The sequence below is a fragment of the Corynebacterium stercoris genome, assembly GCF_024160105.1.
In the GTDB taxonomy this organism is placed as follows: domain Bacteria; phylum Actinomycetota; class Actinomycetes; order Mycobacteriales; family Mycobacteriaceae; genus Corynebacterium; species Corynebacterium stercoris.
The window spans coordinates 1-57,671 of the sequence record NZ_JAMFTQ010000010.1 but is presented as its reverse complement, the minus strand read 5'-3'; the positions used below and the strand labels follow the sequence as shown (position 1 = coordinate 57,671).

The window sequence follows — 57,671 nt, the reverse complement described above, 5'->3', positions numbered from 1 at the left end:
GCTCGGCGGTTCGGCCGCGATCGGCGCCGGCCTCGGCGGCTCCGGCTCGACCACGACGCGCACCACCTCCACCTCCACGACAGTGGCCGCTTCCAACCTGGCCAGCATGTCCACCGGCCGCACCACCAGCGTGCCGCAGTCGACCTCCAGCCGCGCTGTGGTTGTGGAGAGCACCCGCACCACCTCCTCCGTATCGGTTGAGGTCAGCGAGGAGCTCGCCAACACCGGTACGCCGATGCAGGCAGTGATCACGCTCGGCGTGCTCTCGATGCTGATTGGCGGCGCCTACGTGGCAATGGGCCGTCGTCGGGAAGCGTAAAAGCTCCTAGAACACCTCGACGCGGCCGCCGACGGCCTCGATCTGCTGCAGCTGCTTGACCCACCCCGGCCCGCCGGGGTGGACGCGCATCACGGGGCGGGAGGAAATCCGCACGGGCGAGACGGACTCGCGGCGCGCGCCGGAACGCGCGGCCATGCGGGTGTGCGCGCGGTGCCCGGCCTCGGCGAGGTGCTGCATGTCGGGCCGTTCGGCGCCCAGGCCATCGCGCGCCTCTTCCAGGAGCGCGATGAACTCGTCGAGCACGCCAACCAGCTGCTCCGCGTTCGTCTCGCACATGTTGCGCACCAGCGACGGCTGCGTCGCGGCGACGCGCGTCGCGCCCTTGAACGACCCCGCGGCCAGTGACTGCGCGAGGGTGCTGCCGCGGTCGCCCACGATGCTCAAGCCCTCCGCGATCACGTGCGGCAGGTGGGATACGCGCGCGACGGCTTCGTCGTGCTTCGCGGCGGATACGGGCACGGCCTCCGCGCCGACGAGCGACGCCATACGGCAGACCTGCGTAAACAGCGTCGCCCACCCCTCGGGCACGCGGTCGGCGGCCACGGCGTAGTCGTACGTGACCACCCACGCCGCGCGTTCGAAGAGCCCCTCGTGCGACGCTCCCCAGCCGGAGGACTCGGTGCCGGCCATCGGGTGCCCGCCGACGTAGCGCTCGAGCATGCCGTGCTTCTCGACGATCGCACTTACCGGCCCCTTCACCGACACCACGTCCGTAATGCCGCAGCTCGGGGCATGTTCGGCGATGGCGTCGAGGATCTCCGCGACCACGTCGAAGGGAACAGCGATGACGATCAGCGCGTGGTCCTGCTCCGCCCGCGCGAGCAACGCGGCCAGGTCGGTGACCACGTCGAAACCGTCCGCCACCGCCTGGCGCGCGCCCGCGTTCGAATGGGTGTAGCCGTACACCCGCTCGCCCTTCTTGGCCAGGTCGCGCATGAGCGAGCCGCCGATGAGGCCGTTGCCGATGATGCAGACAGGGGGCAAAACGTGTGCGGAGGCGTTCATTCGCCACAGTCTAACGCCACCCGCCGACGTTGGGCGCGGAGCCGGACTACCCTGTTGCAGCATGAGCCAGGATTTTGAGGACGGGTTTGCGGTGACCGTCGCGCGCCGCGAGGGCGGCTGGGTTGTCCGCGAGTTCAAGGACGATTTCACCAGCCTGGACACCTCGGTGGCGGCGGTGCGCGGCCTGCGCAGCGAGGGCGCCGCGTTCGCAATCCTCAACGTCGAGGAGGATTACTTGGTGGTCGTGCGCCCGGGTCCGGCGAGCATCCGCGTGCTCATCTCGGACGCGACGATGGCTGTCGACGACGATTTCGCCGCCGACATCCTCGCCGAAGCCGGCATCGACGTCCCCGACATCGACCCGGACGAGCTCGACGACGTCGACGCGTGGGCCGAGGGCGACTTCGCCATCTTCGCCGACCTCGGGCTCTCGGAGGAGCGCTTGAGCATTCTGCTTGACGACGACGCAGATCCCTACGACCTCGCCGAGACCATCGCCGCGGAGCTGGGCTTTGCCGATGAGCTGGCGGACGCCGTCGATTAGCAACTGCCCGTGACAGTGCCCAGCGAACTCGAGCGCCGCGCCGCCGAGCGCATGCGCGAGGCCATCGCGCTCGCCCGCACCACCCCCGCCGGCGACGTGCCTGTCGGTGCGATCGTCTACGCGCCGGATGGGAGTGTGGTGGGGCGTGGGGTGAATCGTCGTGAAGCGGATGCGGATCCCACCGCCCACGCCGAGGTGGAAGCGATCCGCGAGGCCGCGCGCACCCTGGGCACGTGGCGTCTCGACGGATGCGAGCTGGTGGTGACGCTGGAGCCGTGCACCATGTGCGCCGGCGCGATCCTGGGCGCGCGGGTGCGCTCGGTGGTGTTCGGCGCGTACGAGCCGAAGACAGGCGCGCTCGGCTCACTGTTCGATGCGGTGCGCGACCCGCACCACCTGCACCAAGTCGAGGTGCGCGGCGGCGTGCTGGAGGCGGAAACGGCCCAGCTCATGGGCGAGTTTTTCGCCGACGTGCGGGCGCAACCCCGTAATTGAATTGTTATGGCGGCACGGCCGTGACCGGCGCTACAGTGGGTGCTGTTAGCTATTAACTACAACAAAAGGAGATCATCATGGCACTTGAAGGCAAGGGCGACCAGCTCAAGGGCGACATCAAGGAGGGTCTCGGCGACCTGACTGGTAACAACGAGCTCAAGAACGAGGGCAAGGCTGACCAGCTCGGCGGCGAGATCAAGGAGAAGCTCTCCGAGGCTGGTGACGCTATCAAGGACAAGTTCAACGAGGTTGCCGCGAAGGTGGAGGACAAGCGCGAGGAGCACGAGGCTAAGCAGGACATCGAGGACGCTGCTGACCGCGCAGCTGACCAGATCTAGTCGCACCCTTTCACCGATCTCCCCGCACGGCGCACAGCCGGCGGGGAGATTTTGTTTGCGCACCGCACGGCGGTTACTGTAGCTAGCGGTAGCGTGTCCGAGCGGCCGAAGGTACTCGCCTCGAAAGCGAGTGTGGGTAAAACCACCGCGGGTTCAAATCCCGCCGCTACCGCCACTGGCACCGCGCGAGATGATGATTGTCTCGCGCGGTGTTCATTTTTAGGATTGATCGGGTAAGCGTCAACCGAAAGGAAGCTCCGCTCGTGCCGAAACTGCTGTTCAAGCTGGGGCGTTGGTCCTACCTGCACCCGTGGCGGGTGATTGTGGCGTGGCTTGTCATCCTTGCGGGCTGCGCTGGCGCGGCGTTTTCGCTGATGAAGCCGTTCACCTCCGAGTTTGCCATCACGGGCACCCCGGCGATCGAGGCGCTGACCACGCTGGAGGAGAATTTCCCCGGCGAGGGCGATGTGGCCAGCTCGCCGTCGGTGAATCTGGTCTTCGCGGCGCCGGAGGGCGCGCAGCTCGCGGACCCGGCGTACATGGCCGCGATGGATCAGACGGTGCGCCACATCGAGGACAACCTCGGCGCGATTGAGGGCACGCAGCGGTTCGGCAACCCGGTGCGCATCAACGCGGAGCTGCAGCGCGGCCTGGTGGAGCAGATGACGCAGATGGGCCTGCCGGAGGAGAGCGCGCGGGCCGACGCCTACAACCTCCGCATGGTCTCGGACGACGGGCGCATCGGCTTTACGACGTTCGAATTCGCCGCCGAATCCCAATTCCAAGTCACCGATGCGGACCGTCGCGTGGTCGCGGACGCGATGCAGATCGGCCGCGACGCCGGCCTGCAGGTCGAGGCCGGCGGCCCCGGCTACGGCGACCCGATCGAGATCAACACGACGTCCGAGATGATCGGCATCGGCGTTGCGTTTCTGGTGCTGCTGGTGACGTTCGGGTCCCTCGCCGCGTCGACCATGCCGATTGTTACCGCCGTGGTTGGCGTGGGTATCGGCGCGCTGGCCGTCTTGACCACCACGCACTGGGTCGAGCTGAACGACGTCACCCCGGTGCTGGCCGTGATGATCGGCTTGGCCGTGGGCATCGACTACGCCCTGTTCATCCTGTCGCGCTACCGCCAGGAGCGGCGCACGCTGCCCGGCCCGGAGGCGGCCGGCATGGCGGTGGGCACCGCCGGCTCTTCCGTCGTGTTCGCGGGTGCGACCGTGTTCGTGGCGCTGGTCGCGCTGGTGCTCGCCGGCATCGAGTTTTTGAGCTGGATGGGCATTTCCGCCGCGTTCACCGTGTTGGTGTCGGTGCTGGTGGCGCTGACGATGTTGCCGGCGCTGCTCGGCGCGTGGGGAGACCGCGCGTTCGCCGGCCGCATCCCGGGCGTGGCGGGCCACGCCGGCCCCGGCAACCGCCCGGCGAAAGACCTGGACACCCGCTCGATGGGCCGCACGTGGGTGAACGTCGTGCGCCGCTTCCCGGCCGCCGTCATGGCCGCGGTGGTGCTGGGCCTCGGCGCGATGAGCGCGCCAGTGCTGGGCCTGGAGATGGCCCTGCCGTCTGACACCACCTCCAATAAGGACACCACCCAGCGCAAAGCGGCGGACCTCATGACGGAGGGTTTCGGCCCCGGCATCAACGCGCCGCTGCTCTTGATCGTCGACGCGCACGGCGTGAACCCGGACGCCGAGATTCTCCAGCCGTACATGGCTGCCGTGCCGGATTCCGCTGGCGGGCGCGCCGAAAAGGCGGCGCTGGCGTCGTTCCTCTACGCCGTCAGCGAGGCGAACTCCGTCTCCGGCGTGCGCCACGCCCAGCTCGTGAGCGTGAACGAGGACCTCACCGCGGCCCAGATCCTGGCCACCCCGGAGGGCGGCCCGGAGGAGGAGTACACCCTCGCCGTCGCCCACGGTTTGCGCGAGAACAACCGCCAGGTGGAGGATGCCACCGGGGTGCACATCGGCCTCACGGGCCTCACCGCGGTGCAGATGGACATCACCGAGGAGCTCGCGGGCGCGATGCCGCTCTACCTCGGCATCGTCGTGGGCCTGGCGATCATCCTGCTTATGCTGGTGTTCCGCTCCATCATGGTGCCGCTGGTCGCGGGCCTGGGCTTCCTCCTCTCCGTCGGCGCGGCGTTCGGTTTCACCGTCCTGGTGTGGCAGGAGGGCCTCTTCGGCCTCGTGAACACGCCGGGGCCGATCCTGTCCTTCCTGCCGATCTTCATGATCGGCGTGACCTTCGGCCTCGCCATGGATTACCAGGTCTTCCTGGTCACCCGCATCCGCGAGCACTACCTCAAGCTGCGCCGCGCCGGCGACCCCGACGCGGAGCTGCACGCGGTGGAGGAAGCGACCATCGAGGGCTTCACGCAAGGCGCGCGCGTGGTCACGGCGGCGGCGGTGATCATGATCGCGGTGTTCATCGCCTTCATCAACCAGCCGCTGCCGTTCATTCAGATCTTCGGCTTCGCGCTCGGCGTGGCCGTGTTCTTCGACGCGTTCTTCATCCGCATGGCGCTCGTCCCCGCCACGATGTTCCTGCTCGGCCGCGCCACGTGGTGGATGCCGCGCTGGCTCGACCGCATTCTGCCCGAAATGGACGTCGAGGGCACCGGCATCGAGCACATGCTCGACGACGCCCGCCAACCCCAGGAGATTTCCGCATGACCTTCACCTTGGGCACTTCGCTTTACGACGGCGCGAACCAACCCGGCAAGCACGGCCGAACCGGCACGATTCACACGCCGCACGGGGACATCCACACGCCGGCGTTCATTCCGGTGGCCACGAAAGCGACCGTCAAAACGCTCACGCCCGAGCAGGTGCGCCAGATCGGCGCCCAGGCGATTCTGTCCAACGCCTACCACCTCTACCTGCAGCCCGGCCCGGACATTGTGGACGAGGCCGGCGGCGTCGCCGCGTTCGAGCACTGGGACGGGCCGACGTACACCGATTCCGGCGGCTTCCAGGTCATGAGCCTGGGCGTGGGCTTCCGCAAAGTGCTGGCCATGGACACCGCGGGGCTAACCGAGAGCGACATCCGCGCCGCGAACAAGGACCGCAAGGCGCGCGTGGACGATGACGGCGTGGATTTCAAGAGCGTCATCGACGGCTCCACCCACCGCTTCACGCCCGAGGTGTCGATGCAGATTCAGCACCAGCTCGGCGCCGACATCATCTTCGCCTTCGACGAACTGACCACGCTGGTGGACACCCGCGATTACCAGGAGCACTCCGTCGAGCGCACCCGCCGCTGGGCGAAGCGCTGCCTCGACGAGCACGACCGGCTGACCCGCGAACGCGCCGTCACCCACCCGGGGCGGCCCGAGCAGTCGCTGTGGGGTGTGGTGCAGGGGGCGCAGTATGAGGACTTGCGTCGGCACGCGACGCGCGGCTTGCTCGAGCTGGACCGTGCCGCGCGCGGCGAGGGGAAGCGCGGTTTCGGCGGGTTCGGCATCGGCGGCGCGCTGGAGAAGGAGAACCTGGGCGCGATTGTGGGCTGGGTGACGGATGAACTGCCCGTCGATGCGCCGCGGCACCTGCTGGGGATCTCCGAGCCCGACGACATTTTCACCGCCGTCGAAGCTGGCGCCGACACGTTCGATTGCGTCTCGCCGACCCGCCTCGGGCGCCGCGGCGGCGTGTACACCCTCGACGGCCGCATGAACCTCACCGCAGCGCGTTTCAAGCGCGACTTCACGGGCGTCGACGAAGAATTCGGCGGCTACGTGTCCGAGAATTACTCGCGCGCCTACATCCACCACCTGCTGAAAGCCAAGGAATACCTGGCCGGCACGCTGTGCACCATGCACAACCTGGAGTTCATGGTGCGGCTGGTGGACAACATCCGCGCGTCCATCGACGGCGGGTATTACGAGGCGTTCCGCGACGAATTCCTCGGCCGCTACTACGCCGGAGACGGACGTGCCTAGCGCCGGCCGTTACGCGCCGTCGCCGTCGGGCGATTTGCACTTCGGTAATCTCCGGACGGCGCTGCTTGCGTGGCTGTTTGCGCGCCAGACCGGCCGCGCATTTTTCATGCGCGTGGAGGACATCGATTCGGAGCGTTCTTCGCCCGAGTCCGCCGCGCGCCAGCTCGCGGACCTCGCGGCGCTGGGCATCGAGTGGGATCCGCCGGTGCTCTACCAGTCCGATCGCCACGCCGCCTACGAGGCCGCGCTCGCCCAGCTGCCCACCTACGAGTGCTACTGCACGCGCCGCGACATCCGCGAGGCCGCCTCCGCCCCCCACGCGCGTCCCGGGCTGTACCCGGGCACCTGCCGCGACCTCTCCCCGGAGCACCGCGCTTTCCGACGCTCAGAGCTCGCCTCCCAAGGCCGCCTCCCCGCCATCCGCCTGCGTGCCGACGCCTCCGAGTGGACCATCCGCGATTTCTACCACGGCGCATACACCGGCCCCGTCGACGACGTGATTCTCCGTCGCGGCGGTCGCGTCGACCAGGCGCAGGCCGGCGATTGGGCCTACAACCTGGCGGTGGTCGTCGACGACGGTTTCCAAGGCATCGACCAAATCGTCCGCGGCGACGACCTCCTCGATTCCGCCCCCGCGCAGGCGTACCTGGCGCACCTGCTCGGCTACCCCCAGCCCGAGTACGTGCACGTGCCGCTGGTGGTCAACGCGGAGGGCAAGCGGCTGGCGAAGCGCGACGGCGCCGTGACCCTGCGGGAGATGACCGCTGCCGCAACCCGGGCCGCCAGCACCGACCCCGCAGCGACCCAAGCCGCCGCAACCCGAGCCACCAGCACCGCCCCCGCCGCGGCGGTCTTCGCGCAGCTCGCCGCCTCCGTCGGCTGCCCCCCCGCGAACACCCCCGCCGACCTGCTCGAGCAGTTCGACCCGTCCCGCCTGCCCCGAGACCCCTTCGTCTGGAGAGGTGAGTCGACTCCTGGCTAAATGTGTTGCATTTTGCAACAGAACTTTGCTAAAGTTTCGTTACTAGGCCCAGCCGTTGACCCTCCACCTATAAGGAGTGTGCCGATGACTGGGCTTTCAGTGTTTTAATGGGGCCTATGGGCAGACATTCTTCGAACAAATTCTCCGCAGAATATCCCCGCCAGCCGATTGTCACTGCAATTTTGGTTGACGGAGGTTTTTACCGCCACCGGGCTAAGGCTCTATTCGGTGACAAGACACCAAGAGGTCGGGCGGACGAACTGTTTAACTACTGCAAAAGGCACATTCGGGAATCTCAGAGCAGCCTGTATCGAATTTTCTACTACGACTGTCCTCCGTCTTCGAAGGTCCTGTACCACCCGTTAACCCAACAACAGGTCAACCTTGGTCAATCAGCGGAGTTTCAGTGGATGACTGAGTTCTTGAAGGAGCTCGTCAAAAAGCGAAAGGTTGCCCTACGACGAGGTGAGGAACTTGAGACTCAGAATGGGTACAGTCTCAAACCGCGACCGTTGAAGAAACTGTGTCGTGGCGAAATATCTGTCCAGGACCTGAAAGCGGAAGACTTTTCTCTAGACATTACGCAAAAAGGCGTGGATATGCGTATCGGACTGGACATCGCGTCGCTCGCTGAGCGGGGTCTGGTGAACCAGATCGTGATGATTTCGGGTGATAGCGATTTTGTACCAGCTGCTAAGCATGCCAGGCGGTCAGGGATAGACTTCGTCCTGGACCCAATGTGGGCTACGGTCTCAGACAGCTTGAATGAACACGTCGATGGTGTACGTGAATGCGTCAAACGCCCGCCGAAGAACGAGGAAGATCCGCTTTTCCGCGACAACCCCGAGCCTGATGGAGAGGATGATCTCTGAGGCTCCAAAAGCTATCCGCTGATATTTCTTCTAGGGGGGCAATAGGTTGGATTTCCGCGTGCTCGGGGCCCTGAAAAACGAACGCTGTGAAGCGGGGAGCCTAGCGCACGAAGCCGGCGTCCTTGCGCCATGTCAGCGCCACTGCCGGGCGGACGGGGGAGAGCGGCTCGAGAATGTTGTCCACGCGCAGCCACTCGGCGACAACCTCGTCTGGCGTGATCGTCACCAGCGAGTACCCGTGGGTGTCCAGGGCGCAGTGGCGCAGGGTGGGGTTGGCGGCATGCATGTAGTTCACAGCGGTGGCCAACACGGGCCCGCCGGCGCGCAGGCCAAGTGAATCGGTCACGTTGGGGGCGGTGACGGAGGCGCAGACGACTTCGCAGCCGATCTCGGTGCCGTCGTGAAGCACGGAATGCGCCCACTCGGTGTGGATGTCGCCGGTGAGGAAGATCGGGGACTTGCCCAGGCGGCCCAGGGTGTTGATGAGGCGGCGGCGCTCGAAGTCGTAGCCGTCCCACTGGTCGCCGTTGAGGGGCATCTCGTCGATCGTCGGCACGTTTGCGTGCGAGCTCAGGATGTTCGAGGACAGCGCTTTCGCGAACGGACGCGTCGCCGGGTTGTGCAGCACCGCGCCGAGGCGCATCGGCGAGAACATCACGGAGTTGCCCAGCGCGTTCCAGCGTGTGCGCGAGCGCTCAAGCGTGTCGATGAGCCAGTTGTACTGCTCGGAGCCGAGCATCGTGCGCGCGTCGCCGGGCTGGCGCGACCCGCCGCGCCAAAACTCCACGTCGCGGAAGGTGCGCAGGTCCATGATGGTGAGTTCGACGAGGTCGCCGAACGTGAACGAGCGGTAGATGCGCCCCTCGCCGGACGGGTCGGCGACGCGCACCGGCATCCACTCGTAGTACGCGCGCACGGCGGCGTCGCGACGCGTGAGGTAGTCGCCTTCGTGCGGCTGGTGGTTGTCGGCGCCGTCGCGCCAGGTGTTGTTGGCAATCTCGTGGTCGTCCCACACGACGATCCACGGCATCGCGGCGTGGGCGTTCTTTAGCGCTGGGTCGGTGCGGTAGCGGCCGTAGCGCGTGCGGTAATCCTGAAGCGTCACGATCTCGTGCGCCGGCTCGTGCAGCCGCACCGGGCCGAAGCCGGCGTACTCGTAGCGCGCGTATTCGTAGATGTAGTCGCCGAGGAACACGGTGAGGTCCACGTCGCCCGCCCAGCCGCGTTCGGCCAGGTCAGCGTACGCGGAGAAGAAGCCGGATTCCCAGTTCGCGCAGCTCGCCACCGCCCACTTCTGCTTCCCGACGTTCACCCCCACCCCAGGCGCAGTCTTCGTCCTCCCCAGCGGCGACACCGTGCCCGCGTGGGGCCCTTGCGTGACGACGAAACGATAAAAATACGTCGTCGCCGCCGCGAGCCCCCGCACGTCGACGTGGATTGTGTGGTCCCGCTCCGGCGTGGACGTAGCGTGGCCCGACTGCACGACGTGCGCGAATTCCGGGTCGAGCGCGATCTCCCAGCGCACCGGGGTTGGTGCTCCGGCGTTGCTGCCGGGGAAGGAAGCGTCGTCAGGCGTGATGCGCGTCCAAATGATGACGGCGTCCGGCAGGGGGTCGCCCGACGCCACGCCGTGCACGAACGGCAGCGGCGGGAGCTCCATCTCCGCCAGGGGGGCCGTGGACGCGACCGGCTGGGAGCTCTGCGCCCACGCCTGCGTCGCGACGCCCGTTCCAACCGCCCCCGCCGCCACAGCGGAACTGCGGAGGAAGCCGCGGCGAGTGAAGGAACGAGTCACGCCCATATAGTCGGCCACCGGCGAGCGGTTCGCATCGCCAGCGGCCGAAGTTTGGGCAGGTTTCGCCCGGTGTTCAGGCGCAGTTCACCCTAGGGCAGTTCGAGATCTGCCGGCGGCTCTAGACAGAACTTGCTCACCGCTCTGCAAGCAGCTCCAAAGCACCTGACCAGCGGTCGATGTTCTTCTCGAATGTCTCAGTTTGAAGAGCAATTGGGAAGGTACCGTCGAGATCCGAGCGCGCCGGGCTTGATGCGCCTCGAGCCTCCTGCAAGGCATAGAAGCGTCGCATGTCAGCACGGGAAATGGTCTGGTTCGACTTCATACTGTCCCCCATTCCCTTCCTAGCCTTCAGCCACGGCTCCTCAGAATGCGTTTGTTCAATGAGTTGCCCTTCGCCAGTTTCCACGCGTCAACCCACCCTAGCTCGTCATAGATGAACTGGGCTACATCGAGCGATGTTGCCATGGGTGCAGCCTTTCTCAGATGGGTTGAGCGAAAAAACTGACGGAAAGCAGACCTAGAGGGTCTCGCGGGAGGCGAGGGTGGCGTCGATGCGCAGGAGGCCCGAGCCGTCCGAGCCGACGAGCTCGAGCTGGTCCACGATCTCGCCGACCGTCGCCTCCTCCTCGATCTGCTCGTTGAGGAACCAGTTGAGCAGCGCGCGGGATTCGAGGTCGCCGACCTCGTCCGCGACGCGCGTGATGTTGCGGATCTGCTCGGACACCTTCTGCTCGTGCGCGAGCGCGGCCTTGAAGGCGTCGAGCGGGTTGTGCACCTCGGGCACGTCGATCTCGATGTTCAGCGGGTGGATGTGCTGGCCGCGGTCGAGCAGGTGCTGGGCGAACTTCTGCGCGTGCTCCAGCTCCTCCTGCGCCTGGGCGACGAACCAGTTGCACAGGCCCGGGAAGGAGTGCGCGTCCATCTCGTTCGCCAGGTGGCGGTAGATGTAGGCGGCACCGTACTCGTTGGTGACCTGCTGGTTCATGAGGTCCTTGAGCTGCTCGTTCATGAGGGGGAGTTCTCCTTGTGAATTCGTGGGCGCATCTGACGGGACGCCCGGATGTTCACGGAATCGCGTGGTGTCAATTCTACGCGCTGTAGGAACGAAAAAACCGGCGCGCCCCAAGAAGAGCGCACCGGTTTCGGATTTTGCGGAGGATGTGGGATTTGAACCCACGAGGGTATTGCTACCCGCACGCGTTCCAGGCGTGTGACATAGGCCGCTAGTCGAATCCTCCAGTCAAACACTCCCGGCCCCACCGAAGCGGCACCGTTTGTATCGGAGGAATACATTAGCCGATACCGTCGTAAAGCAACAAAACGCGTGCCCACACGTGCTGCTTTTGGCCCTGCGCCGAGGCTCGGGTTACAGTGTGGGGCAGGATCCCACGCGGTGTTTATCTTGTGAACTCCCCCAGGGCGGGAACGCAGCAAGGGTCAGCGAGCTCTGGCAGGTGCGTGGGGTCCCCTTATTTTTGCCTTGCGTCGCGCTGGGGGAGTGCGCGCCCGCGGGTACGATCGTCAGGTATGGCGAACCTCAACGAACTTTCTCAGCAGGACTTTGACGCCCTGGCGCAGGACGTGCGCCAGCGCTACGAGGACCTCAAGGCGAAGAACCTCAACCTGGACCTCACGCGCGGCAAGCCGTCGAGCGAGCAGCTCGATTTTTCCAACGATCTGCTCGCGCTGCCGGGCAAGGACAACTACCGCACGAAGTCGGGCGTTGACGTGCGCAATTACGGCGGGCTCGACGGCATCGCGGACATCCGCGAGATCTGGGCGGAGGTGCTCGGGGTGCCGGTGGAGAACCTCATCGCGGGTGACTCGTCCTCGCTGAACATCATGTTCGACCTCATCTCGTTTGCGTTCGCGTTCGGCACGAACGATTCGCCGCGTCCGTGGCGCGAGGAGGAGACCGTGAAGTGGCTGTGCCCGGTGCCGGGTTATGACCGCCACTTCGCCATCACGGAGCAGTTCGGTTTCGAGATGATCACGGTGCCGATGACGGAGGACGGGCCGGATGTGGCAGCCGTCGAGAAGCTTGTGCAAGACCCGCAGGTGAAGGGCATGTGGTGCGTGCCGCTCTTCGGCAACCCCACGGGCGTGGTGTACTCGCGCGAGACCATCGAGCGCCTGGCCGGGCTCGAGGCGGCGGCGCCGGACTTCCGCATTATCTGGGACAACGCGTACGCGGTACACACGCTTACCGACGTTTTCCCCGACAACCCCAACGTCATCGACATCGCCGCGGCGCAGGGCAACCCGAACCGCTTCTGGTACATGAGCTCTACGTCGAAGATCACGCACGCGGGTTCCGGCGTGAGCTTCTTCGCGTCGAGTGTGGAGAACCTGGACTGGTACCGCTCGATTGCGAACATTCGCGGCATCGGCCCGAACAAGGAGAACCAGCTGGCCCACGCGATGCTGCTGGGCGACGCGGAGGGGGTGCGCGCGCTGATGCGCAAGCACGCAGGCTCGCTGGCGCCGAAGTTCGCGGCGGTGATCGGCATTCTGCGCGAGCGCCTCGGCGGGTACGGCGTCGCGGAGTGGACGGAGCCGCAGGGCGGCTACTTCATTTCGCTGAACGTGGTGCCGGGCACGGCGACGCGCGTGTGGGAGCTGGCGAAGGACGCCGGCATCAACCTCACCAAGGCCGGCTCGGCGTTCCCGCACGGCGTGGATCCGGAGAACACGAACATCCGCCTCGCGCCGTCGCTGCCGCCGCTCGATGAGGTGAGCGAGGCGATGGATGGTGTGGCTACGTGCGTGCTGCTGGCAGCCGTCGAGAAGCGTGAGCTCCAGTGACCGGCGACGACATTGTCTCCTGGCTCGACACCCTCTTCCCGGGGCTCACGCTGACGATGTTCGCCGGCAACCCCGTCGCCACATCCACGCACCACGGGGTACCCGTGGGCGTCACCGTCGGCTTTTCCGAGGTGGATACGGGATTGCGGCTCGCGGGCGCCGAGGAGGTGAGCGTCGGCTGCGAAATCGTGCTGCGCGCGAACGTGGACAACGTCACCTTGGCCACCACGCTGGTGAAAGCGGTGCGGCAGCTCGGCGCGCTCGGGGTGCCGCCGCAGCCGGGCGTGCTGCTGGAAGGCATCGGCGCCGGCAAGGTCCGCCACGGCTGGCTGCGCGAGCCGCGCCTGTTCGTCGAGGGCACCCCGCACGTGCGCCAGGGCGATCACCTCACGCTGCTCGTGGAGCTTGTCATGCTTACCGACGACGAATTTTCCATCGCCTCCGAACAAGGCACCGACGTGCTGGAGCGCCGCCTGCGCCGCCGCGGCGTCGATGTGGCCAACTGGCTGCGCGACTAAGCTCTAACGGCGTGGCTCTGTACAGGAAGTATCGCCCCGCAACCTTCGGAGAGGTCATCGGCCAAGAGCAGGTGACCAGGCCCTTGTCCACCGCGCTGGATAACGGCCGCATCGCCCACGCGTACCTGTTTTCGGGTCCGCGCGGGTGCGGCAAGACGTCGTCGGCACGCATTCTGGCGCGGAGTTTGAACTGCGTGGAGGGGCCGACGTCGACCCCGTGCGGCGTGTGCCCGTCGTGCGTGTCGCTCGCGCCGGGCGGGCCGGGGAACCTGGACGTGATGGAGCTGGACGCGGCGTCCCACGGCGGCGTCGACGACATGCGCGAGCTGCGCGAACGCGCCCTGTTCGCGCCCGCCGAGTCGCGCTACCGCGTCTTCATCATCGACGAGGCGCACATGATCTCCGCCGCCGGCAACAACGCCCTGCTGAAGATCGTGGAGGAGCCGCCGGAGCACCTCATCTTCATCTTCGCCACCACCGAGCCGGAGCGGATCCTGGGCACGATCCGCTCGCGCACCCACAATTACCCCTTCCGCCTGCTCGCGCCCGCCGCCATGCGCGAGCTGCTCGAGCACGTCGTGGCCGAGGAGGGCGTCTACGTCGACGAGAACGTGTACCCGCTGGTCATCCGCGCCGGCGGCGGGTCGCCCCGCGACACGCTCTCCATCCTCGACCAGCTCCTCGCCGGCGCCGGCCCCGACGGGCTGACGTACCAGCTCGCGTTGCCGCTGCTCGGGGTCACGGACCTTTCGCTTCTCGACGCCGCCGTTGACGCCCTCGCCGCCAACGACGCCTCCGCCATGTTCCGCACCATCGACTCGGTCATGGAATCCGGCCACGAGCCGCGCCGCTTCGCCACCGACCTGTTAGATCGGCTTCGGGACCTGCTGCTCATCAGCACCGTGCCCGACGCCTTCGGGCAAGGGCTTGTCGACGCTCCCGTCGACCGCGCCGACATCCTGCGCGCCGAAGCCGAGCAGTTCACCGGCGCCCGCCTCGCCGCCCTAGCCACCGAGGTCAACGACCGCATCTCGGACCTGCGCGGCGCCACCTCGCCGCGCCTGCTCCTCGAAGTGATGATGGCGCACCTCCTCACCCTCCCCGCCGTTGCCGCAGCTCCCGCGCCCGCGCCTGCCGCAGCCGCTCCCGCCGCTCCAAACCCGGCTCCTGCCGCGCCTCCGAGCCCGGCACCGTCGGGCGGGGCGGCCGCGGCGGCGGCTGCCGCTGCAGCTGCGGCGGCGGGCCGCAACCCGCGTAGCGCCTCGACACCTGCGCCGCAGCAAGCGCCAAAGCCCGAGCCCGCGCCGCCACCCGCTCCCGAGCCTGCGCCCGCGCCGGAGCCGCCGCGCAGCGAACCCGCGCCGCCACCTGCGCCGCAGGTGACCGATTACGACGAGCTCTACCAGCGCATTGAGCGGGACTGGACGGCGTTGCGGCAGAGCGTCGGTACGCGGAACAAGGTCGCGGAAATCATGCTGACCGAGGCGAAGCCGCTGGGCTTCGACGGCGACACCCTGGTCGTGGGCCACAACACGGGCGCGCTCGCGGAGCGCATCAACGCGGAGAACAACAACGCGGACATCGTCGCGGTTTTCGCGGAGAAGCTGGGCGCGCGCGTGAACGTGCGCTGCGTGATCGGAACGGATCCGGCGGCGGCGAACATCGAGCCCCCGCGCCGCGCCGAGGTCTGGGCGCCCGCGAAGGAGGAAGCGCCGGAGCCCGAGCCGGAGCCGGAACCCGAACCTGAACCCGAGCCGGAGGAGGTCCCGCCCCCGCCGGAGCCCTTCGACGACGCCCCGCCCGAGTACACGCGCGAGGACGAGGAGCGAGACATGGCGGATCAGGCGGCGGACGAGGAGGGTGCTCCGGATCGTCGTGACGCGTCGCAGGTCGCCATCGAGCTGCTCGCGGCGGAGCTCGGCGCGCGCCCGCTGTAGACTCGTTGGAGCAATTGCTTTACGACGAAAGGTTTTAGACCATGACCCAGCCGCAGATGCCGGCCGACATGCAGGAACTCATCCGCCAGGCCGCCGAGGTCCAGGCAGCGCTGCAGCGCGCCCAGGAAGAGCTGCTCAACGCCACCGTGGTGGGCACCGCGGGCGGCGAGCTCGTCTCCATCACCATGACCGGCGGCGCCGAGATCACCGACCTGCAGATCAAGCCCGAGGCCGTGGACCCGGAGGATGTTGAGACGCTGCAGGACCTGATCCTCGCCGCGTACCGCGACGCGCACTACAAGGCCGGCCAGCTGGCGCAGGAGAAGATCGGCCCGCTGACCGGCGGCGCCGCACCGCAGGGCCAGTCCCCGTTCGGCGGCCAGCCGGCAGGCCCGGGCGAGGTGCCGTTCGGCGGCATCATCTAGGTTTTGTTCGAAGGACCGCTGCAGGACCTTATCGACGAGTTCTCGCGCCTCCCCGGCGTGGGGCCGAAGTCCGCGCAGCGTATCGCGTTTTACCTGCTGCAGACGGAGCCGGAGGACATCGACCGCCTGCGCGCCGCGCTCGCCGCGGTGCGTGACGGCGTGACGTTCTGCCGGATCTGCAACAATGTGTCGCGCGAAGAAGTGTGCCGCATCTGCGCGGATTCGGGGCGCGACAAGGCCACGGTGTGCGTGGTCGAGGACGCGAAAGACATCCAGGTCATCGAGCGCACCGGCGAGTACGCGGGCCGCTACCACGTGCTCGGCGGGGCGCTCGACCCGCTGGCTAATATCGGCCCGAAAGACCTCGCGATTGCCTCGCTGCTGCAGCGCATCGGAGGGGTGCAGCCGGACCTGGAGGGGGAGGCGATCCCCGAGATCGCCGAGGTGATTCTGGCGACCGACCCGGACACCGAGGGCGAGGCGACGGCGAGCTACATCGCCCGCCTGCTCAAGGATTTCCCGGATTTGACGGTGTCGCGACTGGCGTCGGGCATGCCGCTGGGCGGGGATTTGGAGTTCGTCGACGAACTCACGCTGTCCCGCGCGCTGACGGGGCGCCTCAAGCTCTAGCCGACGCTAGCGGGAGAGGCGCTCCATGCGCAGGCGGTCGATGACGGGGATCTCCAACGGGGGCAGCTCCTCGAGGCGCACGCCGAGGCTGCGCGCGATGAGCAGGTCAGCGAGCTGCGGGTTGCGCGCCAGCGCCGGCCCGTGCATGTACGTGGCGATGATGTTGCCCTGCACAACGCCCTCCACGGCCTCGCCGGCACCATTGCCGACGCCGCGCGTCACCTTGCCCAGCGGCTGCGCGTCCGGCCCGAGCGCGGTTTTGCCCATGTGGTTCTCGAAACCGGTGAGCGGTTCGTCGAGTTCCGCGGTAACGCCGGCGCGCGTCGGGGTGGCGGCGACTTCGCCGATGGCGCGGGTTTGGAGAGGCTCGGTGGTGGCGTCGATAAGCCCGATGCCCTGCGCCTCGGTGCCGTGCGCGTAGAAGGTGCGGCCGAGGATCTGCATGCCCGCGCAGACGGCGAAAATCGGACGTTCCGCGGCGGCCGCCGCTTGGAGCCCAGGCGACGCGGCGAGGCGCGTGGCGGCAATGACTTGGGCGGCGTCCTCGCCGCCGCCGAGGGTGTAGATGTCGCAGTCGGCGGGGATGTCGTCGGTAAGCAGGACGCGCCGGATGGAAGCGTCGATCCCGCGCATGCGGGCGCGTTGGCGCAGGACGAGGGCGTTGCCGTCGTCGCCGTACGTGCCCAGCACGTCCGGGAGGATCAGGCCGATGGTGAGTTTACGCACGGTAATCCTCCTGCTTCGTCAGCGCCCGGCGCAGGTTGAGCAGGGCGGTGTAGTTGGCCAGCACTTCGACGCGGCCGGGCGGGCAGGCGCGGATCGCGCTCACGGGGTCGTGGACCAGCTCGTGCTCGACGCCCGCGTAGAGTAGGCGCACGGCGAGGTCGGTCGCGCGCTCGCCCGCGGCGACGACGGTCGCGCCGTCGAGCGCCGCGGCGCCGTCGAAGTCGATGTCCCACAGCCAGGACACGTCCTCGCCGTCGCCCTGCTGCGCGTTCACGGCGATGACCACGCCGTCCGCGCCCGCGTCCAGCATCGACAGCGCCTCCTGCCACCCGGCGGGGTTCTTCGCCAGCATGAGGTGCACGCTGCGCTCGCCGAGCTCGACGGTGGTGTAGCGTCCGGCGACGTTGTCCACGGCCTCGGCGGCGGCGACGGCGTCGGCGAGCGGCACGTCGAACGCTTCGACGGCACAGGCGATGGCTTGCGCGGCGTTGCCCCGGTTCGCGCGCCCCGGCAACTGGAGCTCAAGCTTGACGACGTCTCCCCCACGCACCTCAAGGCCCTCATCCGTGACGCGGTAGTGGGGGGCGGGGCGGCGGAATTCGGTGCCGTCGGGAAGGGGTTCGACGGCGTACCAGTCTTCGTCGGTGCGCACGACGTGCCCGCCGGAGCGGGGGTTGGTCACGGAATCGCCGAGCCAGCCGGCGCCGGCGGCCACCCACACGACGTTCGGGTGGTCCCAGGCGACGGAGGTGATGAGGACGTCGTCGCAGTTCGCGATGACCGTCGCCTCCGGGTGCGCCATGACGGCAGCGCGCAGAGCGCGTTCGATGGCGTTGATCTCGCCGACGCGGTCGAGCTGGTCGCGCGAGAGGTTGAGCAGCACGAACGCCTCGGGCTTGAGGCGCTCGGCGACGTGCGGGACGTGCAGCTCGTCGACCTCGAGCGCGATGTGCGACGCCGCCTCGCCCGCCAGCAGCGCGGAGATGATGCCGGCGTCCATGTTGTCGCCGTTGTCGTTGGTGGCCACGGTGTACTTCGCGCGCAGCGCCCCGGCGAGCATGCGGGTGGTGGTGGACTTGCCGTTCGTGCCGGTCACCAGCACCGCGGGGCGCCCGGCGGCGACGTGCTCCATGATGCTCGGGTCGATCGCGCCGGCGACGAGGCCGCCGATCATGCCGCCGGCGCCGCGGCCGGTGGCGCGGGAGGCCGTGGTGGCCAGCCGCGCGGCGGCGACAGCCACTTTGGATCGCAAATTCATGCGCCTTACGGTACTCCGCCCATGGCCTCCAAAGCGTGCGCGAATTGCTCGGCGGAGAGGATGGGGATGTCTTTGCGGTGGCCGTGCATGGCTTTGCCGCGCAGTTCGGCGCCCTTTAAGGCGGCGTCGGAGACCACGAGCGACGTCTCGCGCGACAGCTTCTCGCTGTAGGTGAGTCCGGCGCGGACGCTGCGGTCGATGAGGTCGTCGGGGTTGCGGGCGATGTCGTCGGTGATCACGATTTCCATGCCGCGCTGCAGTGCGCCGCGGTACACGCCGGGGTTCTCGCTGGTGGCGGCGGCCTTCTCGGCGTCGACGCGCAGCGCGGAGCGTTGCAGCCCGAAGCGGTCGGCGGCGAGCTCCTGCGGGTCGACGGCGGCGAGCTCGCCCGCCTCGCGCAGCGCGAGGAACATCGCGACCAGGGTGAGGCTTTGCTCGCGGGAGCGCTCGGCTTCGCTTATCGACGTCCGTTCCACACTCGCCTCAGCCGGCGCCGCCTCCACGCCGATGAGGCCCGCAAGCGCGCCGAGGCGCTCGTCGACGGGGATGTGGCCCTGCAGGCGCGTGCTAGCGAGCACGTCCACGATCTCCGCAGGCCGCGGCACGTGCCCCACGCGTTGGCGCCGCCGCCCGCCGCGCCGGTTGCGCGACCTGTTCGCGCGCGCGGCCGCGTTCATGGCGCGCCGCGCCTCGGAGACGATGAAACCCCAGTCGGTGGGGGAAGAGTGGAGGATGAGGGTCCGATCGTCGATAAGCTTGTCCAGCGCCCGAAGCGAGCGCGAGAAACGCGGGGCCTGCGCGAAATCGCCCGGTTCGAGGCCGTGCATGTGTCGCGGGCCCGGGTCGCAGCCGGGGTTGAACACCTGGTGGAATTCCTCGCCGACGCGGCCGGCGTCGTCGAACGTCACGGCGTCGAGCGTGAGAAGCCGGCCCGTGGACGGGTGAATGCCGGTCGACTGCGCGTGGACCGCCACAAACGGAAACGAGGGCTCGGTCATTGTGCCGAGTCTACCGGCGGGCCAGCTGCCACCAGCGACGCGGATGCGTGACGACGCTCATTTCCTCCTCCACAAGCTCCACCACCGGCGCGTGCGCCGCGCGGGGCATCGGCGGCAGCGCCGGGAAGGGGTACGCGAGCGGGCGCACAGTCGGCTCCATCGGGGCCGCGCTGAGCACGAGCGCCGGCGGGGTGTGGTAGCCGCGGGCCACCGCGATGTAGCCGCGGCGTTGCAGCTCGCGCAGGGTGGGGGCAAGCGCGGCGCGGGCGTGCGCGTCGAGGCGGCCGACGGGTTCGTTGTCGACGCTGACGTCCACCTCGCCGTCGTCGGCAAGAGTGAGGGTGGCGAGGACGTGGCGGTTGGAAACAGACGTCGGCACGCGGGGTGTCACCGCGACCGTGTACCCGCCGCCGAGCAGCACCCACGGGTCCGCGGGCGGGTTGTTCGCGGGCAGCACCATGCCGGGGCGCGGCATGCGCAGGATCAGGGAGGCCTCACCATTCTCGACGATCGCCCACGCCGTGACCTGCGGCGTAAACCCGGCCTCGCGGATCCACCCGAGCTCCGGGTACGTGGCGGCGTCGGCGGCGCTGACGGTGCCGAGGTAGCTGCTGTCCAAGTAGATGTCGAGGTCCGGGCCGATCAGCGACACCGCGATCTGCCAGGGGCTGTTGCGCGCGGCCCCCACCACCTCGCGCACCAGCGCCTCGTTCACGTCCTCGGCGGTGATGGTGCACACCGTGCCGAGGCCGTGCTCGGGAATCACATACCTTGCAGCTCGCATGCGTACTCCGTGGTGAAATGCAGTGTCGATTACCGAAAGGACACACTACAGCCGCACCGCGGAGCGCGCCGGGGAAGCTACACGCCGCCTTCCTTCGCGTGGGTGAGGCCGCGGTTTACGGCGGAAACGATGGCCTTCAGCGACGCGCGGGTGGTCGAGCCGGCGATGCCGACACCCCACGCCGCCGTGCCGTCGACGTCGGCGTAGATGTAGCAGGCCGCGTCCGCGTCGTCGCCGGCGGTGCGGGCGCGCTGGGAGTAATCCTGCACCTCGAAATCGATGCCCAGGGACTCGAGCGCGTTGGCGAAGGCCGCGATCGGGCCGTTGCCGGTGCCGTTGATTTGCTGCTGCTCGCCGTCGTAAAGCACGGTGGCGCGCACGGCGGCGTCATCGTCGTCGCTGGCCGCGCCCGTGACCTCGTAATCCACCAGCTCGAGCGGCGAATCCAAATCCAGGTAGGTGGAGGCGAAGATGTCCCACATGTTCTTGGAGTTGACCTCGCCGCCCTCCTTGTCGGTGATGCCCTGCACCACCGCGGAGAACTCCGGCTGCATCGCCTTCGGCATGTTGATGCCGTGGTCCGTCTTCATGATGTACGCCACGCCGCCCTTGCCGGACTGCGAGTTCACGCGGATCACGGCCTCGTAGGTGCGGCCGACGTCCTTCGGGTCGATCGGCAGGTACGGGACCTCCCAGATCGTCTCGCGCAGTTCGTCCCACGCGACGTCCGTCGAGGTCGCGCCCGGGCGAACCTTTTGCGCCAGCGCGTCGAGGCCCTTGTTGATCGCGTCCTGGTGCGAGCCGGAAAACGCCGTGAAGACCAGGTCGCCGCCGTAGGGGTGGCGCTCCGGCACGCGCAGCTGGTTGCAGTACTCCACCGTCTGGCGGATCTTGTTGATGTCGCTGAAATCAATCTGCGGGTCCACGCCCTGGGTGAGCATGTTCAGCGCGAGCGTGACCAGGTCGACGTTGCCGGTGCGCTCGCCGTTGCCGAACAGGCAGCCCTCGATGCGGTCTGCGCCGGCCATGTAGCCGAGCTCGGCCGCTGCGACGCCCGTGCCGCGGTCGTTGTGCGGGTGCAGGGAGATGATCACCGAGTCGCGCTTGGCCAGGTTGCGGTGCATCCACTCGATGGAGTCCGCGTAGACGTTCGGCGTGATCATTTCCACTGTCGACGGCAGGTTAATAATGATCGGGTTCTCCGGCGTCGCCCGCATCGTGTCCACGACCGCGTCGCAGACCTCGAGCGCGAAATCCAGCTCCGTGCCGGTGAAGGACTCCGGCGAGTACTCCCAGCGCCAGTTGGTGTCCGGGTAATCGTCGGCAATGCTCAGGATCAGCTCGCCCGCGTCGGTGGCGAGCTTCTTGATGGCGTCGCGGTCCTTGCGGAACACCACGTCGCGCTGCAGCTTCGAGGTGGAGTTGTAGAAGTGCACGATGACGTTCTTCGCGCCCTCGCACGCCTCGAAGGTGCGGCGGATCAGGTGCTCGCGTGCCTGGACGAGGACCTGGATGGTGACGTCGTCCGGGATCATGTTCTGCTCGATGATCTCGCGCACGAAGTCGAAGTCCGTCTGCGAGGCCGACGGGAAGCCGACCTCGATCTCCTTGAAGCCCATCTCGACGAGCAGGTTGAACATGCGGCGCTTGCGCTCCGGGCTCATCGGGTCGATGAGCGCCTGGTTGCCGTCGCGCAGGTCCACCGCGCACCACTGCGGCGCGGCCGTGATCTTCTTGTCCGGCCAGGTGCGGTCCGGCAGGGTGATGTCCTCGACCTCGACGGCAAACGGCTGGTAGCGGTCTACCGGCATCGAGGAGCCGCGCTGCTTGTTCCAGCTCGGCTGGCCCTCGTTGCGGGGGCCGGAGGGGGTGGTGATTTCGCGGGGCGCAAAAAAGTCATTCGGGGGAGTCATGGCGGGGTCCTTTTGGGTCGGCGCTCTGTTGAGAGCTGATCTTAAGCCACGGCCGGCAGCACAAACTCCGCGACGGGGCGCCGGCCGTGTTCTTGGCCTAGATCCCGCCGCGGCATAGAAGGAGGAGCTGCCGCTTCGACATGTGACGTAGCCTACACGGACTTTCGTGTCGGCGGGCACTTTCTCTAACTGGGAAAGATGTTGGAAGAGGATTTGGAAGCGAAGTAACGTTTCCTGACGTAGTCTCCCCTGCGGTGGAAGGAAATCCATGCGTTCGGCTAAAACCACTCACAGAATCCTGGCTCCCTCGGTAGTTGGTGCGCTCGTCGCCTCCGCCACCGTGGCGCTACCAACAACGCTTCCGCAGTACGCTCCAATTGCCGCAGCGCAGTTGAGTACCTGCGCCGGTCCATGTTCTGCGCAACAACTGCAGTCTCTGATTGATAGCGGCAAGATGGCGATCGAGATCCCAACTGGTGGAAACTTCGCCGGAGGTACCGTCAAGGTACGGTCAGGCCAGGTGGTCACCTTATCTGCCCAGGGTGGTGGCAACGCGTTTTTCCTACGCGATAACACGGCAGGTCCGCTCATTCACGTAGAGCCTGGTGGGCAGCTGACGGTGGCAAATGGCGCGGGCACGCTCATCTTGGACGGTTACAAGCAACCGTCAACGTCCCCACTCATCCTCGTGGAGGGCTCGCTCGTTATGAACAGTGGATTCATCCAGAACGCCGTGGGTAGTACTGGGCAATATGAGGGTGCGGTCACTGTCAAGGGAAGCGATGCTCGTTTCGTTATGAACGGAGGCGCCGTATCCAAAAATCAACGAGGCTCCTACGCCTCGAATGGCGCGGGTAACGTCGCTGTCAACGGCGGAACGTTTGAAATGAATGGGGGCACGGTGGCGGGCGGGCTCGCCGGGGTGGCCGTCCAGAACGGTCAGCTCTTCCAGCGCCCCGCAAAGGGCGAAGTCGGCGGTATCGGCGTTTACAACGGGGGGACAGCCACGCTTAACGGGGGTACGGTGTCTGGCAACCGGGGCACGAACGGTGGTGTGCTCGCCCACAATGACGTCGACTCGTGGCTGACCGCGGAAATCAAAGATCGTGCCGAGAAAACGAAAAACACCATCGAAATTAATGGTGGAAACATCAGCGGGAACACTGCATGGATGTTCGGTGGCGGGGTGACATCGTTTGCCAATTCGGAAGTAACCATGAACGGCGGAGAGGTGACCAAAAATAGAGCTGCCGGTATCTTCCCCCAGGTTCAGGGTTACGGTGGCGGAGTTGCCGCATATGATAACTATTTCACCGCCGATAACAACGGGTACTGGCAAAAGCCGGGATTTGGCGGGCGGACTGGTCTTTCCCACTCGGAGTACGCCAAGCTGTTTCCAGCGTCCTTTACGTTGAATGGCGGGACGATCAGCGAGAACTCCAGTCAGTACTCCGCTGGCGGTGTGTACGTTGCCTCAAACAATGTGCAGCTTCGGAAGGGATCCATCGACACGAACAGTGCTGCGCAGGGCGGCGGCGTCGCGGTCGCATCGATTGGATACAGCCTGCACTTGGACAACGCTCTTGTGACCAAAAACCAAGCAGGAAGCGACACTACCGGCGTTGGCGGTGGCATTTGGGTGACGCCGGGCCAAGACGGGCAAGCCGTGCAGCTCATCGTGCATTCAACTCAGGGTGGGGCGATCTACGGCAACCAAGCTGGTGAGTCTGGGGCTGATATCGGTTATTCGGTACCCGGCACATATCTGAACCCAGGCAAGGTCAATCTGTCGGACTTCCTGTTAGGTGCCGGCCGCGATGTCACCCCGGCCGGTGAGGCCAAGTACTTGCGCAATAATCAGTCCCAGGTCACGGGGGCGCGGGAACATCTGCATCCCGGTGAACTTTCCGTCCTAGGCGAAGACCCGGTTCGGGGTTTGAAGAACGATGTGTCGGACGCGGGGGAGAAAAACGCCGACGCGGAAGCGAGCCTCAAGATCACCAACAACACTGCCCGGCTTCGCGGCGGTGGCATCGATGCCAGCGGAAAGGTGACGTTCGGTCGCCCCGGTAAGTCCTACGAGGTTATCGATGTCGCGTGGCAAGACGAAAACGGCGCAGCACTTGCAGACGACGATTCGCGCATTCCGGAGTCCGTCACCTTTGTTCTCACTCGCACCCAGAATGGCGAGAAGAAAGAGCACGAAATCCCCGTCACAAAGGACAACGGGTGGAAGATCCATTTGTACGATCTGCCCGTCAAGGACTCTCAGGGTGACATTACTTACACACTGAAGCAGAGGAAGGTTGACGGATTCGAGGTCAGTAATCCAAAGGAGGTGTCTCTCCGGGACGCAGCAAACACCTGGCTCGTCCAATCGATCAACAAGCTGCCACGGGTGACCACCACCACGGAACGGATTACCGAGACGGAACGGACCACACTGCCCACCACCGTGGTGTCCACAATTCCCACCACCGAGACAAACGTGATCACTACTACTTCGCGCTCGGGCGGGTCGGTGATTGTGTTGACGAAGACGGAAACTCGTGTATCCACTATTACGTCGACTTTCACCGGAACACCAAGCACGGTGACAGAACCAGTACCAACCACGGTCACCGTTGCTCCGGGGAGCTCCGAGCGATGTGTATCCACATCGAAGGGCATCGGCATCCCGCTGCTGCTTCTCATTCCGGTGGGTATCGGACTAGCCGCGGGTGGCCCACTGTTCCAAGAGCTTTCGAAGCAAATCGGTGATCCGATCGGGGAGTTTAGCTCTCAGCTCCAGATGCAGGCAGGTCTATACAACCCCGTCCTCGCCCAGATCAACGAACAGCTGGCGCGCAGCGGTGCCAACCTTGCTGAGGTTGCCGGTGGCATGCTCGCGGCCACACTTGGCCTCGCGGCCATTGCGGCGATCGTCGAAGCGTGTGCGCCGGGGTTCGAGTCGAGTGGCCGCTCGGTGCCACGCACCACCACCGCCATTGCGGAGCCGAGTGTGACTGCAACCCCGTCGGGATCTGGGTCCTCCAGTAGCAGTAGCTAAATCAACGCACATCCCAGTTAGGCATGCCTAGAAGCCCCGGGGTGAATATGTCACCTGGGGCTAGGCCGGTGCTCAACGCGTCATTTCTAATCTGGACCTGCGGGTGGTGGGTCGGGGAAGAGCCGCTCCATCACCCCGTACGGGTGGAACGTGTTCACGTCGCGGCGGCCGTAGGGGGAGATCCACATGGCGCGACCGTCGACAAGCTCGATCCGCCCCCACTTGCGGCGCTGGGCGTCGTCGTCGTTGACGGCGTTGTGGAAGGGGCAGAGCATGACCAGGTTGTCGATGTTCGTCTCGCCCCCGCGGCTCCACGCGCGCACGTGGTGGACTTGCGAGAAGTCGGCGGCGCGCTTGCAGCCGGGCCAGGCGCAGACGAGGTTCCGCAACGATGCGAGGAGGCGCTGCTCGTCGTTGGCGAAGCGGCTCAGCCGGTACGACTTCACGGGGCCGACGGTGGGGTGCACCAGCGCGAGCTCGACGTCCGCGCCGCCGGCGAGCCCGAGACCGGTGGCAAGATATTCGGCGCCGGTCATGGTTGTGCCGTCGGAAAGCCCGAGCTCCACGTCGTCGCCCTCAAGACTCTCGATGCGCACGCCGTCCGGGAGCGGAACCGCGACGACCGGCCGCGGCGCCGCGGTGGGCACGCCGCCGCCCTCGCCGCGCAGGAGGGTGAACAGCGCCTCGTACATCTGCGGGCCTTCGGGCAGCTCGGGGTTGGTCATGGAGCGCAGTTTCGCCTCGAGGTCCGCGAAATCGCGCCTGGGGCCGCTGGCGTGCATGCCGCCGAAGCGGCCGTTGGGGCGGCTGAACCGCAGGTCCCCCGCGCACTCCTTCTCCTCGACGGGCACGAACTCCGTGACCAGCTGCGAAAACGCGTCGTACGAGCGCGGCGCGGCGGCCACGAGCTTCTCCAGCAGCTCCATCCGCGCCCGCATGGTGCGCTGGGCCTTGGGCAACTTCGCTAACCGACGCTCCACAGCCAGCAACTGGTCCACCGAGAACCCGCCCTCGCGGGCCAGCCGCACGCAGCGTTCCTGCTGCCGGGGTGCGGCGCACGCGCCGAAGTAGGCCTCGTTGAGCCGCGCCCACTCGTTGATGCGCGCCGGGTTCACGCAGGCGTCCGCGAACAGGGCGCGGTCAAAGGACGCCACGAACTCCATGGCGTCGGTTGACATCGCCTGTGCGACGGTCGCTGCGGTACTCATGGCACGCACGCTAAGCGACGTTTGAAGCGCCGCAAACCGCCAAGCGCTCGAGCCTGTGGAAAGCGGAAAATCCATCCACAGGTTATTGAAAACGCGCAGCTCGGGACAGCTGCACGGCGGCGAAAAGCATGACGACAACGGCGGCGGCGATGAACGGCAGGCCCCAGGAGCCGACGGCGAACGTTTCGCCCAGCATCGCGTAGCCGAGTGCGAGCGCCACGATGGGTTCGGCGACTTTGCTCGCGGGCAGGGATGCGGACAGGTCGCCGGCGCCGAAGGCGTACTGCTGCACCAGCACGCCGGCGAGCGCGCTCACGATTACGGCCCAGAACTGCCAGCACGCGAGCATGGCCGCGACGCCGCCGTGCGCGAGCGCGTCCATCGCCACCTTCGCGAACACGGCCAACAGTCCGTAGATCGCGCCGCACGCGAGGCCGTAGGTGAGGGCTTTGGTGTGGGGGGAGCGTCGTGAAGCGAAGGCGAAGGCCGCGGCTGTGCCCAGCGCGCCGAGGGCGCAGACCGCGACCCACTCCCAGGCGGGGACCTCGCGCGTGCCGGGCTGCGGCTTGCCGACGACAATAACCAGCCCAACCGCAACCGTGAGCACCCACGCCCACACCGTTTCGGCGCGCGACATCGGGCGATGTGCGACGCGAGCGGAGAGTAGCAGCGTGAGCATGAGCGACAGCACGAGGATCGGCTGCACGATGAGCAGCGACCCGAACGCCAGCGCCGCGGCTTGCAGGGCGTAGGCCAGCAGGGCGACGGCGACGGAGAGCCACCACGCGGGGCGGCGGAGGGAGGTGAGCGGCGCGTCGTTGGCCTCGGAACGCGCTTGGCCCGCGCGCAGGATGCGGTGGCGCCACACGGTGCCCACCGCGATGAGCACGGCGGAGAGCAGCGCGAGGGCTGCCGCGAGGCCGTTGCTGTGCACGGCGCATGATTTTAGCCCTCCGCTGCGTGCCAGGCAGGGTGGGGCGGTAAACTCTCAAGGCGTTATTTATCGGACTCGAACCCGCGAAGGGGTGCCACCCACATGGCCTTGATCGTGCAGAAGTACGGGGGCTCGTCCCTCGAATCCGCCGAGCGCATCCGCGCTGTGGCCGAGCGGATCGCGGCCACGAAACGGGCGGGCAACGACGTGGTGGTGGTCTGCTCCGCGATGGGTGACACCACCGACGAGCTCCTCGACCTCGCCGCGCAGGTGAACCCCACCCCGCCCGCGCGCGAGATGGACATGCTGCTCACCGCGGGCGAGCGCATCTCGAACTCCCTGGTCGCCATGGCGGTGGCCGCGCAGGGCGTGGACGTGCAGTCTTTCACCGGCTCCCAGGCAGGCGTGATCACCACAGAGCGCCACGGCAACGCCCGCATCATCGAGGTCACGCCGGGCCGCGTGCAGGATGCGGTGGACCAGGGCAAGGTGGCCATCGTCGCCGGTTTCCAGGGCGTGAACCGCGACACCAAGGACGTGACCACGCTGGGCCGCGGCGGCTCGGACACCACCGCGGTGGCGCTCGCGGCGGCCATGAAGGCGGACGTGTGCGAGATCTACTCGGACGTGGACGGCGTCTACACCGCGGACCCGCGCATGGTGCCGGACGCCCGCAAGCTGGACCAGCTGTGCTTCGAGGAGATGCTGGAGCTCGCCGCCAGCGGTTCGAAGATTCTGGTGCTGCGCAGTGTGGAGTACGCGCGTGCGTGGAACGTGCCGATGCGCGTCCGATCGTCGTATAGCAATGATCCCGGCACGCTCATCGCCGGAGCAATGGAGGATATCCCCGTGGAAGAAGCAGTGTTGACCGGAGTTGCCACCGACAATTCGGAGGGCAAGATCACCATCCTGGGCATCAAGGACGTGCCGGGCGAGGCGGCGAAGGTGTTCCGCGCGCTCGCGGACGCCGAGATCAACATCGACATGGTGCTGCAGAACATCTCGTCCGTCGAGGACAACAAGACGGACATCACCTTCACCTTGCCGACGGCAGACGGGGACCGCGCCATGGAATTTCTCGAGCGCATGCGTGCCGACGAAGGCTGGGACGCCATCTCCTACAACGACCGCATCGGCAAGGTGTCGCTGGTGGGTGCGGGCATGAAGTCCCACCCGGGCGTGACCGCCGATTTCACGGAGGCGCTGCGTGACGCCGGCATCAACATCGACATGATGAACACCTCCGAAATCCGCATCACCGCCGTGGTGGATCAGGACGAGATCGCGGACGCCGCGCGCGCCATCCACACCAAGTTCGAGCTCGGCGGCGACGAGCCCGCCATCGTGTACGCCGGAACGGGAAGGTAAACCACCCATGACCACCATTGCTGTAGTTGGCGCGACCGGCCAGGTCGGCCGCGTGATGCGCGACATCCTCGAGGAGCGCAACTTCCCCGCGGACCGCGTCCGCTTCTTCGCCTCCCCGCGCTCGGCGGGCACCACGCTTGAGTTCCGCGGCGAGGAGATCACCGTCGAGGACCTCACCCAGGTCACCGAGGAGTCCGTCGCCGACGTGGACATTGCCCTGTTTTCCGCGGGCGGGTCCACCTCCCGCGAGTGGGCGCCGGTGTTCGCGGCGGCCGGCGCGAAGGTCGTGGACAACTCGTCCGCGTGGCGCAAGGACGACGAGGTGCCGCTCATCGTCTCCGAGGTCAACCCGGACAAGGCGAAAGATCTGGCCAAGGGCATCATCGCGAACCCGAACTGCACCACCATGGCGATCATGCCGGTGGCCAAGGCGCTGCACGACGCTGCCGGCCTCAACACCATGCGCGTGGCTTCCTACCAGGCCGTGTCCGGCTCGGGTGTGGCGGGCGTGCAGGCGCTGGCCTCCCAGGTGGTGTCGCTGGGCGAGGCCACCGCGGACCTCGCGCGCGACGGCTCCGCGCTCGCGCCGGCGGACCTCGGCCCCTACGTGGCACCCATCGCGTTCAACGCGCTGCCGCTCGCGGGCTCGCTTGTCGACGACGGCTCCAACGAGACTGACGAAGAGCAGAAACTGCGCAACGAGTCCCGCAAGATCCTCGGTATTCCTGACCTGAAGGTCTCCGGCACGTGCGTGCGCGTGCCCGTGTTCACCGGCCACACGATGGTGGTGCACGCGGAGTTTGACCGCGCCATCACCCCGGAGGAGGCCGCAGAGATCCTCGCCGGCGCGCCGGGTGTGCAGGTCGTCGACGTGCCGACGCCGCTCGCCGCCACCGGCATCGACGATTCCCTGGTGGGCCGTATCCGCCAGGACCAGGCGGTGGACGGCAACCGCGGCCTGGTGTTCGTGGTGTCCGGCGACAACCTGCGCAAGGGCGCCGCGCTGAACACGATTCAGATCGCTGAGCTGTTGGTGTAGCTCCGAACGTCGGAAAGCAAAAAAGCCCCGTACAGGGGCTTTTTCTATCGCTCCTCGGAGGCCTCTTCAGCTTCGTCGGCGGCGATGAGGTCGTCGATGGTGGTGTCGTTCCACGGCTCGTCGGGCTCGTACTCGTCGCGGGAGACGGGCTCGGTGTAGCTGACGTAAACCACGTCGCGGCCGACGTCCTCCGGGTCGAACTCGACTTCCTCGTCGGCCATGAGTTCCTGGGTGACGGACTCCTCGAGCGCCTCGGAGAGCGTCTCGTCGTCCACGACGGACATGGCGGTGACGTGCTCGAGCTCGCGCTCGTCGTTCTTGGTGAAGCGCTCTCGCGGGTCAAGCTTCACGCGCATGAGTTCCATGGCGCGGTTGCGGCGCTGCTCCTCCTTCCGCAGCTTCGGCAGGCCGCGCAGCCAGCCGAACGTGACCACCACGATGAGCACCAGGCCCATGTAGCCCAGGATCGGGTAGACCACGGACACCAGCGTCTGGAAGCCAACGAAGGAGAGCGCGAAACCGATCAGGCAGGCCGCGATGTAGATGACGCGGAACTTCTCCTCGCGGCCGCGGGACAGGCGCTTGCCCAGCGCGTAGAACATGCCGAGGGAGGTGGCGAAGATCATGCCGAAGATGATCAGCGCCATGATGGTGCCCAGCGTCGGGTTGATGTCGGTGATGAGGGTGAGCAGCGGCATGTCCTGGCCCTCAACGATGTCGATCTTCAGCAGCAGCGCCACGGCCAGCAGCATGAGCATGACCAGGTAGCCGATGCCGCCGAAGAGGCCGCCGAGGCCGGCCGCGCGGGTGTTCAGCTCGTTGCCGCCGATCACCAGCGCCATGGACGCCACGCAGATGACGTTCAGGCCGGTGTAGTTCAGGGCGGAGATCCACCAGTTCGGCAGGGTCGTGTCCACGTTCGTGGCCGCGTACTCGTTGAGCGCCGCCCAGTCCGGGTGCGCGTTAATCAGCGTCCAGCCGCAGCCGATGATGATGAAGAGCAGCAGGAACGGGGTGAGCGCGCCGATCGCGCCCGTGACCTTGTCCACGTCGAGCATGCCGAAGCCGATCGTCGCCGCCAGCATGATTACCGCGCCGACCCATACGGGCAGCCCGAACTGCTGGTTCAGGTTCGCGCCGGCGCCGGCGAACATGACGAAGCCGATGGAGAACAGCGTGGTAATCGTGGCGATGTCCAGGATCCACGCCGTGATCTTCATGCGCGAGATCGGCCCGAGCACCTCCATGTGCTCCTGCGCGCGGAAGTAGGAGCCGAGCTGCAGCAGCGTCACGCCGGCGATGAGCATGAGCGCCGAGGAGAGCACCGCGCCCCAGATGCCCTGGGTGCCGAATGCGGAGAAGTAGAGCATCGCTTCCTGGCCGGATGCGAAGCCGGCACCGACGAGGGTGCCGATGAAAGCGAAGGAAATCAGTGTTGCGGTTCTGAGCATGCGAGCTCGAGCCTCCAAGTGTGCGCGCTCGACAGCGCGCTAGGTGGGCATGTGGTCGCATCAAGTGTAGCGTGCGCTGGGCCGTCAGCCTTCGCCGGCGACGAGGTCCTGCCGCGCCCGCGCCACTCGCGAGCGGATCGTGCCCACGCGCACCCCGGCGATTTTCGCCGCTTCCTCGTACGTGTACCCCAGCACCTGCGTGAGCACGAGTGCTTCCCGACGCTCAGGAGCCAGCGCCTCCAGCATCGCGCGCGCGTCCATCACTTCGAGCCACACGCTGGGGCTGTCGGCGCTGGCCTCTTGCGCGGCTACGTCCTCGTACTCGGCGTGAGCCTTGCGCGGCCGCGCCATGTCGTGGCGCACGGAATCCACCCACGTGCGCCGCGCCAGGGACAACAGCCACGTGCGTGCCGACGATCGCCCTGCGAACCTAGGCAGCGACTTCAGCACCCGCAGGTAGGTTTCCTGCGTCAGGTCGTCGGCGTACTCGCGGCCGGCGAGGTGGGCGAGGAGCCTCCAAACGTCGTCCTGCGTGTGCTCGATGAACTCGGTGAGGGCGGCGCGGTCTCCCCGACCGGCCTTGAGGGCGAGGTCGGTGACGTAGGCGTCGTCACTCCTGCTCACGCTGCGAAAGACTACCAGCCGCAAACACGCCTAAGATTGAATGCGACCGCACTTATCTATTACCCACGTGGAGGATGAAACAATGGCTGAGCAGCAGAAGCCGTCTCAGGCGGAGCCGATCGTCGAGCGCGGTGAGCGCCCGGCGGGCGACGGCCAGACGACGACGCTCGGTGGCGTCCCCGTCGCCAGCGAGAACAAGTCCGTGACGCAGGGCCGCCAGGGCGCGAACGCGATGACGGACATTCACCTGATTGAGAAGCTCGCGCACTTCAACCGCGAGAACGTGCCGGAGCGCATCCCGCACGCGAAGGGCCACGGCGCGTTCGGTGAGCTGCACATCACCGAGGACGTGTCCAAGTACACCAAGGCCAAGCTGTTCCAGCAGGGCACCGTCACCCCGATGGCCGCCCGCTTCTCCTCAGTAGCCGGCGAGTCCGGCGCGCCCGACACCTGGCGCGACGTGCACGGCTTCGCCCTGCGTTTCTACACCGAGGACGGCAACTACGACATCGTGGGCAACAACACCCCGGTGTTCTTCCTGCGCGACGCGATGAAGTTCCCGGACTTCATCCACTCCCAGAAGCGCGACCCGGCATCCGGCCTGCGTTCGGATGAGATGCAGTGGGATTTCTGGTCCCGCACCCCGGAGACCCTGCACCAGGTGACCTACCTGCTGGGTGATCGCGGCACCCCGAAGACCAGCCGCCACCAGGACGGCTTCGGCTCCCACACCTTCCAGTGGATCAACGAGGAAGGTGACGTGGTGTGGGTGAAGTACCACTTCAAGACTCGCCAGGGCTGGGAGTGCTTCACCGACGCCGAGGCCACCGAGAAGGCCGGCACGGACCCGGACTTCCACCGCGAGGACCTGTTCAAGTCCATCGAGCGCGGCGACTACCCGATCTGGGATGTCAAGGTGCAGATCATGCCGTTCGAGGACGCTGCCACCTACAAGTACAACCCGTTCGACCTGACCAAGGTGTGGAGCCAGAAGGACTACCCGCTGCAGGACGTGGGCTACTTCGTGCTCAACCGCAACCCGAAGAACTTCCACGCGCAGATCGAGCAGATTGCCATGGACCCGTCCAACCTGGTGCCGGGCGTGGGCCTGTCCCCGGACCGCATGCTGCAGGCGCGCATCTTCGCGTACGCCGACCAGCACCGCTACCGCATCGGCACGAACTACAACGACCTGCCGGTGAACCAGCCGCTGACCGACGTGAACACCTACGCCGAGCGCGGCTCCATGGCCTACTTCTTCAACCACGAGGGCGAGCCGAACTACTCCCCGAACCGCACCGACAAGGGCATGGGCTACCTGGACAACGGCGAGGACTCCTCCTCCATGCAGGATTACGGCCAGGCCTCGAACCTGTACGTGAACCCGGATCCGCACGGCACCGACCTGGTGCGCGCGGCGTACGTGAAGCACGAGCTTGACGACGACTCTTCCCAGGCCCGCAACCTCTACGAGAACGTGTTCGACGATGCGGCCAAGAAGCGCTTCGTGGACAACATCACCAACAAGATGCTGGCCATCGAGAACAAGGACGTGGAGGAGCGCACCTTCAAGTACTGGGGCATGATCGGCGACGAGCTGGAGCAGAAGCTGCGCTCCGAGCTGGGCCGCAAGCGCGCCGAGGCTGCGAAGGGCGACAAGGACAAGGCCGACAAGCAGGCTTCCACCGCGAACCCTTAAACGCCGACGGTTCGCCTGAGGGCGACTAGGTAAAAAACCCAGCAAGCTTCGTGTTGGCTGGGTTTTTCCTGTTCAAGTTCTCCGAACGTTCACCTTCGGGCCACCGAATCATCATCTCTTACCTGTAACGTCTCGCGTACCTGTGCCCGGCACGCGGGCGCACTACGTGATGAGGTTGGGTGAGCATGAGTCGAGACACTGGCGGTTCTACCGCCGTGCGGTTGGAAGATAACGTCGGAAAGCAAGGCTCCGACGACGACTTTGAGAAGCAGTTCGAAGAAGAAAAGAAGGATCCGTTGGGCTTCCTGCCGTTCACCGGCACCGCGAAGTCCGTGGCTGAGTGGGTAGCGGTCGCCCTTGCCGTGTGGCTGCTGCTCAACGGCGTGGGCATGATCGGCGACGGCTTCAAGATGGCCGCCGGCGACCAGGCCAAGCAGCTGTTCGCGTTCGCCGAGAACCCGTTCGTGGGTCTGGCCATCGGTATTATCACCACAGCAATCATTCAGTCCTCCTCGACCACCACGTCGATTGTGGTGGGCATGCTCGCCGGCGGTCTCCCGCTGGAGATCGCGGTGCCGATGCTCTTCGGTGCCAACATCGGTACCTCGGTGACGTCCACGCTGGTTGCGGTGGGTCTGGCCGGCAACAAGCGCCAGTTCCGCAATGCCTTCTCTATGGCGACGGTGCACGACTTCTTCAACCTGCTCGCGCTTCTGATCTTCTTCCCGCTGGAGCTGTTCTTCGGCGTGCTGTCCAAGTCGGCGCAGGCAATCGCGCCGTCGCTGTCCGGCCAGGGCGACAACCCGGTCGCTTCCGTGTTCAACGTTGTGGGCGACTTCATTGACACCATCACCGAGCCGCTGGTGAGCCTGGCGACGGGCCTGGTCGAGCCGCTGGGCAACGTGTGGGGCGGCATCATCCTCGCGGTGCTGGGCATTGTGCTCATCCTGGTCTCCATCAGCTTCATCGGTAACCTGCTCAACGCCCTGCTGGTGGGCCGCGCCCAGGAGATCCTCCACGCGGCGCTGGGCCGCGGCGTGTTCACCGGCGTGCTCTCCGGTGCTCTGATCACCGCGATTGTGCAGTCCTCCTCCACCACCACCGCGCTTGCGGTGCCGCTGGCCGGCTCCGGCAAGTTCAAGGTGCGCGAGCTGTTCCCGTTCGTGGTGGGCGCAAACATCGGCACCACCATCACCGGCCTGATCGCGGCGTTCTCCGCATCCGGTGTGGAAGCAGAGGCCGCGATGACCGGTGCGCTGGTGCACACCATGTTCAACCTCTTCTCCGCGATTGTGATCCTGGGTATCCCGTTCTTGCGTGAACTGCCGCCCACCGGCTCTGACTGGCTGGCCAAGATGGCGGACCGCAACAAGATCTACGTCTTCGTGTGGGTCGCCGGCGTGTTCTTCGTCATCCCGATCTTGGCCGTGATCATCTCCAACGCCCTGTCTTAAAGAAAGCGAGCACAAGCCATGACTAATCCGAACATGCACCTCGACCCGACGGACCCGGACTTCGACCTCGGTCCGCTCGCTTCCGAGCTGATCAACAGCGAGGCCCCGGACGCAGCGCTGGAGGCGCTGCTGAACGAGCTGGAGGAGACCGCAGCTGAGCTGCGCACCGAGCTCGAGGCCCGCCAGGGCGCCCGCACAGAGGCAAAGGCCTCCCACCTCACCCCGGAGCAGGAGGCGGAGCTTCAGAACGTGCCGCACTACCTGGCCACCAACAAGGGCAGCTGGATGAACCTGTTCAAGCTGCTGCGCGAGTTCCGTTCCGAGATGCGGGAGGGCGGCAAGTAATGAAGCGCGTACTGACTGCACTGCCGCTCGCAGCCGCGCTGCTGCTGGCCGGCTGCTCCTCCTCCGACACCACCGCCGCCGGCGACGGCGCGATCACCATCACCGGTTCCGCCACCGTGGAGCCGATCACCCGCTTCATCGCGGAGCGCACCGACACCCCGGTCAACCTCACCTCCGAGGGCTCCACCGACGGTTTCCAGGCGTTCTGCAAGGGCGAGTCCGACATCAACGACTCCTCCGTGGCCATCCCGGCCGAGGACCAGAAGCTCTGCGAGGACAACAAGGTCGAGTTCATCGAGCTGCCCATCGCCCTAGACGCGATCACCCTGGTCAAGAACAACCAGAACACCTGGGCGCAGGACCTGACCATCGACCAGCTGCGCGAGATCTGGTCCGAGAACTCCGGCGCGACCCGCTGGTCCGACCTGGACCCGAGCTGGCCCGACGAGGAGATCACGCTCTACGGCCGCCCGGATGGTTCCGGTACCCTCGGCGTGTTCAAGAACACCGTGCTTGGCGACGCCGAGATTCGCAGCGACTACGCCGCCACCGACGACATCGACGAGCTCTCCAGCTGGATCGCGGACGACGTGAACGGCCTGGGCTTCATGGGCATCGGTAACTACCTGGCCACCGAGGGCACGATCCGCGACCGCATCGACAACGTCTCCGTCGACGGTGTCGCACCGGGCCGCGAGGAGACTCAGAGCGGCGAGTACCCGCTGGCCCGCCCGCTGTTCATCTACGTGAGCAAGAAGTCGGCTGAGGACGAGAAGGTGGAGACCTTTGTCACCGAGTACCTCAACCGCGTCGAGGCCGCGCTGCCGCGCGTGTTCTTCTACCAGCTGCCGGAAGAGGACTACGCGGATGCCAAGGAGCGCTTTGAAAAGCGCACCGTCGGCGCTGACGCGAAGTGGCAGGGTTAAGGGAACGTCGGAAAGCGAAAAAGCCCCTCCGGGGGCTTTTTTCATGCCTGCGAGCCGCTAGTGGTTGGCGTTTGTGTCCAGCTTGTCGGTGACGGTGACGCCGTAGATCGAGCGGCCCATGACGAAGGAGCCGACGGAGCCGATGATCCACACGCCGGCGACGGCGACAACGGCCATGAGGAACTCGCCCAGCCTGAAGCCGTAGGTGCCCCAAGACCAGATGAGCTTGGCTAGCACGAGCGTCGGGAAGGCAAGGCACACCAGCGGGCCGAGCAGGTTCGCGCGGGTCAGCGCATCCGGCGCGCGCAGCTGCAGCAGCACGGTGGCCACCGTGTAGACGGTAGAGACCACGACCAGCGCGGCAACGATGATTTCCAGGACAGTCATTAGCGGCGCCCCCTCGAGATGATGCGGGCCATAGAGATGGTGGGAATGACGCCGCAGATGACGGCGGCGAGGATGGCAACGTCGTAGCCGATCATGGTTTCGCGCACCAGCGTCCACACCAGGAAGATGGCGATCATGGCGTAGAAGACAAAGTCCGCCATCACGGCGCGGGACAATTCGTCGCGCGTGAAAATCACCGCGCCGAGGCCAATCAGCAGTGCGACGGCCATGACGATCATGCAGACCGCCATCACGGTTTCAAACGTCGTGGCAAACATCTAGTCCATCCTCTCTGCCGGCGGGACGTGGGCGGCCTTCGGCGCGCCCAAATCGCGGTAGGGCTCCCAGGCGACGCTCGCGGCGTCGAACGGGATGTCCTTGACCTTGGGGTTGACGTGCTCCTCCATGTCGGCCAGGCCCTCGATCACGTCGATGGGGTCCGAGCCGAACGCGGCCTGCACAATCAGCACCTCCGCGGCGTCGTCCTCAGTGCGGTGGCGCAGCCCCACGGACAGGGTGCCGGGGGTGACGGTGATGGAGGTGGAGAACCAGAAGATCTCCCACTCCGTGGTCAGGCGCAGCGGGTAGTAGATGATCACGGATTCAAGCCCGGTGTTGGGCTTAAACGCCGCGGCGACGGCGGCCCATCCCGCCACGAAGATCTCTTTGATAATCCAGAAGGTGTACGTAATCGCGTGCAACATTTAGCGTCCTCCCTGGTACACGCCCACGGCGTCGGTGCCAAGCACCGCCGAGGTGTACTGGTCCACGTTCAGCAGCGCGTCGGCGCCGCTGGTGGTGATACCCCACATCTGCCCGGCCAGCACAAACATTGCCAGGGACAGGAGCATCATGCTTAACGACGGCAGCAAATACGGCCACCGCACATTCAACGCAGCCGGGTAGTGCTGCATAGGGCGGCCCCAGAAGACCTTGCGCCAGACACGCATCATGGACAGCAGCGCGCCGAACGACGCGACGATGATGGTGCCGATGACGACCCAGGACGTGACGTCGCTCGGCCTTGCCGCAGCCAGCATGATGGTCACCTTGCCGAAGAGGCCGGAGAACGGCGGGAAGCCCACGATGGAGAACGCGCCCGCCGCGAACACGGCCGAGGTGATGGGGTCGCGCCGGGCGAGGCCGGAAAGCTTGCTCATGGTGCCGGTGCCGTAGGTTTCCTCGATCGCGCCGGAGTTCAGCGTGAGCGCGCCGACGGTGATCATGTGGTGCAGCGTGTACAACAGGCCCGCGGCGAGTGCGTAACGGGCCTGCTCGCCGCCCCCGCCGGTGAAGGCGAGCATGACCAGGATGAACGGCATGCCGTTGACCATCTGGTACGCCAGCACGCGGCGGATGGTGCTTTCCGCCAGACCGGCGAAGCCGCCGATGAGCATGGAGACAACCATGATGACGATGATCAGGGTGTTCCACCGCTCGTCCATGTCGAAGATGACCACCCAGATGCGGTAGAGCATGTACACCGCCACCTTGGTGTGCAGGCCGGAGAAGAGCCCCATTACGGCCGCGGAGGTGGAGGGGTAGGTGCGCGGCAGCCAGGTGTGCACCGGGAACACGCCGGCCTTCAGCGCGATGGCGATGACCACAATGCCCATGGCCACCGTCATCGGGCCGTTGCCGGCGGCGGCGCCGCGCAGGGCCGCGATGTTCACCGCGCCGGCCACGCCGTAGACGTAGCCCACGCCGAGCACCAGAAGCGTGGAGGCGGCCAGGTTCACCAGCGCGAATGTGCGGGCGGACAGGAGGCGGTGGCGGGTGCCTGTCATGGCGATGAGGCCGTAGGAGGGCAGGAGGCAGACCTCGATCATGACGAAGAAGTTGAACAGGTCCGCGGTGAGCAACGCGCCGGATACACCGGTGATCAGCACCAGGGTCAGGGGCGTGTAGTAGCGGGCCTGGGTCTCGCCGGCCACGATGGCAAACCAGTTGGCCGTGAGCGCCACGATCATGGTGGTGACCAGCATGATGGCGGAGAACTGGTCGCCTACAAACGAGATGCCCACGCCGGCTTGGTAGCCGCCGATGGTGTGGCTGATCGTGCCGTGCTCGCCGGTGTATTGGTACAGCCAGATGCCGCCGGCGAGGTTGATGGCCGGGATGATGATTGACAAAGCGTCGTTCAGCGTCTTGCTCGGGGACAGCGCCGTGACGGCGGAGATGATCAGCGGGAGCGCGACGAAGATGGGCAGGATTGCGTCTGCGGTCATCGTTCGGTCACCTCCAGGGAGCGGTCAACGGTCTCAAGGACTTCCATGTCGTGGATGGCGCGCAGTTTGCGCGGGTTGAGGCGGGCGGTGCGCCCGGCGGTGGACAGTGCGGACGGGGAGAGCTCCATGTGGCTGTAGCCGGAGTCGGTGCCGGTGGGCTGATCCTTCGTGTCGTCGTCCTTGCCCAGGGACGCGAGCATGAGCAGGATGGTCGTGGTTGCCATCGCAATGACGATGGCGGTGAGCACGAACGCCTGCGGCAGCGGGTCGGACATGTCTTCCAGCGCGGTGCGGGAAGGGAACGCCTCGCCGCGCCACGCGCCCACACCCGCGGCGAGCAGGGTGAGGTTGGCGGCGTGGCCGAACAGGGACATGCCGAACACCACGCGCACCATGCCGCGCTGCATGACCAGGTACACGGAGCCGGCGGTTAGGACTGCAATTGTCAGTGCCATCACCATGGTTAATCAAGCTCCTTCGACAGGACGGATCGGGGTGCCTCGGCCGGGTTGAGCGGCGCCGGGTGGGCATCCACGGCATTCTCGGGGTGGTCCGGCTCGGGGACGTTGGGCAGCGGGTTCTCCGCCTCGCTGCGGGTGTACACCAGCTCCGAGACCTCCGCGCCGGGGCGCAGGTAGCCGCCCAGGGAGTTGATGGCCTGGGTGACCATGCCCACCACGCACATGTAGATGCCGGCGTCGAAGATCATGGCCGTGGTGAAGTGCTGGCCGGCAATTTCGCCGTAGATGGAGTACAGGAAGCCGCCCTCGATGAGGCCGAGGAAGCCGGATGAGATGGCGACGATGATGCCCCAGCCGATCAGGCGCACCGGGGTCTTCTCGTTGACCACGGTGGTATCCGCGCCGCGGGAGAGGTAGCTCAGCGCGAAGCCGGTGGCCAGCACGAGGGCCGCGACGAAGCCGCCGCCGGGCGCGTTGTGGGCGCGGAAGAAGATGACGATGGAGAGCACCACCAGGACCGGCATCACCAGCGTGGTGGCCTTGCGCAGCGGCAGGGTGTTGAACTGGGATTGGCCGAACGGGCGCGGGCGGGTGCCGGCCTCGAACTTGTGGCGCGGCACGGAGGACGTCACCGCCATGATCACCACCGCCGCCATGCCCAGCACGGACAGCTCGCCTAGGGTGTCAAAGCCGCGGAACTCCACGATAATCACGGCCACGATGTTGTCCGCGTGCGTTTCCAGCCCGCCCTCGGTGAGGAACCACATGGCCAGCTCGGAGCGCTCGCGGCGGCCCAGCAGGCTCCACACGCCCAGGAAGGCGGTGATGCCGGCCAGGGCGGCGAACACCGTCGCGGTGACCTGCCTGCGCTTCGGCGTCTCCGGGAACGTGCGCGGCTGGAAGCGCAGCACCATGAGCATGACTACGACGGTGAGCGCCTCCACCAGGAACTGGGTCAGTGCCACGTCCGGCGCGCCCAGCATGAACATTTGCAGCGTCATGCCCACACCCACGGTGCCCAACAGCACGGTGGTGGCCAAACGGGAGCGCGTGCGGCACATGCCCACCACCGAGGCGAGGATGATGCCGAACGGGATGAGGTCCCACCACACGTCGATGCCTTCCGCGCGCGGGGCGAGCGGCACGCCGTCCACGCCGTCTGTCAGCAGCGCCGTGGACAGGCCGAGCGCTACCACCAGGAAGAACAGCGGGAACAGGTGGCGCGACGGGTTGAAACCGTCCGCGATGGAGCCCAAATGCTTGCCGACGCTCGTAGCCGTACGGTTCACCTCACTCAGGATCTCGTTGCCGTTGGTGGGCAGCAGCTCCTTGTTTTCCACGCGGGCGAAGAATGGCCTGCGGGCGAAGAGCACGAAGAGGATGCCGGCGGCCAGCACGATCATGGAGACGATGAACGGGGCGTTCACGCCGTGGAAGATGTGCAGCTCGGCTTCGTACGCCTCCCCGGTGATGGCGGTGACGCCTGTGGACACCAGGCTGGCTACCTGCGGGAGCATGAACGGCACGACGGCGGACATCAGGCCCGGCAGTGCCGCCGGCAGCCAGAGGCTCACCGGGGCCTCGTGCACGTGCGACATGTCCTTCGGGCCGTCCACGAACGCGCCGAAAACGATCTTGGCGGAGTAGAGGAAGGTGAGAAACGCCGCGATACCGGCCACCACCAACAGGATCATGCCCTGCGGGTTCTCTTGCAGCGCGGCCAGGATGGACTCCTTGGACACGAAGCCGAACAGCGGCGGCACCGCGGCCATGGAGGCGGCGGCAACCACGGTGGAGGCGAAGGTGAACGGCATCTTGTTGTACAGCGGGCCCAGGCGGCGGATGTCGCGGGAGCCGGCCTCGTGGTCCACCACGCCGATGAGCATGAATAGCGAGGACTTGAACAGGGCGTGGGCCAGGGTGTGCGTCAGCGCCGCGGCCAGGGCAACGGGGGTGCCCACGCCGATGGCGGCCACGATCCAGCCCAGGTGGGAGACGGTGGAGTACGCCGTGAGGTGCTTCAGGTCCGTCTTGGTGATGGCGAAGGTGGCGGACATCAGCGCCGTGAACAGGCCGGTGATGATCAGCAGCCAGTTCCACTCGGGGGTGGCTGCAAAGACCGTGGAGAAGCGGAGCAGCAGGTAGATGCCGGCCTTGACCACGGCGGCGGCGTGGAGGAACGCGGAGACCGGGGTGGCCGCGGCCATCGCCTCGGGCAGCCAGAAGTGGAAGGGGAACTGCGCGGCCTTAGTGAAGGCGGAGAGCGCGATGAGCACGGCCAGGCCGGTGACCAGCTTGGAATCCTGCGCCCAGAAATCGGCCGCCAGGATGCCGGAGAGCGAGGTGGTGCCGGCTTGCACCGCCGCGATGGCCAGTGCGGTGAGCAGCGTCAATCCGCCGAAGAAGGTGAGGATCAGGGTGCGGTAGGACCCGGCCTCGCCCGAGGAGCCGGAGCGCGCGATGAGCAGGAACGATGCGATGGAGACGAGTTCCCAGCCGATGAAGAGCAGCACCACGTCGTTGGCCAGCACAAGCAGCAGCACCGACAGGGTGAAAGCCGTCATGATGGTGTAGAAGCTGGTGTTGCCGTCGCGCTCGGGCAAGTACGCGGCGGAGTACAAAAAGACCACACCGCCGATCACAAGCGCCAGCAGTGCGAAGAATATGCTCAGCCCGTCCGCGCGCAGCGCGAAGTCCACGGATGTGCCCATGCCCATTACGTCGCGCGCCCACGTAAAGGACCATTCGAGGTCCGTGCCGCGGGAGACTTCGGTGTACTTGGAGCCCAGCACAGCCGCGGCGGCGAAGAGCAGCGCTGCGAGAGGGTACCCGGCCTTCTTGTCTATGACTCGCACGAGGATTGGTGAGAGCACCACCGTCGCCGCGACGAGCCCGATGACAAGGGGAAGTGTCATGGTGAACCCATTTCATTCCATGGTTTTGGCAAGAACCCTTACGACAGTATCAAGGCTGCCGACACTGTTCTAACGCTGAGCATTTCCGGCGGTGAGCCTCCCGCAGCAAACCCGTGCGAGTGCTAAGAACAGTGCCATGAAATCGGGCAACGCGTGGCGGTTGGTGTGTGCGCTTTTGGCGCTGGTAGTCGGGGTATTTTTGCCCATGAGTCCGGCCGACACATGGACGAATGCGGGGCGCGATTCGGAGGTTTCGGGCGCCCCGCAGGTCGGCCCGGACAATCTTGGCGACGCGCGCCGGGCCGCCGGTGAGGCCGGCCTGCAGGCGCAGGTGCTTAAGCAGGGCGCGGGCCAGCTCGCCGCGGGCATCGGCGAGGCGCAGGGGCAAGCCCAGCAGCTCATCGACGCCATTGCGGCCGCCCAGTCCGGATCCCAAGAACTCGCCGACGGCATGGTCCAGCTCCAGGCCGGCACTGGCCAGTTGGGCGCGGGCGCGACGCAGCTGGCGGACTCCATCGGGGAGATTGTGGGCCAGATTTCAGGGTTTGAGGCGGTGCGCGGCCAGGTGGTCAGCGCGATCGACCGCTCCCTGGAGGAGCTCAAAGACGCGAAAGATCCAGAGGCAGTGCAGGCGCGCGAGTCCCTGAAAGAGCTGCGCGAGCAGGCGCAGACCGCGCAGCTGCCGCCAGACGCGATGGCGAGGATGAACCAGCTTCGCGACGGCTCCCGCGACCTGGCCAATCAGCTGGCTGTGCCCGGATACGGTTTCCACGACGGTATATATACAGCCACCAGTGGCTCGGCAGAGTTGGCTGCGGGCCTGCGTGAACTTCAGGCGCAGACCGGGCAGGCCACCGGCGGCATCGACGAGTTGGTCGCCGGCGTGGAAAGGATCAACCAGATGGCGGGCATGAACGCCGATAAGGTTGGCGCCGTTCGCGCGGCGATTCCGGTGCCGGCGGTCGCGCCAGGGGCTGACGGTGGTGAACCAGCCGGCCCGACCCTGGCCCCGGTGGCGGCGATGCTGCTCGCGGCGATGGCCGTGCTGGGCGGCACCGCGCTCTCGGCGGCGGCGTGGTTCGCATCCCGCGGACGCTGGTGGATCCTGGGCATCGGATCCGTGGTTTTGGCCGCTGCGGGCACCATCTTGGCCGGGGTGATCGGATCCGGGTTTGGTGTGCAGGAATACGGGGTTGCGTTTGCGGGTCTGCTGCTGGGCACGCTCGCAAACGCGGGCCTGGCTTCCGTGTTCAATAGAGCATTCGGCGCCGGGGTAGGTCTTGGTTCGGCCGGAGTGCTCGCGCTGGTGCAGACCGGACTTGTCGGCTGGGTGTGGCGCACCGCGACCACCGCGCAGGTCGACCAGGTGTGGGTAACGTTGTCGCAAGCAGCGCCGATGCACTGGGCGACGACAGCGGTGTCCGCTGCGGGTAACGGCGGCGACTACCGCGGCATCATCTCGGCGGTGCTGCTGTCCGCCCTGCTTGCGGTGGTGGGCCTGGTTGGGGCACGGGGCACTGATAGGCAAATGTCCAGGTAGACAGCAGTATCTCTGATCGGTAAGCTGTGATATTATCTGTCATCGATCTGTCACCCCCCTGTTGGGACGTGGTGAAACTGCACTTCAAAGAGGAGCAAAAATGACTGAATCATCTCGCCGTTTCCGTAATTCAACCTCGCGCGGCATTGCGGCATCGTCCGCGATTGCGTTAGCGCTTGGTGGCTTTAGCGTCGTGGGGCCGGGCCCGCTGACACCGCACGCCGCGGCCGCCACCCTGAGTGGTGGCGTCCGTGAGAAGTCCGGCGCGGTTGAGACGGATGCCCAGCAGGCGTCCGACCTGCCGGCCGGTTCGTGTGTTGTTAAAAGCGGTGAGCCGAGCGGAAACCAGGCAGGTTTCAGATGGAACACCCTGGAGCCGAGTGGGTCTAGCCCCGATAAAACCTTGTGGGGCCTGAGCGTCTCCTTTGATAACTCGAAGGACCGCACATTCGCCGATTGGTACTTCACCAATACGGGGGGGCTTGGCACAGTCTTGAATACCGGCACGGTGCCCCCCATGGAGGCCGGCCAGACCTTCGATGGCAAGAGCGTCACTCACAAGGCCGACGAAAGCATCGACATTACTACCAGTGGTAGAGGCGTTTTACGGAACTTGAATCTCTACGCAGAGCTGACCGACGAGAAAGTCAATGAGTTCGCTTCGGCCTCCGCCGCTGACCCTCTGCGTTACGCCTGGCAAAGCAACTACAAGGTGCAGAATCCTAATGGCCCGTACGCCACCAAGGGCTCCGACGCTTTTTTTGGCGCTACTGTAAACCCGTGGCCGAGCGAGAACATCGAATGTAACCCGATCACGGTGTCGTGGGAGACTGCCGAGGTATCCGAGAAGCATGTGATCGTTCCTGGCGAGGAAACGAAGGTCGGTACGATCAAAATTCCTGCTGTGCAGAACGGCGGCAAGGACGATTCCATGTCCCGCATGGTCGTGGAAGCTTACGACGGCAACGGTAAGTTCATCGGCACCACAGACCCAGAAGCCTCCGGCGGTGAGCAGCTGCTGCGTATCGACGAAGCGAACGGCGACATCTTCTTCACCTGGCCTGAATACCGTGGTACCGACCTGGCGACCGACAAGAACGTGAACTTCTCCGTTCTGGCGAAGCCGCGTACCGTTGCCCAGCTCCAGAGTGCAGCCGAGAATAACAACGAAGGCGTCGGCAAGACCTTCGACAGCTCGAATTCACTGACGCGCTACAACAAGGCGAACGTCATCGACTCGACGTCGTTCTCTCTCGACGACACGGAGTACCACGACCCGAAGTACGACAAGACCGACGCTGTGATCATCTCCGGCGTGGATAGCGCGACGGGTCCTCTTGCCACCGAGCTGCAGAAGGTCACCTTCACCCAGGTCCCGGACAAAATCGCGGAGCTTGTGAAGAAGAGGGACGCGGGCGGCTTCGAGGCCGAGGTCACCCTGGACGAGAAGTACGTCTACGAGGGCTGGACCGTTGAGTTTGACGATAACTACAACGTCACCGTCACCGCTCCGGAAAACCCGAAGCCGGGCACATTCGCCCGTCCGGTGATCACCGTTGAGTACTCGAACGGCTCGACCGATAGGCTTGAGCTGTTTGTGGTCGTTGATCCGAACAACACCCAGGTCACCGACCTGGTGCGTCCGGGTCTGACCACGGGCACCATTGGTGGCGAACTCACCGCCCAGGTGGGCACGAAGTCCATCATGAAGGGCCACAAGCCGGTTCACCCGGCTAAGTTCGAGGTCGACCCGTCCACCGTTCCGGATGGCTGGACTGTCACCGTCGACGATACGGGCAAGGTCACCGCGAAGGCGGACGACACTGTCGCACCGGGCACTATCATCACTCCGAAGGTGAAGGCGACCTACCCGGACCAGACCACGGACGAGATCGAGACCCAGTTCCAGGCGATCGTGGACATCAAGATCCCGACTTATGACACAGTGACCAATAAGCCGAACTCCGACGTCACGTTGAAACCTGAGGTCCCGGCGCGCGGTCTCAGCGGTAACACGACGGACGAGGCTCCGAAGCGCTACACCTTCGAAGACGGCACGACCACGCTCACCCATACCGATGCCAGCGGCACGTGGACCCTCAACATCGACGAGACTACCGGTGTTATCACCACCACGATTCCGAAGACTGCGCCCGAAGGCTACGTCCTGGACGTGCCGGTTCTCGCTTACTACAACAACGCCAAAAAGCCGCAGAAGGTCAAGGGCACCGTCGTTGTGCTCAGGGGCGATATCGCCCCGGTCTACTCCGTTGAATCCACCGGCCCGAATAAGGCTGTGAACCACCAGGTGCAGGGTGCTCCGGAGGGCTCGAAGTTCTCCCTCAACTTAGAGCCCAATGAAGACGGCGAACTGGTGACCGAGGATGGTTGGAAATACACCATCGATCCGGACACCGGTGTCGTTACTTCCACGCCACCGGCAGGCTCCAAGCCGGGCGACAAAAAGACCATCACCGTCGATGTGGTGACCCCGAGCGGCGCCACCCCGAAGGTCCCTGTGACCACCGTGGTGCAGCTGACCAACAGCTGGGAGGCGGAACCGAGCTACCCGGCGGAGACGGTCTACCCGGGTGAGACGGCAACGCTGCCAGTCACCCTGCAGAAGCCGGCCAACGTCAACGTCGCAAAGTACGAGTTGGGTGCTGTTCCCCAGGGTTGGACTGTCAGCATCGACAACGACGGCAAGGTCACTGCAACCGCACCGGCGGATGCCGTGCCGGGCAGCAAGGTCGAGATTCCCGTCACGGTGACTTATGAAGATGGCTCGACGGACACCGCTACGGCCGTCGTGAACGTTGTCGACGTTCCGACACGCCCGGTTCCGTTCGGAGTGGAATACGTCTATGACGACACGATTCCTGCCGGCGAGTACAAGACTGTCACCAAGGGTGTGGCAGGTGTGGAGAAGCAGCAGCCCGACGGCACGTGGGAGCAAACCACTGCGCCGACTAACGAGGTCGTGCACGTCGGTACTAAGCCGGCTGAAGCGTCCAAGGACGTGACTTGGACCGCGCCGATCCCGTACAGCACCACCACCCGCTCGAACCCGGCACTCGCTCCGGGCGAGACCAAGGTTGTGCAGCAGGGTGTGAACGGCGAGCGCACCTACACCGCGAAGTTCACTGCTACCGGCGCTCAGGCTTCCGTCGTGGAGTCCGAGGACACCAAGCAGCCGGTCGAGGAGATCATCGAGTACGGTCCGCGCCTCGACGACCAAGAACTGGTCACCGAGACGACCCGCAAGATTCCGTTCGAGACCACCATCGTCTACGACAACACCCTCGCGGCGGGTACGCAGGTCGTCGATAAGCAGGGCGAGGTCGGCGAGGAAACGGTCACAAGCACCCAGAAGCTTGTCGACGGTAAGCCGTCCGGCGACCCGGTCGTTGCCACTGAAACCACAAAGCCGAAGCAGGACGCGGTCATCCGCGTGGGCACCAAGACCGAGGGCGCGAACTCGTACGAGTACACCGAGCCGGTGCCGTACCCGACCAAGGTTGAGTACGACCCGAATGTGCCGGCTGGCACCTACGAGGTCGTGACGCCGGGTGAGGCTGGCGAGAAGACCGTCACGGTCACGCAGACCATCGTCAACAGCCAGGTCACTGATACCAAGCGTGAGGAGAATGTCACCACGCAGCCGGTGACTGAGGTGATCAAGGTCGGCACGAAGCAGGCCACCGCTACCGACAAGGTGGAGTGGACTGAGCCGATTCCGTTCTCCACGGTTGTGCGTCCGAACCCGGATTTGAAGCCGGGTGAGGTCAAGACCGTCCAGGAGGGTGTCAACGGCGAGGCGAAGTACACCGCGACCTTTGAGGGCACCAATGGCCAAGCCACGGTGACCGAGTCGAAGGGCCGCACCGAGCCGACCGATCGGATCATTGAGTATGGTCCGACGATTCCGGATCAGACGCTGACCTCGACGACGACGAACCCGGTGCCGTTCAACACCACGTTCGTGGCGGACCCGAACTTGCCGGTGGGTGAGCAGGTCGTCGATAAGCAGGGCGAGAACGGTGTGGACACGATCACCTCGACGCAGGAGATCAAGGACGGCAAGCCGGTTGGCGAGCCGACGATCACCACGCAGCGCACCAAGGAGCCGGTCGACGCTGTCGTGCGTGTGGGCACGAAGACCACGGGCCAGACCGTCAACTCGGTTGAGGCCGTAATTCCGTTCGAGGTTGAGGTTGTGTACGACCCAAACCTTGCCCCGGGCGAGCAGAAGGTGATTCAGGAGGGCGAGCTGGGCACCAAGAAGGTGACGGTTACGCAGCCGGTTGTGAACAGCCAGCCCAACGGTCAGGCCACCACCACCGAGGAGACGGTGAAGGAGCCGACAAAGAAGATCATCGCGGTTGGTACGAAGCCCGCCGAAGCGACCAACACGGTGACGTGGACGGTGGATGTCCCGTTCAAGACGGTTGTGCGCGCGAACCCGGATCTGAAGCCCGGCGAGGTGAAGACCGTCCAGGAAGGTGAGTACGGCGAGAAGAAGTTCACCGCCGACTTCTCTTCTGTGGGCTCCGATTCCAAGGTTGACACCAAGGAGGAGCAGACCAAGGCTCCGAAGGACCTGATCATTGAGTACGGTCCGACGATTGGTGATCAGACTTTGAAGACTGAGACCACGCGACCGATCGAGTTCAAGACCGAGTTCATCTACGATGACACTCTCCCTGCTGGTGAGCAGAAGATTGACCAGCAGGGTGAGAACGGCGAGGAGAAGATCACCTCTACCCAGGAGATCAAGGACGGCAAGCCCGTTGGCGAGCCGACGATCACCACGCAGCGCACGAAGGAGCCGGTAAACGCAGTCGTGCGCGTCGGTACGAAGACCGAGGGCTCGAACACGTTCGAGCACAAGGAGCCAGTGCCGTACGAGACGAAGATCGAGTACGATCCGACTCTTGCTGCTGGCGAGTACAAGGTGGAAACGCCGGGTAAGGCTGGCGAGAAGACGGTCACGGTCAAGCAGACCATCGTCAACAGCCAGGTCACTGACACCAAGCGAGAAGAGAACGTCACCACGCAGCCGGTCACTCAGGTGATCAAGGTCGGCACCAAGCAGCCAGCCGCCGGTGAGCAGGTGACCTGGACCGAGCCGATCCCGTTCACGACCGAGTTCCGCGAGAACCCGGCGCTCAAGCCAGGCGAGACCAAGGTCGTCCAAGAAGGCAAGGACGGCGAGGCGACCTACTACGTAGAGTTCAAGGCCAACGGCGAATCTGCCACGGTTGAGAACACGAACCAGCGCGTCGAGCCGGTCAACCGCATCGTCGAGTACGGCCCGCGTGCCGACGACGACGAGATCTCGACCCAGGTGACCCGCCCGATCGAGTTCAAGACCAGCGTCATCTACGACGACACCCTCGAAGAGGGCAAGCAGGTCATTACCCAGGGCGAGCTCGGTGAAGAGGTAGTCACCACGACGCAGAAGCTTGTTGACGGCAAGCCGTCTGGTGATCCGGTCACCACCACCCAGCAGACCAAGGCTCCGAAGAACGCGGTCATCCGCATCGGCACCAAGAAGCCGGGCGCCCCGGATCCGGCACCTGAGGTTTCTGAGGTTGTGGAGCTTCCGTTCACCACGAAGATCGTCTACGACCCGACCCTCGATCCGGGCCAGGAGGTCGAGGATGTCGCTGGTGAAAACGGTAAGGTCAAGGTGACCGTTGTCAATGGCAAGGCCACCGTCGAGACGGTGAAGGAGCCGGTCCAGCGCGTTGTGCGCGTTGGGTCCAAGCCGCAGGCTGCTGAGTGGACTGAGGAGAAACCGTTCGAGGTCATCGTGCAAGAGGACCCGAACATGGAGGCAGGTACCCACCGGGTCAAGCAGCAAGGTCAACCGAAGGTAATTGCTCACGTAGGCGACGACCAAAAGGTAATCAGTGAAGGTCAGCCGATGATCATCGTCGTCGGCACTAAGAAGCCGTCGACTCCGCCGAGCAAGCCGTCGACTCCGCCGAGCAAGCCGTCGACTCCGCCGAGCAAGCCGTCCACTCCGCCGAGCAAGCCGTCCACTCCGCCGAGCAAGCCGTCGACTCCGCCGAGCAAGCCGTCGACTCCGCCGACATCGACGACCCCGAACACAACGACGCCGGTTACCAGCACGCCGATCACGACTACGCCGGCTTCGACGCCTCCAACGACGACGGGTGGGCTGACAACTGCTGAGAAGCCGTCCATCACGCCTACTCCGGATGCAGCGACCGTGGTCGAGCGCTGTGTCCAGAACGCAGTCAAGTCCCCGCTGCTGTACCTGATCCCGCTGGGTCTGCTCGGCTACGGCCTCAACGAGGTCGCTGGTCCTGTCATCCAGCAGGCCGTGGCGCCGTACCAGGACGCGCTGAACCGCATCAACGGTGAGCTGAACGCGCGTGCGAACGAGATTGCTCGCCAGTACGCGCCGGAGGATCCGTTCGGTGTGGGCCGTGCGGGTGAAGAGTTGAACCGTCGCCTGTGGGAGAACCAGGACTTCGCCCGCATCGCAAACCAGGTCAACGACATCAACGCGCAGGCAGCTCGCCTGGCCGCCCAGTACCAGCCGCAGCTGGAGATGGCCGGTAAGGCCGCCGGTGCCATCCTCGCGGTCACGGCCGCGGGTGCGGTGCTGTACGACTGGTGCTCCAACGACGCTGGTCAGGCCTGGACCGCCGTCGGCACCGACAAGTGGAGCAACCTGCGCAACCAGCAGCAGTAGTTCCCGGCCTGCAGGTCCCGCTCGGGACCTAACGGTGTGAGCGACAAGGTCGCCACTTTCTCCTAGCAGGGAGGGTGGCGGCCTTTCGTCGTTAAGCGTGCAAGCCCCGGAGTTCGGGCGCGAGCGGCAGTGGTACAACGGAGGTATGACCCACATTCGTACAGTTGCCCTGGCCGCCGCTGCGGCCGTATCCGTGCTCTCCCTGTCCGCTTGCTCCTCCGAGAGTGCCGACACCGCCGCGCCGACCACTGCCGAGGAGCAGGACCACCAGGCACACGAGGCCCACGGCGGCCACGATCACCCGGAGGACGGCGGCCCGGCACCGGCCGGCATCGAGGAGGCAGCCAACCCGAAGTTCCCGGTGGGCGCCGAGGTGATCCTCACCGCGGATCACATGCCGGGCATGGACGGTGCGCCCGCGACCATCAGCGGCGCGTACAACACCTACACCTACGCCGTCACGTACACGCCCACCGACGGCGGCGAGAAGGTGGTCAACCACAAGTGGGTCGTGCGGGAGGAGCTGGAAGGCGCCGGGACCGAGCGTCTTAACGACGGCTCCTCCGCCGTCATCCTCGCCGAGCACATGTCCGGGATGCAGGGCGCGGAGGCCACAATCGAGTCCTCAACCGACGAGACGGTGTATATGGTGGATATCGATTCCCCGGATATGACCATGAAGCGCCACAAGTGGGTCGTGGAGAGCGAGATCCAGCCTAAGTAGGGTGGCGTTCACAGCTCGTTCCCGGCTTAATGGGAAACATTTCTAACAAGACAAGTGAATCTAATAACTTCTAGCTGGGGAATTAGATTCGCTGCTTATTGTTTACCTCGTCGTAAGTTGCTGTCAACACCCTGGGGATAGCGTTCGCGTCGGTTCAAAAACCACTCAACGCCTCATCCTCCTGCTCAAAGGACAGCTTCATGCGCTTCTCTACTAAGGCAGCAGCTTCCATCGTCAGCGTCTCCGCGCTGGCGCTGGCCAACCTGCCGGTTGCGGCCGCACACACCGCAACCTTTAACAACAAGGAAACCTGTGTAACTTTCGACTCCGAGGGCAACGTCCGCGCACCCCAGCCGGGCGACTGCACCCAGTTTGGCAAGGGCGGCCCGGGCAACACCGACGCCAAGGCCCGCAACGTCATCTTCATCCTGGGCGACGGCATGGGCCACCAGGAGATCACCGCAGCCCGCAACTACCTCAAGGGTGCGAACGGCCGCTTCGAGGGCCTGGACGAGCTGACTGCCGCGGGTGCGTACACCACCTTCGCCATCGGCAAGGACGGCAAGCGCCAGTACGTGACCGACTCTGCAGCATCCGCAACCGGCTGGGCCAGCGGTGTGAAGACCTACAACGGTGCCCTGGGCGTTGACATCAAGGGCAAGCCGCACGAGAACCTCATCGAGATGGCGAAGAACGCCGGCATGCGCACCGGTAACGTCACCACTTCCGAGATTCAGGACGCGACCCCGGGTGCCATGGGTTCCCACATCTCCCAGCGCGGTTTCTACGCGCCGTCCGGCGAGAAGAAGGTTGTCGGCCCGGAAGAGGCACGTGAGAACGGTGGTCGGGGCTCCATCTCCGAGCAGATCATCGACACCCGCGCAGACGTCACCCTGGGTGGCGGCCGCAAGTACTTCAACACCGAGGTCAAGGGCGGCGGCGAGAACCGCAACCCGTTCCTGGTGAACAAGAACGACGGCGGCAAGGAGTGGGAGGCCGGCAAGACGGTCCGCGAGAACGCTGTTGCCAAGGGCTTCCAGGTTGTCGACAACAAGGCTGGCCTGGACGCGATTGAGAAGGCCGACCAGGACACCCCGGTGCTGGGCCTGTTCCACGACGGCAACATGACCCGCCGCTTCGAGAAGACTGTCCCGGGCGACGCTAAGACCCAGGAAGCGGAGCAGTGCAAGGTTGTGGACACCGGCAACGAGCCGACCGCTGCCGAGATGACCAGGAAGGCCATCGAGCTGCTGGATGACAAGAACGCGGAGAAGGGCTTCTTCCTGCAGGTTGAGTCCGCCTCCATCGACAAGGCTGACCACGACGCCGACGCCTGCGGCCTGATCGGCGAGACCGAGCAGATCGACGAGGTCATCAAGGAGGCCCTGGACTTTGCCAAGGCCGACGGCAACACCCTCGTGGTGGTCACCGCCGACCACGCCCACACCGCTGAGATCGTGCCGGACAAGCGCGAGAACGTCGCCCCGGTGACCCGCCTGCGTTCCCTCAAGGAGGACGCAGTCATGTCCGTGGCATTCGGCACCCAGACCTCCCCGAGCATCTCCCAGCAGCACACCGGTACCCAGGTGCGCATCGCGGGCTACGGCCCGGGCTCCGAGAACGTCAACGGCCAGCTGGACCAGACCGACGCGTTCTACGTCATGGCCAACGCACTGGGCCTCAACGGCGGTACCGAGGGCGGCCAGCAGGCATGGACCGTCAACGACGGCAAGGGCATGAACCTGGCCACCCGTCGTGGCGCGAAGCCGGGCGATCAGCTGTGCTACCTCGTCGCCAAGGGCGGCGCTCCGAAGGTTGGCGACTGCGCCCAGTTCGGTGCGAAGGGCCAGCAGATTGACAACCGCAAGGCGAAGAACGTTGTCGTCATGATCGGCGACGGCACCGGCGACTCCGAGCTCACCATGGCCCGCAACTACCTCCACGGCTCCCACGGCCGCATGGCTGGCCTGGACAACCTGGAGTACACCGGCTACCAGACCACCTTCGCGCTGGACAAGGAGACCGGCCTGCCGGATTACGTCACCGACTCCGCCGCGTCCGGCACCGGCTGGAACTCCGGCATCAAGACCTACAACGGCGCTGTCGGCGTGGACGTGAAGGGCAAGCCGGTGGCAACCCTCGGCGAGATCGCCAAGGCAAACGGCCTGAAGATCGGTAATGTCACCACCTCCGAGATCCAGGACGCCACCCCGGCAGCCTTCGCAGCGCACGCTACCAACCGCGGCTACTACGCACCGTCCGGCGAGGCGAAGCCGGCCAAGGGCGAGCAGCTGCGCGAGAACGGCGGTCTCGGCTCCATCACCGAGCAGATCGTTGACCTGCGCGCGGACGTCACCCTCGGCGGCGGCGCGAAGTACTTCGATGCCACGGTTGCCCAGGGCGGCAAGTGGGGCAAGAACACCTGGACTAAGGACACCTCCGTCCTGGACAACGCCAAGGCGAACGGCTACCAGGTTGTTACCAACGCCGCCGAGCTCGACGCTCTGACCGAGGCAAACGGCGACAAGCCGGTGCTGGGCCTCTTCGCTCCGGGTAACATGCCGCGTGCCTTCAAGCAGACCATCCCGACCGTTGATGGCGCGAAGCAGGAAGCAACCAAGTGCGAGGCGAACCCGGAGTTCACCGCAGAGACCCCGCGCCTTGGCGCAATGACCACCAAGGCCCTCGAGCTGCTCCAGAACGACAAGGGCTTCCTGCTGCAGGTCGAGTCCGCATCCCCGGACAAGGCAGACCACGACGCTGACGCTTGTGGCGTTATCGGTGAGGTCGGCCAGCTCGACGACGCTGTGAAGGCTGTCCAGGATTGGGTTGCCAAGACCGGCGAGCCGACCCTGATCATCGCGACCGCTGACCACGCTCACACCGCGCAGATCACCTACAACGATGTTCAGACCGCTGGCCGCACCACCAAGCTGATCACCGCCGACGGCTCCGACATGACCATCAACTTCGCCAACGCGAAGTCCAACGAGGACAAGGACGCTCTCGGCGGCCAGGCACACACCGGTGCACAGGTGCGCATCGCCGCCTCCGGCCCGGGCGCCGCGAACATCACCGGCCAGATCGACCAGACCGACATCTTCTTCGCCGTGACCAACGCACTTGGCATCGACGTTGCAAAGACCAAGGTTGACCTCAAGCCGCAGTTCAAGAACGGTTCCTCCGCAGGTTCCTCGGATGGTTCTTCGGATGGCTCCTCCAAGACCGGCCTGATCACCGTTGGTGTGCTGGCCAGCCTGGCAGCAGTCTTCGGCGCTGCGAGCTTTTTCTTCCAGGCCCAGATGCAGGCACTGGTGAACCAGTTCATGCAGATGCTGCCGAAGTTCTAACCTCCAGCGCGGCGCTCTTTCGTGCGCTGTGATGAATGAACCCGCGGGCCGTGATCGGCTCGCGGGTTTCGTCTGCTCTCGGTGGAGTGGCTAGAACGGCAGCTTGATCCCCAGCTTCGGCGCCAGCGCCACGAGGCCTGCGAGCGCCGCGACCAGACTGATCACCGCGCCGAGGATGATGTCCACGCGGTTGTTACCGCCGTCGGAACTCAGTTTGGAGGACAGATCGCTGGTGGGCAGTGGCTCGGTGACCACGTTGAGCGCCGGGAACTTCACCTCCGTCTCGCCCTTGGCGCAGGCCATGTGGGCGTTGAATCGCGCGGTGTTGTAGTCGTGCCACTTCTCAGCGCGCTTGCCGGACGGGGTCTCCCGCCAAGCATTGGTCAGCTGCTGGTGGAGGACGGGGTTGTTCAAGGAAGCGTCGGCAAGCGGGAACTGCACGGGGGCGGGGCGCAGGGACTCGCGCGCATCGGCGACAATGCGGTTGGGGTCGGTCGCGGGGCGGACCTTGGGGTGGGCAACGTCGGGGATCTTGTTGCGGCCGAGCCTGGCGTCGACGTACTGCTGGATCAGCGCGTCCGGCATGCCCGCGGCCTTGAGCGTGGCGTGTTGCTTCTCGGTGAGTGTGATCGCGCTGGCTGGCGTCTCGGAGGTGAGTGCCTGCTCCAGCTCCTCGCCGATCGGTTTGGCGGCGGGGAAGACGCCTTCGATCGCAAATGCCTGGTCGACGACGAAGCCCGTCGGGGGGTTCAGCCCGGTGACGTACGGCTGCTCGGCGGCGTACGCCTGCTCGCCCGCAGTGAGCGTGAGCCTGCAGGTGTTGTCGGCGGCGCGGGGACCGACGGTTGCAGCTTGCGCCGGGGCGGCAACGCCGGCGAGGGCGCAGATGGCGGCGGTACTGGCTGCGGCGAGGCGGGCGCGGGATGTGGGCATGGTGGCTCCTCGGGGGTTCGGGTCTGTTGGTTATTAGAACGGTACGGGGAGCGCGGGGGTTACGGGGTGGGGGACACGTGTGCAGGGTGTTCAGAACTCGGCATGTCCAGTCCGGCTGGGGGAAAATCGGGTCAGTACCGCAAGCAGAGACTTATGGGGCTACCACCATCTAGACTAGGTCTCGCCGTTAAGTTCACTCTCCCACGAACGCTACGCGCTTTGGGTAATGGAGATACACAGGAAGGAGGGGCCGTGACTACGCCTCGGGTATCGGTCGCTCCCTCTGTGCTCGAGTGGGCGATCGGACGAACGGGCTTGACCGATGAAGAATTGAACAAAAGGTTTCCAAAAATCCAAGACTGGATTGACGGCGAAGCTCAACCCACATTGCGTCAAGCTAGAGAGCTAGCTGATAGGGCGCGGCTCCCTTTCGGGCGTCTTCTTCTCTTGGAACCTTCAGGGGAAGAGGTTGGGATAGCCGATTTTAGAACCGTCGACAACACCATTCTCGAGCGGTTCAGCCCAGACTTGCGCGAAATCATCTTGAAATCCCAACAGCGGCTTGCCTGGTACTCGGAGTATGCAATTGAGGAAGGAATCGATCCCCCAGCACTCTTTAACTCCGCCCGAGAAGGCGTCCATATCGCAGATGTCGCAGCGACTGTGAGGGAGAGTTTCGGGTTTGAACACGAGAACCCGTTGCCGGGGCCAGATCGTGTGCTGACGCTAACTCGGGCTATGGAAAATTCGGGGATTCTAGTCTCCCGGAATTCGGTAGTAGAGCACTCGAATAAGAGAAAGCTGGATACCAACGAATTTCGAGGTTTCACAATTGAAGATGACGGCTTCTGCCTTGTCTTTGTGAATGCGACCGATTCCAAATCAGCTCAACTTTTTAGCCTTGCGCACGAGCTCGGGCACGTGGTCTTTGGTGCGCCCGGTCTTTCTGACCATTCTGACCACTTGAAGGTGGAAAGGCGCTGCAACCGTTTTGCCTCCGAGTTCATTGCGCCCGAGATCGCCGTCAGATCCCAACATGACCCGGAGCAATCGCTGGTGCAAATAGTAGAGATTCTCGCGCCTCGGTTCGGGATGAGTAGGGAAGCGATGCTGTGGCGATTGGTTGAGCTAGATCTGAGGGACCGTGATGAGGCCACCGAAATCTTGCCCAGCCTTCAGCTAGGAAGGGGGGAGCAAGTTCGGAGAGCGGAGGGAGGGCCCTCATTTCACGTGCTAGTGAGGTCCCGAGTGGGAGGTAGATTTTTCGATACTGTGACGCGGGCTGCGCAAACCGGGAAGATTTCTGAAGCGGAAGCGGCTCGCTACTTGGGGGTTAAGACATACGAGTCGTACACAAAAATGGTTCGGGCAAATGAAGTCAACCGGGAAGCCGTCTAAGTGAAATATCTCGTTGATTCCAATTTTCTGGGAGAGCTAGCAACTCTCTACCCTGATGATGTTTTCCCCTCACTATGGGTAGATCTCGAGACGAGGCTTTTTACACCTTCTGTCTTCTTTCACCAAGAGGTTGATGACGAACTCAAGCTGTGGTCGCATCCCACCTATGACTGGTACTCACGGCACCGGGAAGAGAGCCAAGTTCTGCGTCCGGACCAGCTGGAGATCGGTTGCTACGCGGAGGTAACCGAGTGGGTCGCGGATGTACGCGAGCCAAGGTACAGGGCTGCTGCGGTGGATGAATTCCTAGGGGTCGCAGATTCTTGGCTCGTCGCCTCGGCTTACCGGCACAATGCTGGGATAGTCACAAACGAGGTATCCGCCCCGGAGAGCGTCAAGAAAGTCAAGATCCCAGACGTAGCCTCCAACTTCGGCGTCAGATGCTTCAACACAGTCGAATTTCTACGCAAAATTGGAACTCGGGGGACTGAAGCTTTCCTGTGAACCCTCGGCCATCGGTGAGGAGTTCCAGATGAATTACCCGTTGGCGGTTCGTGAGCGTGCCGTCGAGCTTTACGGCAAGGGTCTAGAGCCGCAGCAGGTACG

Annotated in this window: 46 protein-coding genes, 2 tRNA genes and 1 other RNA gene (1 of these 49 running past the window's edge); 28 read left to right on the top strand and 21 right to left on the bottom strand. The window is 65.5% G+C overall.

All coding sequences use genetic code 11. The features are described 5' to 3' along the window. Window positions 1-319, top strand: partial view of a hypothetical protein gene (locus M5J20_RS08360; RefSeq protein WP_253578454.1) — the final stretch only. It extends 2,105 nt beyond the left edge of the window; only the last 319 of its 2,424 coding nucleotides appear in the window; its start codon lies beyond the left edge, outside the window; its stop codon occupies window positions 317-319. Window positions 320-325: 6 nt separating this feature from the next. On the opposite strand, the gene M5J20_RS08355 is transcribed toward M5J20_RS08360, so the two are convergent. Further along, window positions 326-1,345: a prephenate dehydrogenase gene (locus M5J20_RS08355; RefSeq protein ID WP_253578452.1), complete on the bottom strand. Its 1,020-nt coding sequence runs from the start codon at window positions 1,343-1,345 to the stop codon at window positions 326-328. A gap of 61 nt (window positions 1,346-1,406) precedes the next feature. On the opposite strand from M5J20_RS08355, the gene M5J20_RS08350 reads away from it, so the two are divergent. The 8 genes from M5J20_RS08350 to M5J20_RS08315 all read left to right on the top strand — a co-directional run bounded on the left by M5J20_RS08350 (window position 1,407) and on the right by M5J20_RS08315 (window position 8,516). Beyond that, window positions 1,407-1,889, top strand: coding sequence for a tRNA adenosine deaminase-associated protein (locus M5J20_RS08350; RefSeq protein WP_253578450.1), 483 nt, complete (start codon window positions 1,407-1,409; stop codon window positions 1,887-1,889). Window positions 1,890-1,940: 51 nt separating this feature from the next. Then, window positions 1,941-2,384, top strand: coding sequence for a nucleoside deaminase (locus M5J20_RS08345; protein ID WP_253578468.1), 444 nt, complete (start codon window positions 1,941-1,943; stop codon window positions 2,382-2,384). A gap of 77 nt (window positions 2,385-2,461) precedes the next feature. Further along, window positions 2,462-2,722 carry a CsbD family protein gene (locus M5J20_RS08340; protein WP_253578448.1) on the top strand — a complete coding sequence of 87 codons (261 nt, stop codon included), beginning with the start codon at window positions 2,462-2,464 and terminating at the stop codon, window positions 2,720-2,722. An 87-nt stretch (window positions 2,723-2,809) separates the two neighbouring features. Then, window positions 2,810-2,897: transfer RNA gene (locus tag M5J20_RS08335), tRNA-Ser, on the top strand. A gap of 88 nt (window positions 2,898-2,985) precedes the next feature. Continuing rightward, a complete protein-coding gene (locus M5J20_RS08330) occupies window positions 2,986-5,397 on the top strand; it encodes an MMPL family transporter (protein WP_253578446.1) in 2,412 nt (803 codons plus the stop codon). Beyond that, window positions 5,394-6,662: a tRNA guanosine(34) transglycosylase Tgt gene (gene tgt / locus M5J20_RS08325; protein ID WP_253578444.1), complete on the top strand. Its 1,269-nt coding sequence runs from the start codon at window positions 5,394-5,396 to the stop codon at window positions 6,660-6,662. The genes M5J20_RS08330 and tgt overlap by 4 nt, the downstream gene beginning before the upstream one ends. Next, window positions 6,655-7,644 carry a tRNA glutamyl-Q(34) synthetase GluQRS gene (gene gluQRS / locus M5J20_RS08320; protein WP_253578442.1) on the top strand — a complete coding sequence of 330 codons (990 nt, stop codon included), beginning with the start codon at window positions 6,655-6,657 and terminating at the stop codon, window positions 7,642-7,644. Before tgt ends, gluQRS begins: the two co-directional genes overlap by 8 nt. Window positions 7,645-7,760: 116 nt before the next feature. Next, window positions 7,761-8,516: an NYN domain-containing protein gene (locus tag M5J20_RS08315; protein WP_253578440.1), complete on the top strand. Its 756-nt coding sequence runs from the start codon at window positions 7,761-7,763 to the stop codon at window positions 8,514-8,516. Window positions 8,517-8,616: 100 nt separating this feature from the next. On the opposite strand, the gene M5J20_RS08310 is transcribed toward M5J20_RS08315, so the two are convergent. The 4 genes from M5J20_RS08310 to M5J20_RS08295 form a co-directional block, all read right to left on the bottom strand. Beyond that, entirely contained in the window at window positions 8,617-10,317 is a 1,701-nt protein-coding gene (locus tag M5J20_RS08310) for an alkaline phosphatase D family protein (RefSeq protein WP_256478208.1), read from the bottom strand. Between the two features lie 127 nt (window positions 10,318-10,444). After that, window positions 10,445-10,717, bottom strand: coding sequence for a Panacea domain-containing protein (locus tag M5J20_RS08305; protein WP_253578436.1), 273 nt, complete (start codon window positions 10,715-10,717; stop codon window positions 10,445-10,447). A gap of 111 nt (window positions 10,718-10,828) precedes the next feature. Then, window positions 10,829-11,320 (bottom strand): ferritin, encoded by a 492-nt coding sequence (locus M5J20_RS08300; protein ID WP_253578434.1) that lies wholly within the window; start codon window positions 11,318-11,320, stop codon window positions 10,829-10,831. A gap of 143 nt (window positions 11,321-11,463) precedes the next feature. Next, a tRNA-Ser gene (locus M5J20_RS08295) sits at window positions 11,464-11,549 on the bottom strand. A gap of 139 nt (window positions 11,550-11,688) precedes the next feature. On the opposite strand from M5J20_RS08295, the gene ffs reads away from it, so the two are divergent. The 6 genes from ffs (at window position 11,689) to recR (ending at window position 16,626) form a co-directional block, all read left to right on the top strand. Further along, window positions 11,689-11,787, top strand: an RNA gene (gene ffs, locus M5J20_RS08290) — signal recognition particle sRNA small type. A 51-nt stretch (window positions 11,788-11,838) separates the two neighbouring features. Then, window positions 11,839-13,116 carry an aspartate aminotransferase type Ic gene (locus M5J20_RS08285; protein ID WP_253578432.1) on the top strand — a complete coding sequence of 426 codons (1,278 nt, stop codon included), beginning with the start codon at window positions 11,839-11,841 and terminating at the stop codon, window positions 13,114-13,116. Then, window positions 13,113-13,634 (top strand): hypothetical protein, encoded by a 522-nt coding sequence (locus M5J20_RS08280; protein WP_253578430.1) that lies wholly within the window; start codon window positions 13,113-13,115, stop codon window positions 13,632-13,634. The genes M5J20_RS08285 and M5J20_RS08280 overlap by 4 nt, the downstream gene beginning before the upstream one ends. Window positions 13,635-13,645: 11 nt before the next feature. Further along, window positions 13,646-15,571 carry a DNA polymerase III subunit gamma and tau gene (locus tag M5J20_RS08275; protein WP_253578428.1) on the top strand — a complete coding sequence of 642 codons (1,926 nt, stop codon included), beginning with the start codon at window positions 13,646-13,648 and terminating at the stop codon, window positions 15,569-15,571. A 41-nt stretch (window positions 15,572-15,612) separates the two neighbouring features. Further along, complete coding sequence (locus M5J20_RS08270) at window positions 15,613-15,996, top strand: YbaB/EbfC family nucleoid-associated protein (RefSeq protein WP_253578426.1); 384 nt, start codon at window positions 15,613-15,615, stop codon at window positions 15,994-15,996. Between the two features lie 3 nt (window positions 15,997-15,999). Next, window positions 16,000-16,626: a recombination mediator RecR gene (gene recR, locus M5J20_RS08265; RefSeq protein ID WP_253578424.1), complete on the top strand. Its 627-nt coding sequence runs from the start codon at window positions 16,000-16,002 to the stop codon at window positions 16,624-16,626. A gap of 6 nt (window positions 16,627-16,632) precedes the next feature. Here recR and M5J20_RS08260 read toward each other — a convergent pair whose 3' ends face one another. The 5 genes from M5J20_RS08260 to leuA all read right to left on the bottom strand — a co-directional run bounded on the left by M5J20_RS08260 (window position 16,633) and on the right by leuA (window position 22,305). Further along, window positions 16,633-17,352, bottom strand: a complete 720-nt coding sequence (locus M5J20_RS08260) for a type 1 glutamine amidotransferase (protein WP_253578422.1) — start codon at window positions 17,350-17,352, stop codon at window positions 16,633-16,635. After that, window positions 17,345-18,610, bottom strand: a complete 1,266-nt coding sequence (locus M5J20_RS08255; RefSeq protein ID WP_253578420.1) for a Mur ligase family protein — start codon at window positions 18,608-18,610, stop codon at window positions 17,345-17,347. Before M5J20_RS08255 ends, M5J20_RS08260 begins: the two co-directional genes overlap by 8 nt. Window positions 18,611-18,615: 5 nt before the next feature. Then, window positions 18,616-19,608: an exonuclease domain-containing protein gene (locus M5J20_RS08250; RefSeq protein WP_253578413.1), complete on the bottom strand. Its 993-nt coding sequence runs from the start codon at window positions 19,606-19,608 to the stop codon at window positions 18,616-18,618. A 10-nt stretch (window positions 19,609-19,618) separates the two neighbouring features. Then, window positions 19,619-20,392, bottom strand: coding sequence for a hypothetical protein (locus tag M5J20_RS08245; RefSeq protein ID WP_253578411.1), 774 nt, complete (start codon window positions 20,390-20,392; stop codon window positions 19,619-19,621). A 77-nt stretch (window positions 20,393-20,469) separates the two neighbouring features. Continuing rightward, window positions 20,470-22,305: a 2-isopropylmalate synthase gene (gene leuA / locus M5J20_RS08240; protein WP_253578409.1), complete on the bottom strand. Its 1,836-nt coding sequence runs from the start codon at window positions 22,303-22,305 to the stop codon at window positions 20,470-20,472. Between the two features lie 454 nt (window positions 22,306-22,759). Between leuA and M5J20_RS08235 the strand changes: the two genes are divergently transcribed. After that, window positions 22,760-25,354 (top strand): Cna B-type domain-containing protein, encoded by a 2,595-nt coding sequence (locus M5J20_RS08235; RefSeq protein ID WP_253578407.1) that lies wholly within the window; start codon window positions 22,760-22,762, stop codon window positions 25,352-25,354. A gap of 86 nt (window positions 25,355-25,440) precedes the next feature. Here the strand turns inward: M5J20_RS08235 and M5J20_RS08230 are convergent, their stop codons facing one another. Continuing rightward, complete coding sequence (locus M5J20_RS08230) at window positions 25,441-26,562, bottom strand: HNH endonuclease signature motif containing protein (protein WP_253578404.1); 1,122 nt, start codon at window positions 26,560-26,562, stop codon at window positions 25,441-25,443. Between the two features lie 82 nt (window positions 26,563-26,644). Further along, entirely contained in the window at window positions 26,645-27,496 is an 852-nt protein-coding gene (locus tag M5J20_RS08225; protein WP_253578402.1) for a DMT family transporter, read from the bottom strand. 102 nt (window positions 27,497-27,598) lie between these two features. Here M5J20_RS08225 and M5J20_RS08220 point away from each other — a divergent pair, with 102 nt between their 5' ends. Both M5J20_RS08220 and M5J20_RS08215 read left to right on the top strand, forming a co-directional pair. Beyond that, window positions 27,599-28,864 carry an aspartate kinase gene (locus tag M5J20_RS08220; protein ID WP_253578400.1) on the top strand — a complete coding sequence of 422 codons (1,266 nt, stop codon included), beginning with the start codon at window positions 27,599-27,601 and terminating at the stop codon, window positions 28,862-28,864. 7 nt (window positions 28,865-28,871) lie between these two features. Further along, a complete protein-coding gene (locus tag M5J20_RS08215; RefSeq protein WP_253578398.1) occupies window positions 28,872-29,903 on the top strand; it encodes an aspartate-semialdehyde dehydrogenase in 1,032 nt (343 codons plus the stop codon). 44 nt (window positions 29,904-29,947) lie between these two features. Here the strand turns inward: M5J20_RS08215 and M5J20_RS08210 are convergent, their stop codons facing one another. Both M5J20_RS08210 and M5J20_RS08205 read right to left on the bottom strand, forming a co-directional pair. Next, window positions 29,948-31,354, bottom strand: a complete 1,407-nt coding sequence (locus M5J20_RS08210; protein WP_253578390.1) for a YkvI family membrane protein — start codon at window positions 31,352-31,354, stop codon at window positions 29,948-29,950. 84 nt (window positions 31,355-31,438) lie between these two features. Next, on the bottom strand, window positions 31,439-31,978 hold the full coding sequence (locus tag M5J20_RS08205; RefSeq protein ID WP_253578388.1) for an RNA polymerase sigma factor: 540 nt from the start codon (window positions 31,976-31,978) through the stop codon (window positions 31,439-31,441). Window positions 31,979-32,060: 82 nt separating this feature from the next. Here M5J20_RS08205 and M5J20_RS08200 point away from each other — a divergent pair, with 82 nt between their 5' ends. The 4 genes from M5J20_RS08200 to M5J20_RS08185 all read left to right on the top strand — a co-directional run bounded on the left by M5J20_RS08200 (window position 32,061) and on the right by M5J20_RS08185 (window position 36,402). Continuing rightward, the gene (locus tag M5J20_RS08200) at window positions 32,061-33,677 is read left to right on the top strand and encodes a catalase (RefSeq protein ID WP_253578386.1); all 1,617 of its coding nucleotides are present in this window, start codon (window positions 32,061-32,063) and stop codon (window positions 33,675-33,677) included. A 185-nt stretch (window positions 33,678-33,862) separates the two neighbouring features. After that, window positions 33,863-35,131, top strand: coding sequence for a Na/Pi symporter (locus tag M5J20_RS08195; protein ID WP_253578384.1), 1,269 nt, complete (start codon window positions 33,863-33,865; stop codon window positions 35,129-35,131). A gap of 18 nt (window positions 35,132-35,149) precedes the next feature. After that, window positions 35,150-35,476, top strand: a complete 327-nt coding sequence (locus tag M5J20_RS08190; protein ID WP_253578377.1) for a hypothetical protein — start codon at window positions 35,150-35,152, stop codon at window positions 35,474-35,476. After that, on the top strand, window positions 35,476-36,402 hold the full coding sequence (locus M5J20_RS08185; RefSeq protein WP_253578375.1) for a substrate-binding domain-containing protein: 927 nt from the start codon (window positions 35,476-35,478) through the stop codon (window positions 36,400-36,402). Before M5J20_RS08190 ends, M5J20_RS08185 begins: the two co-directional genes overlap by 1 nt. A 57-nt stretch (window positions 36,403-36,459) precedes the next feature. Here M5J20_RS08185 and M5J20_RS08180 read toward each other — a convergent pair whose 3' ends face one another. From M5J20_RS08180 to M5J20_RS08155, 6 genes are read right to left on the bottom strand one after another with little or no spacing between them, the layout of a single operon-like run. Next, window positions 36,460-36,789 (bottom strand): Na+/H+ antiporter subunit G, encoded by a 330-nt coding sequence (locus M5J20_RS08180; RefSeq protein ID WP_253578373.1) that lies wholly within the window; start codon window positions 36,787-36,789, stop codon window positions 36,460-36,462. After that, entirely contained in the window at window positions 36,789-37,067 is a 279-nt protein-coding gene (locus tag M5J20_RS08175; RefSeq protein WP_253578371.1) for a cation:proton antiporter, read from the bottom strand. The genes M5J20_RS08180 and M5J20_RS08175 overlap by 1 nt, the downstream gene beginning before the upstream one ends. Continuing rightward, window positions 37,068-37,493: a monovalent cation/H+ antiporter subunit E gene (locus tag M5J20_RS08170; RefSeq protein WP_253578369.1), complete on the bottom strand. Its 426-nt coding sequence runs from the start codon at window positions 37,491-37,493 to the stop codon at window positions 37,068-37,070. It abuts the gene before it with no gap. Further along, on the bottom strand, window positions 37,494-39,017 hold the full coding sequence (locus M5J20_RS08165) for a monovalent cation/H+ antiporter subunit D family protein (RefSeq protein WP_253578367.1): 1,524 nt from the start codon (window positions 39,015-39,017) through the stop codon (window positions 37,494-37,496). After that, window positions 39,014-39,478 carry a sodium:proton antiporter gene (locus M5J20_RS08160; protein WP_234948017.1) on the bottom strand — a complete coding sequence of 155 codons (465 nt, stop codon included), beginning with the start codon at window positions 39,476-39,478 and terminating at the stop codon, window positions 39,014-39,016. The genes M5J20_RS08165 and M5J20_RS08160 overlap by 4 nt, the downstream gene beginning before the upstream one ends. A gap of 2 nt (window positions 39,479-39,480) precedes the next feature. Beyond that, the gene (locus M5J20_RS08155; RefSeq protein WP_253578365.1) at window positions 39,481-42,393 is read right to left on the bottom strand and encodes a DUF4040 family protein; all 2,913 of its coding nucleotides are present in this window, start codon (window positions 42,391-42,393) and stop codon (window positions 39,481-39,483) included. A gap of 136 nt (window positions 42,394-42,529) precedes the next feature. Between M5J20_RS08155 and M5J20_RS08150 the strand changes: the two genes are divergently transcribed. From M5J20_RS08150 to M5J20_RS08135, 4 genes are all read left to right on the top strand, one after another. Next, window positions 42,530-43,933: an ABC-2 family transporter permease gene (locus M5J20_RS08150; protein ID WP_253578363.1), complete on the top strand. Its 1,404-nt coding sequence runs from the start codon at window positions 42,530-42,532 to the stop codon at window positions 43,931-43,933. Between the two features lie 100 nt (window positions 43,934-44,033). Continuing rightward, window positions 44,034-50,660, top strand: coding sequence for a G5 domain-containing protein (locus M5J20_RS08145; RefSeq protein WP_253578361.1), 6,627 nt, complete (start codon window positions 44,034-44,036; stop codon window positions 50,658-50,660). 145 nt (window positions 50,661-50,805) lie between these two features. Then, on the top strand, window positions 50,806-51,384 hold the full coding sequence (locus tag M5J20_RS08140; RefSeq protein ID WP_253578359.1) for a YdhK family protein: 579 nt from the start codon (window positions 50,806-50,808) through the stop codon (window positions 51,382-51,384). A 200-nt stretch (window positions 51,385-51,584) separates the two neighbouring features. Beyond that, window positions 51,585-54,734, top strand: coding sequence for an alkaline phosphatase (locus M5J20_RS08135; RefSeq protein WP_253578357.1), 3,150 nt, complete (start codon window positions 51,585-51,587; stop codon window positions 54,732-54,734). Window positions 54,735-54,824: 90 nt separating this feature from the next. On the opposite strand, the gene M5J20_RS08130 is transcribed toward M5J20_RS08135, so the two are convergent. Then, complete coding sequence (locus tag M5J20_RS08130; protein ID WP_253578355.1) at window positions 54,825-55,667, bottom strand: hypothetical protein; 843 nt, start codon at window positions 55,665-55,667, stop codon at window positions 54,825-54,827. A 315-nt stretch (window positions 55,668-55,982) separates the two neighbouring features. Between M5J20_RS08130 and M5J20_RS08125 the strand changes: the two genes are divergently transcribed. Continuing rightward, on the top strand, window positions 55,983-57,065 hold the full coding sequence (locus tag M5J20_RS08125) for an ImmA/IrrE family metallo-endopeptidase (RefSeq protein ID WP_253578353.1): 1,083 nt from the start codon (window positions 55,983-55,985) through the stop codon (window positions 57,063-57,065). After that, a complete protein-coding gene (locus tag M5J20_RS08120; RefSeq protein ID WP_253578351.1) occupies window positions 57,066-57,569 on the top strand; it encodes a DUF4411 family protein in 504 nt (167 codons plus the stop codon). Window positions 57,570-57,671 lie beyond the last annotated feature (102 nt).

What these genes read in the sequence shown, in the direction of transcription:
- M5J20_RS08355 (WP_253578452.1), bottom strand. Translation starts at nt 1,345, where the DNA reads ATGAACGCCTCCGCACACGTTTTGCCCCCTGTCTGCATCATCGGCAAC.
- M5J20_RS08350 (WP_253578450.1), top strand. Translation starts at nt 1,407, where the DNA reads ATGAGCCAGGATTTTGAGGACGGGTTTGCGGTGACCGTCGCGCGCCGC.
- M5J20_RS08345 (WP_253578468.1), top strand. Translation starts at nt 1,941, where the DNA reads ATGCGCGAGGCCATCGCGCTCGCCCGCACCACCCCCGCCGGCGACGTG.
- M5J20_RS08340 (WP_253578448.1), top strand. Translation starts at nt 2,462, where the DNA reads ATGGCACTTGAAGGCAAGGGCGACCAGCTCAAGGGCGACATCAAGGAG.
- tgt (WP_253578444.1), top strand. Translation starts at nt 5,394, where the DNA reads ATGACCTTCACCTTGGGCACTTCGCTTTACGACGGCGCGAACCAACCC.
- M5J20_RS08315 (WP_253578440.1), top strand. Translation starts at nt 7,761, where the DNA reads ATGGGCAGACATTCTTCGAACAAATTCTCCGCAGAATATCCCCGCCAG.
- M5J20_RS08310 (WP_256478208.1), bottom strand. Translation starts at nt 10,317, where the DNA reads ATGGGCGTGACTCGTTCCTTCACTCGCCGCGGCTTCCTCCGCAGTTCC.
- M5J20_RS08300 (WP_253578434.1), bottom strand. Translation starts at nt 11,320, where the DNA reads ATGAACGAGCAGCTCAAGGACCTCATGAACCAGCAGGTCACCAACGAG.
- M5J20_RS08285 (WP_253578432.1), top strand. Translation starts at nt 11,839, where the DNA reads ATGGCGAACCTCAACGAACTTTCTCAGCAGGACTTTGACGCCCTGGCG.
- M5J20_RS08270 (WP_253578426.1), top strand. Translation starts at nt 15,613, where the DNA reads ATGACCCAGCCGCAGATGCCGGCCGACATGCAGGAACTCATCCGCCAG.
- M5J20_RS08255 (WP_253578420.1), bottom strand. Translation starts at nt 18,610, where the DNA reads ATGAATTTGCGATCCAAAGTGGCTGTCGCCGCCGCGCGGCTGGCCACC.
- M5J20_RS08250 (WP_253578413.1), bottom strand. Translation starts at nt 19,608, where the DNA reads ATGACCGAGCCCTCGTTTCCGTTTGTGGCGGTCCACGCGCAGTCGACC.
- M5J20_RS08245 (WP_253578411.1), bottom strand. Translation starts at nt 20,392, where the DNA reads ATGCGAGCTGCAAGGTATGTGATTCCCGAGCACGGCCTCGGCACGGTG.
- leuA (WP_253578409.1), bottom strand. Translation starts at nt 22,305, where the DNA reads ATGACTCCCCCGAATGACTTTTTTGCGCCCCGCGAAATCACCACCCCC.
- M5J20_RS08235 (WP_253578407.1), top strand. Translation starts at nt 22,760, where the DNA reads ATGGCGATCGAGATCCCAACTGGTGGAAACTTCGCCGGAGGTACCGTC.
- M5J20_RS08230 (WP_253578404.1), bottom strand. Translation starts at nt 26,562, where the DNA reads ATGAGTACCGCAGCGACCGTCGCACAGGCGATGTCAACCGACGCCATG.
- M5J20_RS08220 (WP_253578400.1), top strand. Translation starts at nt 27,599, where the DNA reads ATGGCCTTGATCGTGCAGAAGTACGGGGGCTCGTCCCTCGAATCCGCC.
- M5J20_RS08215 (WP_253578398.1), top strand. Translation starts at nt 28,872, where the DNA reads ATGACCACCATTGCTGTAGTTGGCGCGACCGGCCAGGTCGGCCGCGTG.
- M5J20_RS08210 (WP_253578390.1), bottom strand. Translation starts at nt 31,354, where the DNA reads ATGCTCAGAACCGCAACACTGATTTCCTTCGCTTTCATCGGCACCCTC.
- M5J20_RS08200 (WP_253578386.1), top strand. Translation starts at nt 32,061, where the DNA reads ATGGCTGAGCAGCAGAAGCCGTCTCAGGCGGAGCCGATCGTCGAGCGC.
- M5J20_RS08195 (WP_253578384.1), top strand. Translation starts at nt 33,863, where the DNA reads ATGAGTCGAGACACTGGCGGTTCTACCGCCGTGCGGTTGGAAGATAAC.
- M5J20_RS08190 (WP_253578377.1), top strand. Translation starts at nt 35,150, where the DNA reads ATGACTAATCCGAACATGCACCTCGACCCGACGGACCCGGACTTCGAC.
- M5J20_RS08185 (WP_253578375.1), top strand. Translation starts at nt 35,476, where the DNA reads ATGAAGCGCGTACTGACTGCACTGCCGCTCGCAGCCGCGCTGCTGCTG.
- M5J20_RS08180 (WP_253578373.1), bottom strand. Translation starts at nt 36,789, where the DNA reads ATGACTGTCCTGGAAATCATCGTTGCCGCGCTGGTCGTGGTCTCTACC.
- M5J20_RS08175 (WP_253578371.1), bottom strand. Translation starts at nt 37,067, where the DNA reads ATGTTTGCCACGACGTTTGAAACCGTGATGGCGGTCTGCATGATCGTC.
- M5J20_RS08170 (WP_253578369.1), bottom strand. Translation starts at nt 37,493, where the DNA reads ATGTTGCACGCGATTACGTACACCTTCTGGATTATCAAAGAGATCTTC.
- M5J20_RS08165 (WP_253578367.1), bottom strand. Translation starts at nt 39,017, where the DNA reads ATGACCGCAGACGCAATCCTGCCCATCTTCGTCGCGCTCCCGCTGATC.
- M5J20_RS08160 (WP_234948017.1), bottom strand. Translation starts at nt 39,478, where the DNA reads ATGGTGATGGCACTGACAATTGCAGTCCTAACCGCCGGCTCCGTGTAC.
- M5J20_RS08155 (WP_253578365.1), bottom strand. Translation starts at nt 42,393, where the DNA reads ATGACACTTCCCCTTGTCATCGGGCTCGTCGCGGCGACGGTGGTGCTC.
- M5J20_RS08150 (WP_253578363.1), top strand. Translation starts at nt 42,530, where the DNA reads ATGAAATCGGGCAACGCGTGGCGGTTGGTGTGTGCGCTTTTGGCGCTG.
- M5J20_RS08145 (WP_253578361.1), top strand. Translation starts at nt 44,034, where the DNA reads ATGACTGAATCATCTCGCCGTTTCCGTAATTCAACCTCGCGCGGCATT.
- M5J20_RS08140 (WP_253578359.1), top strand. Translation starts at nt 50,806, where the DNA reads ATGACCCACATTCGTACAGTTGCCCTGGCCGCCGCTGCGGCCGTATCC.
- M5J20_RS08135 (WP_253578357.1), top strand. Translation starts at nt 51,585, where the DNA reads ATGCGCTTCTCTACTAAGGCAGCAGCTTCCATCGTCAGCGTCTCCGCG.
- M5J20_RS08130 (WP_253578355.1), bottom strand. Translation starts at nt 55,667, where the DNA reads ATGCCCACATCCCGCGCCCGCCTCGCCGCAGCCAGTACCGCCGCCATC.